Annotated in this window: 58 protein-coding genes, 2 tRNA genes and 1 pseudogene (1 of these 61 running past the window's edge); 32 read left to right on the top strand and 29 right to left on the bottom strand. The window is 54.8% G+C overall.

Annotation, left to right across the window (positions count from 1 at the left end; translation table 11 throughout):
• Positions 1-364 carry the 3' end of a c-type cytochrome gene (locus ACYX34_RS18795; protein WP_462078107.1) on the top strand. Its footprint begins 662 nt before the window's first position, so 364 of the gene's 1,026 nt are visible here — the last part of the coding sequence; its start codon lies beyond the left edge, outside the window; its stop codon occupies positions 362-364.
• 135 nt (positions 365-499) lie between these two features.
• Here ACYX34_RS18795 and ubiA read toward each other — a convergent pair whose 3' ends face one another.
• Positions 500-1,393, bottom strand: coding sequence for a 4-hydroxybenzoate octaprenyltransferase (gene ubiA / locus ACYX34_RS18790; protein WP_462078106.1), 894 nt, complete (start codon positions 1,391-1,393; stop codon positions 500-502).
• Positions 1,394-1,477: 84 nt separating this feature from the next.
• Between ubiA and ACYX34_RS18785 the strand changes: the two genes are divergently transcribed.
• Together ACYX34_RS18785 and ACYX34_RS18780 are read left to right on the top strand one after the other, a co-directional pair.
• Entirely contained in the window at positions 1,478-3,517 is a 2,040-nt protein-coding gene (locus tag ACYX34_RS18785; RefSeq protein WP_462078105.1) for a caspase family protein, read from the top strand.
• Positions 3,518-3,619: 102 nt separating this feature from the next.
• Positions 3,620-3,695: transfer RNA gene (locus tag ACYX34_RS18780), tRNA-Thr, on the top strand.
• Between the two features lie 341 nt (positions 3,696-4,036).
• On the opposite strand, the gene ACYX34_RS18775 is transcribed toward ACYX34_RS18780, so the two are convergent.
• The 6 genes from ACYX34_RS18775 to ACYX34_RS18750 all read right to left on the bottom strand — a co-directional run bounded on the left by ACYX34_RS18775 (position 4,037) and on the right by ACYX34_RS18750 (position 8,867).
• Positions 4,037-4,789 (bottom strand): hypothetical protein, encoded by a 753-nt coding sequence (locus tag ACYX34_RS18775; protein ID WP_462078104.1) that lies wholly within the window; start codon positions 4,787-4,789, stop codon positions 4,037-4,039.
• Positions 4,790-4,945: 156 nt separating this feature from the next.
• A complete protein-coding gene (locus tag ACYX34_RS18770) occupies positions 4,946-5,320 on the bottom strand; it encodes a DUF4870 family protein (protein ID WP_462078103.1) in 375 nt (124 codons plus the stop codon).
• Between the two features lie 629 nt (positions 5,321-5,949).
• Positions 5,950-6,228: a hypothetical protein gene (locus tag ACYX34_RS18765; protein WP_462078102.1), complete on the bottom strand. Its 279-nt coding sequence runs from the start codon at positions 6,226-6,228 to the stop codon at positions 5,950-5,952.
• 420 nt (positions 6,229-6,648) lie between these two features.
• Positions 6,649-6,915, bottom strand: a complete 267-nt coding sequence (locus ACYX34_RS18760) for a hypothetical protein (protein WP_462078101.1) — start codon at positions 6,913-6,915, stop codon at positions 6,649-6,651.
• Between the two features lie 56 nt (positions 6,916-6,971).
• Positions 6,972-7,343, bottom strand: a complete 372-nt coding sequence (locus tag ACYX34_RS18755) for a hypothetical protein (protein ID WP_462078100.1) — start codon at positions 7,341-7,343, stop codon at positions 6,972-6,974.
• A gap of 843 nt (positions 7,344-8,186) precedes the next feature.
• Positions 8,187-8,867: a response regulator gene (locus tag ACYX34_RS18750; protein WP_462078099.1), complete on the bottom strand. Its 681-nt coding sequence runs from the start codon at positions 8,865-8,867 to the stop codon at positions 8,187-8,189.
• 362 nt (positions 8,868-9,229) lie between these two features.
• Here ACYX34_RS18750 and ACYX34_RS18745 point away from each other — a divergent pair, with 362 nt between their 5' ends.
• Positions 9,230-9,715, top strand: a complete 486-nt coding sequence (locus tag ACYX34_RS18745) for a thermonuclease family protein (protein WP_462078098.1) — start codon at positions 9,230-9,232, stop codon at positions 9,713-9,715.
• Positions 9,716-10,547: 832 nt separating this feature from the next.
• Here ACYX34_RS18745 and ACYX34_RS18740 read toward each other — a convergent pair.
• From ACYX34_RS18740 to ACYX34_RS18730, 3 genes are all read right to left on the bottom strand, one after another.
• Positions 10,548-10,970, bottom strand: a complete 423-nt coding sequence (locus ACYX34_RS18740; protein WP_462078097.1) for a hypothetical protein — start codon at positions 10,968-10,970, stop codon at positions 10,548-10,550.
• A gap of 109 nt (positions 10,971-11,079) precedes the next feature.
• Positions 11,080-11,382, bottom strand: a complete 303-nt coding sequence (locus ACYX34_RS18735) for a hypothetical protein (RefSeq protein ID WP_462078096.1) — start codon at positions 11,380-11,382, stop codon at positions 11,080-11,082.
• Positions 11,383-11,542: 160 nt separating this feature from the next.
• Positions 11,543-11,890: a 4Fe-4S dicluster domain-containing protein gene (locus ACYX34_RS18730; protein WP_462078095.1), complete on the bottom strand. Its 348-nt coding sequence runs from the start codon at positions 11,888-11,890 to the stop codon at positions 11,543-11,545.
• 123 nt (positions 11,891-12,013) lie between these two features.
• Here ACYX34_RS18730 and ACYX34_RS18725 point away from each other — a divergent pair, with 123 nt between their 5' ends.
• The 6 genes from ACYX34_RS18725 to ACYX34_RS18700 all read left to right on the top strand — a co-directional run bounded on the left by ACYX34_RS18725 (position 12,014) and on the right by ACYX34_RS18700 (position 19,418).
• The gene (locus ACYX34_RS18725) at positions 12,014-12,706 is read left to right on the top strand and encodes an NUDIX domain-containing protein (RefSeq protein ID WP_462078094.1); all 693 of its coding nucleotides are present in this window, start codon (positions 12,014-12,016) and stop codon (positions 12,704-12,706) included.
• A gap of 460 nt (positions 12,707-13,166) precedes the next feature.
• On the top strand, positions 13,167-13,430 hold the full coding sequence (locus ACYX34_RS18720; protein ID WP_462078093.1) for a hypothetical protein: 264 nt from the start codon (positions 13,167-13,169) through the stop codon (positions 13,428-13,430).
• Between the two features lie 679 nt (positions 13,431-14,109).
• The gene (locus tag ACYX34_RS18715; RefSeq protein ID WP_462078092.1) at positions 14,110-17,892 is read left to right on the top strand and encodes a hypothetical protein; all 3,783 of its coding nucleotides are present in this window, start codon (positions 14,110-14,112) and stop codon (positions 17,890-17,892) included.
• A gap of 2 nt (positions 17,893-17,894) precedes the next feature.
• On the top strand, positions 17,895-18,719 hold the full coding sequence (locus ACYX34_RS18710) for a hypothetical protein (RefSeq protein WP_462078091.1): 825 nt from the start codon (positions 17,895-17,897) through the stop codon (positions 18,717-18,719).
• 69 nt (positions 18,720-18,788) lie between these two features.
• The gene (locus tag ACYX34_RS18705; RefSeq protein ID WP_462078090.1) at positions 18,789-19,070 is read left to right on the top strand and encodes a hypothetical protein; all 282 of its coding nucleotides are present in this window, start codon (positions 18,789-18,791) and stop codon (positions 19,068-19,070) included.
• A gap of 75 nt (positions 19,071-19,145) precedes the next feature.
• A complete protein-coding gene (locus ACYX34_RS18700; protein WP_462078089.1) occupies positions 19,146-19,418 on the top strand; it encodes a hypothetical protein in 273 nt (90 codons plus the stop codon).
• A 145-nt stretch (positions 19,419-19,563) separates the two neighbouring features.
• Here the strand turns inward: ACYX34_RS18700 and ACYX34_RS18695 are convergent, their stop codons facing one another.
• Positions 19,564-21,360, bottom strand: coding sequence for an OmpA/MotB family protein (locus ACYX34_RS18695; protein WP_462078088.1), 1,797 nt, complete (start codon positions 21,358-21,360; stop codon positions 19,564-19,566).
• 794 nt (positions 21,361-22,154) lie between these two features.
• Between ACYX34_RS18695 and ACYX34_RS18690 the strand changes: the two genes are divergently transcribed.
• From ACYX34_RS18690 to ACYX34_RS18675, 4 genes are all read left to right on the top strand, one after another.
• Positions 22,155-23,189, top strand: coding sequence for an SEL1-like repeat protein (locus ACYX34_RS18690; protein ID WP_462078087.1), 1,035 nt, complete (start codon positions 22,155-22,157; stop codon positions 23,187-23,189).
• 411 nt (positions 23,190-23,600) lie between these two features.
• Positions 23,601-24,470, top strand: coding sequence for a hypothetical protein (locus tag ACYX34_RS18685; protein WP_462078086.1), 870 nt, complete (start codon positions 23,601-23,603; stop codon positions 24,468-24,470).
• A 152-nt stretch (positions 24,471-24,622) separates the two neighbouring features.
• Positions 24,623-24,892: a hypothetical protein gene (locus tag ACYX34_RS18680; RefSeq protein WP_462078085.1), complete on the top strand. Its 270-nt coding sequence runs from the start codon at positions 24,623-24,625 to the stop codon at positions 24,890-24,892.
• Positions 24,893-25,065: 173 nt separating this feature from the next.
• Positions 25,066-25,527: a DUF3574 domain-containing protein gene (locus ACYX34_RS18675; RefSeq protein ID WP_462078084.1), complete on the top strand. Its 462-nt coding sequence runs from the start codon at positions 25,066-25,068 to the stop codon at positions 25,525-25,527.
• 836 nt (positions 25,528-26,363) lie between these two features.
• Here ACYX34_RS18675 and ACYX34_RS18670 read toward each other — a convergent pair.
• The 4 genes from ACYX34_RS18670 to ACYX34_RS18655 all read right to left on the bottom strand — a co-directional run bounded on the left by ACYX34_RS18670 (position 26,364) and on the right by ACYX34_RS18655 (position 29,330).
• Entirely contained in the window at positions 26,364-26,567 is a 204-nt protein-coding gene (locus ACYX34_RS18670) for a hypothetical protein (protein ID WP_462078083.1), read from the bottom strand.
• A 70-nt stretch (positions 26,568-26,637) separates the two neighbouring features.
• Positions 26,638-27,912 (bottom strand): tetratricopeptide repeat protein, encoded by a 1,275-nt coding sequence (locus ACYX34_RS18665; protein WP_462078082.1) that lies wholly within the window; start codon positions 27,910-27,912, stop codon positions 26,638-26,640.
• Positions 27,913-28,266: 354 nt separating this feature from the next.
• A complete protein-coding gene (locus ACYX34_RS18660) occupies positions 28,267-28,716 on the bottom strand; it encodes an HIT family protein (protein WP_462078081.1) in 450 nt (149 codons plus the stop codon).
• Positions 28,692-29,330, bottom strand: coding sequence for a hypothetical protein (locus ACYX34_RS18655; RefSeq protein WP_462078080.1), 639 nt, complete (start codon positions 29,328-29,330; stop codon positions 28,692-28,694). Before ACYX34_RS18655 ends, ACYX34_RS18660 begins: the two co-directional genes overlap by 25 nt.
• A 154-nt stretch (positions 29,331-29,484) precedes the next feature.
• On the opposite strand from ACYX34_RS18655, the gene ACYX34_RS18650 reads away from it, so the two are divergent.
• From ACYX34_RS18650 to ACYX34_RS18610, 9 genes are all read left to right on the top strand, one after another.
• Positions 29,485-30,357, top strand: coding sequence for a hypothetical protein (locus ACYX34_RS18650; protein ID WP_462078079.1), 873 nt, complete (start codon positions 29,485-29,487; stop codon positions 30,355-30,357).
• Positions 30,358-30,366: 9 nt separating this feature from the next.
• A complete protein-coding gene (locus ACYX34_RS18645; protein WP_462078078.1) occupies positions 30,367-30,789 on the top strand; it encodes a secondary thiamine-phosphate synthase enzyme YjbQ in 423 nt (140 codons plus the stop codon).
• Positions 30,782-31,900, top strand: coding sequence for a S1C family serine protease (locus ACYX34_RS18640; protein ID WP_462078077.1), 1,119 nt, complete (start codon positions 30,782-30,784; stop codon positions 31,898-31,900). Before ACYX34_RS18645 ends, ACYX34_RS18640 begins: the two co-directional genes overlap by 8 nt.
• Positions 31,901-31,965: 65 nt before the next feature.
• On the top strand, positions 31,966-33,702 hold the full coding sequence (locus ACYX34_RS18635; RefSeq protein WP_462078076.1) for an AAA family ATPase: 1,737 nt from the start codon (positions 31,966-31,968) through the stop codon (positions 33,700-33,702).
• A gap of 102 nt (positions 33,703-33,804) precedes the next feature.
• Positions 33,805-35,331 (top strand): proteasome accessory factor PafA2 family protein, encoded by a 1,527-nt coding sequence (locus tag ACYX34_RS18630; protein WP_462078075.1) that lies wholly within the window; start codon positions 33,805-33,807, stop codon positions 35,329-35,331.
• On the top strand, positions 35,328-35,522 hold the full coding sequence (locus tag ACYX34_RS18625) for a ubiquitin-like protein UBact (RefSeq protein ID WP_462078074.1): 195 nt from the start codon (positions 35,328-35,330) through the stop codon (positions 35,520-35,522). Before ACYX34_RS18630 ends, ACYX34_RS18625 begins: the two co-directional genes overlap by 4 nt.
• A gap of 90 nt (positions 35,523-35,612) precedes the next feature.
• Positions 35,613-36,380 carry a proteasome subunit alpha gene (locus ACYX34_RS18620; protein WP_462078073.1) on the top strand — a complete coding sequence of 256 codons (768 nt, stop codon included), beginning with the start codon at positions 35,613-35,615 and terminating at the stop codon, positions 36,378-36,380.
• Positions 36,381-36,391: 11 nt separating this feature from the next.
• Positions 36,392-37,201: a 20S proteasome subunit A/B gene (locus ACYX34_RS18615; RefSeq protein ID WP_462078072.1), complete on the top strand. Its 810-nt coding sequence runs from the start codon at positions 36,392-36,394 to the stop codon at positions 37,199-37,201.
• A 4-nt stretch (positions 37,202-37,205) separates the two neighbouring features.
• The gene (locus tag ACYX34_RS18610; protein WP_462078071.1) at positions 37,206-38,693 is read left to right on the top strand and encodes a proteasome accessory factor PafA2 family protein; all 1,488 of its coding nucleotides are present in this window, start codon (positions 37,206-37,208) and stop codon (positions 38,691-38,693) included.
• 136 nt (positions 38,694-38,829) lie between these two features.
• Here ACYX34_RS18610 and ACYX34_RS18605 read toward each other — a convergent pair whose 3' ends face one another.
• Complete coding sequence (locus ACYX34_RS18605) at positions 38,830-39,771, bottom strand: YheT family hydrolase (RefSeq protein WP_462078070.1); 942 nt, start codon at positions 39,769-39,771, stop codon at positions 38,830-38,832.
• Positions 39,772-39,963: 192 nt separating this feature from the next.
• Here ACYX34_RS18605 and ACYX34_RS18600 point away from each other — a divergent pair, with 192 nt between their 5' ends.
• A complete protein-coding gene (locus ACYX34_RS18600; RefSeq protein WP_462078069.1) occupies positions 39,964-40,605 on the top strand; it encodes a class II aldolase/adducin family protein in 642 nt (213 codons plus the stop codon).
• 168 nt (positions 40,606-40,773) lie between these two features.
• On the opposite strand, the gene ACYX34_RS18595 is transcribed toward ACYX34_RS18600, so the two are convergent.
• The 13 genes and pseudogenes from ACYX34_RS18595 to ACYX34_RS18535 form a co-directional block, all read right to left on the bottom strand.
• Positions 40,774-41,307, bottom strand: a complete 534-nt coding sequence (locus ACYX34_RS18595) for an IS630 family transposase (protein WP_462078148.1) — start codon at positions 41,305-41,307, stop codon at positions 40,774-40,776.
• On the bottom strand, positions 41,198-41,512 hold the full coding sequence (locus ACYX34_RS18590) for an IS630 transposase-related protein (RefSeq protein WP_462078068.1): 315 nt from the start codon (positions 41,510-41,512) through the stop codon (positions 41,198-41,200). The genes ACYX34_RS18595 and ACYX34_RS18590 overlap by 110 nt, the downstream gene beginning before the upstream one ends.
• Positions 41,493-41,603, bottom strand: a pseudogene (locus ACYX34_RS18585) (IS630 transposase-related protein); the annotation flags it as partial. The gene ACYX34_RS18590 and the pseudogene ACYX34_RS18585, both read right to left, overlap by 20 nt.
• 171 nt (positions 41,604-41,774) lie before the next feature.
• Positions 41,775-41,850, bottom strand: a tRNA-Asn gene (locus tag ACYX34_RS18580).
• Between the two features lie 64 nt (positions 41,851-41,914).
• Complete coding sequence (locus tag ACYX34_RS18575; RefSeq protein ID WP_462078067.1) at positions 41,915-42,235, bottom strand: hypothetical protein; 321 nt, start codon at positions 42,233-42,235, stop codon at positions 41,915-41,917.
• 28 nt (positions 42,236-42,263) lie between these two features.
• A complete protein-coding gene (locus tag ACYX34_RS18570) occupies positions 42,264-42,542 on the bottom strand; it encodes a pyruvate ferredoxin oxidoreductase (protein ID WP_462078066.1) in 279 nt (92 codons plus the stop codon).
• 17 nt (positions 42,543-42,559) lie between these two features.
• Positions 42,560-43,267 carry a 2-oxoacid:acceptor oxidoreductase family protein gene (locus ACYX34_RS18565; RefSeq protein WP_462078065.1) on the bottom strand — a complete coding sequence of 236 codons (708 nt, stop codon included), beginning with the start codon at positions 43,265-43,267 and terminating at the stop codon, positions 42,560-42,562.
• A gap of 14 nt (positions 43,268-43,281) precedes the next feature.
• Complete coding sequence (locus tag ACYX34_RS18560; protein WP_462078064.1) at positions 43,282-44,193, bottom strand: thiamine pyrophosphate-dependent enzyme; 912 nt, start codon at positions 44,191-44,193, stop codon at positions 43,282-43,284.
• Positions 44,194-44,248: 55 nt separating this feature from the next.
• On the bottom strand, positions 44,249-45,460 hold the full coding sequence (locus ACYX34_RS18555; protein WP_462078063.1) for a transketolase C-terminal domain-containing protein: 1,212 nt from the start codon (positions 45,458-45,460) through the stop codon (positions 44,249-44,251).
• Positions 45,461-45,498: 38 nt separating this feature from the next.
• Positions 45,499-46,131 carry a carbon monoxide dehydrogenase beta subunit family protein gene (locus ACYX34_RS18550; protein ID WP_462078062.1) on the bottom strand — a complete coding sequence of 211 codons (633 nt, stop codon included), beginning with the start codon at positions 46,129-46,131 and terminating at the stop codon, positions 45,499-45,501.
• A 322-nt stretch (positions 46,132-46,453) separates the two neighbouring features.
• Positions 46,454-47,611, bottom strand: a complete 1,158-nt coding sequence (locus ACYX34_RS18545; protein ID WP_462078061.1) for a hypothetical protein — start codon at positions 47,609-47,611, stop codon at positions 46,454-46,456.
• A gap of 198 nt (positions 47,612-47,809) precedes the next feature.
• Entirely contained in the window at positions 47,810-48,109 is a 300-nt protein-coding gene (locus tag ACYX34_RS18540; protein ID WP_462078060.1) for a YciI family protein, read from the bottom strand.
• A gap of 26 nt (positions 48,110-48,135) precedes the next feature.
• Positions 48,136-48,558: a DUF2203 family protein gene (locus tag ACYX34_RS18535; RefSeq protein WP_462078059.1), complete on the bottom strand. Its 423-nt coding sequence runs from the start codon at positions 48,556-48,558 to the stop codon at positions 48,136-48,138.
• 488 nt (positions 48,559-49,046) lie between these two features.
• On the opposite strand from ACYX34_RS18535, the gene rho reads away from it, so the two are divergent.
• The 8 genes from rho (at position 49,047) to hisB (ending at position 56,527) form a co-directional block, all read left to right on the top strand.
• Complete coding sequence (gene rho, locus ACYX34_RS18530; protein WP_462078147.1) at positions 49,047-50,294, top strand: transcription termination factor Rho; 1,248 nt, start codon at positions 49,047-49,049, stop codon at positions 50,292-50,294.
• A 96-nt stretch (positions 50,295-50,390) separates the two neighbouring features.
• Positions 50,391-50,597, top strand: coding sequence for a 50S ribosomal protein L31 (gene rpmE, locus ACYX34_RS18525; protein WP_086416925.1), 207 nt, complete (start codon positions 50,391-50,393; stop codon positions 50,595-50,597).
• An 81-nt stretch (positions 50,598-50,678) separates the two neighbouring features.
• A complete protein-coding gene (gene prfA / locus ACYX34_RS18520) occupies positions 50,679-51,761 on the top strand; it encodes a peptide chain release factor 1 (protein WP_462078058.1) in 1,083 nt (360 codons plus the stop codon).
• An 18-nt stretch (positions 51,762-51,779) separates the two neighbouring features.
• Positions 51,780-52,673 (top strand): peptide chain release factor N(5)-glutamine methyltransferase, encoded by an 894-nt coding sequence (gene prmC, locus ACYX34_RS18515; RefSeq protein WP_462078057.1) that lies wholly within the window; start codon positions 51,780-51,782, stop codon positions 52,671-52,673.
• A complete protein-coding gene (gene murA / locus ACYX34_RS18510) occupies positions 52,666-53,934 on the top strand; it encodes a UDP-N-acetylglucosamine 1-carboxyvinyltransferase (RefSeq protein ID WP_462078056.1) in 1,269 nt (422 codons plus the stop codon). Before prmC ends, murA begins: the two co-directional genes overlap by 8 nt.
• 9 nt (positions 53,935-53,943) lie before the next feature.
• Entirely contained in the window at positions 53,944-54,642 is a 699-nt protein-coding gene (hisG, locus tag ACYX34_RS18505; RefSeq protein WP_462078055.1) for an ATP phosphoribosyltransferase, read from the top strand.
• A complete protein-coding gene (hisD, locus tag ACYX34_RS18500) occupies positions 54,639-55,922 on the top strand; it encodes a histidinol dehydrogenase (protein ID WP_462078054.1) in 1,284 nt (427 codons plus the stop codon). Before hisG ends, hisD begins: the two co-directional genes overlap by 4 nt.
• Positions 55,919-56,527 (top strand): imidazoleglycerol-phosphate dehydratase HisB, encoded by a 609-nt coding sequence (gene hisB / locus ACYX34_RS18495; protein WP_462078053.1) that lies wholly within the window; start codon positions 55,919-55,921, stop codon positions 56,525-56,527. The genes hisD and hisB overlap by 4 nt, the downstream gene beginning before the upstream one ends.
• Positions 56,528-56,886 lie beyond the last annotated feature (359 nt).

Below are 56,886 nucleotides of genomic sequence, written 5' to 3'. Positions count from 1 at the left end.
CTCGACCAGGCCAGGCAAAGGTGTGAGTATTCCCAGACCGGATCTGACGGTGAAACCAGCGGACGCTGCAAAATTGGTCGACCGTGGGAAACAACTCTACGAAAACAAGTACGGGTGCAACGGGTGCCATAACATTGCCGGAGAAGGTGGCAAGATTGGTCCTCAGCTCGATCGAGCCGGATTTCGGTTGAATGCTACCTGGATCTATCGCTGGCTGAAGAATCCACAAGCCATGGATGCGCATACTCGTATGCCGGCGTTGGGCTTCACTGATGCGGATGCGAAGGCGGTCACCTTGTATGTGGCCACGTTGCGAGCTCCAAAGGAGGAACCCGTCGTCCAGAAGCCAGTTGAGAAGCCGTAGCAGGCAAGTCATTGGCTTCTGTCCAGACAGCAAGCTGAAGTCATCTGATGACTCTGGGTCGACTCGGACTACTAGGGTGCGTCAAGCTTGCTGTAGGGACTGGAATCGACTGAGGCCTTAAGGGGTTTTGTTCTGTTAGTGTAGCAACCCTGCCAGCAATCCTAAGAGGATTGCAACGCCTGCCCAGATATGATGTCGGAACATGGCGAATGCGCGGGCGGGGGAGACCGGTTGTTGAAGGTCTCTCACCTGTTTTATGAAAAAAAATCCTACCCCCGACAGCGTACAATAGAAAGGCCATTGCAGCTGGTTCAGCCAACCCGTGATGGTCAAGAAGGCCAGCATGGTCCCAAAGGCAAGGCCTACACCGCGGTGGAGCGCTGAGCCAAGGTAGAGAGCAGCAGATTTGACCCCCACTCGCCGATCATCTTCGATGTCTTGTACGGCATAGATCGTGTCATAGGCGATGGCCCACGCAGCGGTCGTACCAAAGAGGAGCCACGCGGAGACGTCCACATGCTCCCGTACTGCAGCCCAGGCCATGATGGTGCCCCAGCCAAAGGCAATCCCTAACATCGCCTGAGGAATATGGATCCATCGTTTGGAGAAGGGATACAACGCCGCTAAACCTACCGCAATGGGAGAGAGCCAGGCGACGAGCGGGGGAAGGCCGAGCAGTAGGCCAGCCGCGATCAGCAGTAACAGACCAAGGAGGGCATAGGCCTGACGGCGGGATAATTCTCCGGCTGCCAGTGGCCGAGTCTTGGTGCGGGTCACTTGTCGATCAAAGGTCTGATCAGCCAAGTCGTTCATAATGACGCCGGCGCTTCGCATAACGAACGCGCCGCCGATAAACATCACGAGCAGCTTCAAGGATGGAATTCCTCGGGATGCCAGAACCAGTGCCCACAGACTGGGCAAGAGTAACAGATAGGTACCGGTCTGGTTCGGTAGACGGATCAACCTGGCTAGGGCAGACCAAGGAACGACAGAGGAAGTCGCCGAGGATGAAGCTGCTGGAGCGGACATGCTGCGACCTTAGCCCAGCGGAAATTGGCTGTCAACGGGCCTTGACTGGTTGTGGCGCTACGGCGAATTCTGTATAACCACTCTGTGAAGAATCTCCAAACCTCTCCAAGCCGTTGGGTGAAGCTGAGTTGCGATCGTGTCCGCCGTTGTGCCGTTTCGGTGTTCATCCTGATCGCGGTCGGATGCACCGGGTTCAATCGGACGCCATCGCCTAGTAGCCCGTCCGTGATTCCTCTGACGCCGGCTATCTGGTTTTCACCCAGCGTCACTGCCGCTGAGGTGTCATACGACACCCCCTGTGGTGAAACGAGGACGATGGCGCTTGCTGATCGGCTGACCACGTCCGTTCCAAAAAAGCTAACCGGTGTCTTTGGTCAGGTGGCTACGCAGAATCAGACTGAGGAGCCCCTCGCCTCGGATGGCGCGATAGAGGTTGGTGTCGGCATCAGACGGATCAACCTTGCCATTCCACCGCAAGGCCATGGGAGCCATCCGGCTACGGCGACGGTGGGAATGGAAATGGTGTTTTTGGCACGTGATGGAACCGTGCTCTTCAGTAAAAAGATGGATGGAGTTGGGCGTGGGACGGTCACCGTTGCCGAACAGTCTTGTATCGTCGAGGGGTTGGATGGGATTGTGCAGGAAGCCATCGACTCAGTGGCAGACGGGTTGGCAAAGCAGATGGCGCTCTCGTCCCAGATACAAGCGTATGCGGCAACGAAAGATACCTGGAAACCGATCGCCGGACGGTCCAGGCCTGACGCAGTAGCCCCGATCGCAGGGGTTGCCGCAGTGCCAACCCCTGCAGCACCGGAAATCAGTCAACCAGCTCAGGTGACTCCTCCCCAACCGGTTCAGCCCGCACAGCTGGGTTTTCGAGCGATTATTCGAGATGAAAATCGGGACCAGTTTCTGGACCCTGATGAGTCCCTCACGATTGAGGTTGAAGTCAAGAATGAAGGGGCTGTAGAGGCAAAGGATGTCGCCGTTGTCGTTGAAGGAAAGGACGAGCTAGCCGGCGTCTTTCCGGGTGACTTGGCGGTGGGGACGCTCCAACCGGGAGAAATCAAGCGAACCACGTTCACTAAACAAGTCGCAGCAACCCAATCAACCGGTCATGGAGAGCTGTCACTGAGTCTGCGGTCTGTCAGCCCACTGAGTCTTGTGTCACCTCCTAAGGTCTTTGCCTTCAGAGCGAAGCCGAAGCAGCCTGATGGAATGATGGTTCCTGATGTGGATCAGCTGCCAAGCACACTCGCGGCGTTTAAGGAGCCGAAGGCCGTGATCATTACCATCGGAGTCGGACACTTTCGCGACGAGCAGGTGCCGGTGGTTAGCCATGCCAGCCACGATGCGGCTGTGATGGCGGAATATTTCCATACCATCGGGAACGTGCCGCGTGAACGGATGCGAGTACTGCTCGACCGCCAAGCCCAGCATGCGGACTTGGAGGAGACGTTTGAAAAGTGGTTGCGCAAAAAGGCGGATGCGGCCACCGACCTCTATGTGTTTTTTTCCGGCCGTGCCCTGGTTGATGGTCCGAATGGGGCTGTGTTGCTGATGGCGTATGATGGCGCGCCTGCCGGTCAAACCGGACTCTATCCACTCCGCCGGCTGCAGGAGGCGATCCAACGACTTCCGGTTCGTCGAGCAGTGGTCTTCTTCGATGTCTCGTTGGATCCCGTTCCCGGTGTCGATCTTGCCACGATTTCCCAACCGGATTGGGAGTCAGGGCTCAGTGACGCGAGGAAGGATGTGGAGATGTGGATGGTGGGTAACCGGAAGTTGCAGGAAGCCCAGGCGCATGACCAAGGCAAACACGGGTTGTTTACCTACTATCTCCTGAGAGGCTTGCAAGGGGTGGCCGATCTGAATCGCGATGAGACTGTGACGGCAGGGGAACTGTGCACCTATGCGAGAAGCCAGGTTATTCAGATCACTAAAGAACAATTGAGAAGCAAGCAGCAGCCTCTCTGCTTACCGCAAGTGGGTCGTGGTGGTATGGCGCGGATCTATCCTGTGGCCAGGGGAAACAATCCCAAGCCCACGCCGATCCCGAAATCGCCGGAGACTTCCGCCGGGGTCTCAACGCCATCCCCCACGCTCATGCATGTTGGACCGTGATGGGCTGTGCCGGCACGGCAGACTACAATTGACAGCCACGCTGGTGGTCGTTATCATGCCGGAGTATTTCCCGTCAGGTCATCCTCCAACTCTTACCAAGGTGCCGGCGTAGCTCAGTTGGTAGAGCAGCGGTTTCGTAAACCGCAGGTCGCCCGTTCAATCCGGGTCGCCGGCTCCATAGTGCGTAAAGCCACATCGACAATCCTTAGCGCTGGATGAATAGGTGTCGGTATTGCTCCGTTGAACGGGCGAACTGGGGGGATTCGAAGGGGGTGTGTCCCCTTCGTGGGGATCGTACAAGGGGGCTGGCCCCCTTCGTAGGAATCGGTGAGGCAGGCTTCAGGGCCGAACCGATGACGGGTTGTCCGTTCAATCCGGGTCGCCGGCTCCAATCCTTTTTAACCGTCGGGGTCAAGTAGCAAGTGCCACGGGTGAATGATGGCGCAACTACGCCTAATGATTAAGAGGTCGGATACCGTTTCTTACCTCTTGAACTACACCTGAGTTTCACCACTCACTCTATTCCGAATAGACGACCAGCAGAAGGCCAAAGAGAACGACGCATCCTCCCCACGCGATTTCCAACCGTTTCCTCACGAGTGGCGATGCGCCAGGCAACCAGGACGCCAGACCTTTTGATAAGCCCGCACAGATACCCACGCTCCCTAACACCGCATGATGAAGATCGATCCTGGCCGCGCCGGGATGATTCGCATGCGAGTGTACGAAGAGTAGGAGGCTGCCGGCCAAAGTTAGGAAAACCAATGGAGCTGTCCAGGCTGGATGCCGAACACGGCCGGTTCGGCGGAGTGCTTCGCACACGGCTATGGCCATGGCTAGAACCGCACAGACCTTGTGCTCGATAATTTCACGATCCTGGCCGAAAAATGTGTCGGCAAAGCTGAGGGAGCCGATAGGCCAGGCATCATGGTCGCTCCAGATCATCATGGAGATTCCGACCACACCGAGGGTCGTCGGCAGTGCGAGACGTGTCCACAGGGGAAGGGTATATTGTAATGCCTGACCTAACTCGGCAAACCCAAATAGCATGTCGCTGAGACCAGCAGAGTGATGGTTAAATTCCGAATAGGCAATGCCTTCCGGTGATCCTTCCCAGCGTCCGCCGGCGTGACCGTGATGATCAGCGGTCACGTCAGTCTCAGTAGAGAGATCCTGGTGACCTGCTGGTGCTTGCGCCCGTACGTCTGAAATGCTGGTAAACGAGACAATAAAGATCAGAAGGCCAGATAGTAGGTGGGACCAGCGAGTCATATCCAATGGGAGATCTCCAACGAGAGACGTTCGCCCCTGGCCGAGCGAACCATAACACACATTACTTAATACGGCTACTTGAAATACAGCAGGAGTTGCTCAAACGCTATAGGGGCTGTGCGAAAGGGAGGCATGTGTTGGTGATGGCCGAGACGCTCACAGGTGCATGGGGTGCCCGTCGCTCAGAGTTACCCAGCCACGAATGATACGATAGACGAACCAGAGCCCGACCAGCGTGATTGGGAGCCAGATGAAGAGAAGGCCGATCCCAAAGGTCGCGATGATGAAGATCACGCAAAGGGACATCCACAACAGCCCAAACCAGAACGTGCGAATCTGCCAGCGAAAATGCGATTCAAGCCAGGTCCCACGAACCTCGCTTCGTTTGATGTAGTTGAGAATCACTGCAATGATCGATGGCCAACCGGTGAGAAATGCGCCGACCACCGAGGCCGTGCCAATGATGCCGGTCAGCAGGCTGAACGCGTGGAGGGCGTAGACGACCTTTGTCCAGGTGACCAGTGAATCCATGTCTTCGTTCCCTTCGCCCCCTTTTATAGTGAGTCGTGTCTGTATCTAAACCTACGCTCAGCATACTCACCATCTTGAGTTTTGCGCAAGGCAGCCAGGTACTCTGCACGTCTGATGTCGTTTGTCTTGGAGGCAGTGAAGTTTGTCGGAGACAGAGGATATTGCAAAAAGACGATTTCACAAAATGTGCGGCCGAGACGCGAGCAATGGGGTATGAGGGGAAGGAGAGGGAAGAAGACGCAAGTTGGAGGAGCGGCTTAGGTCAGGCTTCCGATCAGGTTTCTCGGTAACAACAACATCAATGATGGACCATTTGGATGCCAGTAGAGCACGTCACTTCGGTTTCTGTTTGTCTGGTTGCGGCGTCGGTGCAGGCTTCTTCTTGGACTTGAGCCAGTCCGCATTCTTTGGATCGTCGCCCGGTCGTAACGGCGCAGGCACTATCCCTCCATGGCTTTGCGAATGGCCTCTTCGTAGGCCTGAAAATCTTTATAGTCGGCACTTCGGACGATTGTCGCCGTCCGCGTGCCCACGTTTCATGCGACGTCCGGGGCCGTAAAGCAACGGAATCCTAGCAGGTGTCGGTGGAAATCGCTATCTGGTGTACCTCAGTACTGGTTGTCCGACGATTACGGTCCATGCCAGATCAGGTACGGTGGTTTCTTCATTGCCTCACCTGCGTTGGGATAAAGCCGCAGGGTATAGCTATACGCCTGCTCTTGGGCAGTCAGGCACGTGGAAGCCGAGAGACGGTGGTTCGCAATATTGCGGAAGTCTGTGCGATTGTCCATCTCAATCACGGTATAAACTGAGCAGGAGAAATCGCCTTCCTTCGAGCACTCTGTGCTGATTGCCAGGTAGGATCCATCCGAAAACGTCATGAGTGGCTCTAGGTTGAGACGGCTCATTACAACTCCTTTCGTCTCAAAAAATGTAGGAACGGGTCAGCCTCTAGGGCGAAGTACGATCGCAGTGGCATGAGTGGGCGGCAACCCGAGTGCACTCTTGCCGTTCACTCGAGATGGGGTGAGCGTGCTGTACCGTTCATGGTCTTTCTAGCCGAGGTGAGCAAGAGATCGCTGCAGAGACTGGCACATTCATTCAATAGAGTGGTGCCTGCGGACCCCATTGCAATCCTGCGAGATCAGGATCTTCGCCCTCCTGGGCTGGGCGGTCCGGCTTGTTGGCCTTGCGTTCCGCGCGGCGGGCCTCCTTGTCGCGCTGCTTTTGCTGACGTGCTTTTTCACGGTCTCGCTTCGCCGCTGTAGTTTTGCCTGGTCCTCCGATGGTGCCCTCCTTGCGAGCCCGATCTGGTGATGCTCGACTTGTTACGACGCAGTTTTTCGCTTGCGGGTTGTTCCTGGTCGCTTCGTGCCAGGCGCTGAGCGTCCGCCCTGCTGTTGCGAGCGAGAGACCGTATCGGGACTCAATCCCTGACTGGCGGCTGACGCAATTTGGCGACGTAGGTCGTCAATCGAGGGAGCCGATAACGATCCTGTCGGGTCTTGGAGTCCCAACTTCTCCCAACGCACTTTGGTTCGAAGTACGACTCGCCGCCGTTTATTGGGGGATTTTGTTCCCCATGATGTCTTCATGGTCGCTCCATTTCAAATGTTCAGGCTCAACGCGGGGCTCGATGTCCGTCGGACCCTCACCGAGACTTATCTCGAGATGCAGATGCCTTGTCTGTTGCAGCCACAAAGCGATCTTCGGGAAGAGCGGCTCGGAGCCTGTCGGTAAGAGACCGGCGATACAGTTCAGATTCGCGACCGATCAGCACTAATTGGTTGCTGTCGATCAGAATATTCAGATGTTGCTCGGGGACGAGCAATCGTACCCCATCCTCAACTTTGACGCGATACTGCGTTTTCCCATCGGGGTTTCGCTCGGATCCGGAGACGATCTCCGTGAGCCCGTCGATAATGCCTTCGTAAGCTTCGGATCGATGGCGCACTTTCGTGCCATTCGGAATACGGACCCAATTTGCTGTGGGGGCTGGTCGAGTACTGTTCGTTGTGGTCATAAGATGTCCTCTCCGAGTGTGGGCACGCAGTGCGGCTTTTAGGTCTGATACCGAACCTTGTGTCCATGGGGATTGTACATGTCGCTACAATTCTGTCCCTCGCAGGCCGTGGCATCCTCAGGCGGACGTCGACGGCTCACAAGAAAATCTTGCCCAGGAAATTCACTACTGACGATCGCGCGGGCACGGTGTCGGGAAGGATGGGCGCGAGGAGCAAAATTCGTATGAGTGAGTCTACCATATCAAGGCTAGAATTGCGACTGTACAGCAGGATCAGTGGTCAGGACGATTCACGGGGGCTCCTGTCAGTACCGATCCGTGGGTGAGGAGGACGGTGAGGGCACAGGGTATGGATCGCAGCGGACAGGGCGGCACGCTTCCTTACGAACGGTGAATGGACATCACGACACTGACGAACTATCACCGTTTGTTGTGGCGGTGTGGGAGGAGAGTCAAGGTTGCCAGAGCTACCCGAGGCGGAGGCTCTGGCAGAACTCCCGGCAACGACGCCTGATGAGCCCATCTCCGTCTGGCTCTCAACCACTGGTATCCATTAGTTCATGAAGCCGGCGGTCATCAGTGCAAAGGCGACGATCCCGATGAAAAATGCCGCATACAAGAATGCCCATCCTGGCTCAGCTTTTAACTCGTCGAGTAGATGTACATCACGCATGGTGGGCGACCTCCTTGCTTGATAGGTCCAGGGATATGGTTCAGAGTGTTTGGACCTTCCTCCCTGTTCGTCTGAATTCTAAAAAACACGATCGTCTTTTCTCCATCGCTCAGAAGATGGAATTCGGGTCTCCATCGATTGGGTGAAGATGGGCCGGCAGAGCGGGCAGGTTACTGTGCACGAAGAAATGCGATGATGGCTTCAACGCGCCCATCGACGGATAACTTCTGGTAGATGTGATGCAGATGTGTCTTGACGGTTTCGACGGAGACGCACAGGTGGTCGGCAATTTCTTTGTTGCTTCGCCCGGCCGCCGCACAAGCCAGTATTTGACGTTCACGGTCACTGAGTGCAGACAGCCGTAGCGTGTTGCCTTCGTGCAAGGGATGAAGCGTACCTGGCACGCTGTGCACAAAGCGGTCCGGAAGAATCGGCGACAGGACCTGTTGTCCGTTCGCCGTGGCTCTCAGGATGCGCAGGAAGTCCGTCCAATCGGTATCTTTAAGGATGTATCCGAAGGCACCAGCTCGCATGGCGGCCACGATCCTTGCATCTTCTTCGTACCGGGCTAAGAGGAGGACGCGCATCTGGGGTTGGTGCTTGTGGAGGAGGTTGGTGACGAATGCGACGTCGAGATCCGGCAGGTCCACATCGAGCAACAGGAGGTCGGGGCGATGTTCATGTGCGAGCCGATAGACCTCATGCGCATCAGACGCCTCAATGACAGTGTTGACGTCACGCTCTCGTTCCAACAGGAGGCGGAGACTCTGTCTGAACAGCCGCTGGGTTTCGGCAAGCAACACACGGATGGATGCGGACGAGACACCCTGAGCAGCATGAGCATTGGCCATTTTCTCGCGATGGTTCGGCGTAGAACACCCCTTCCTTCATGGTGGGCCACAGAATCCTACAGCCGGAAGGAGCCGTATCAGGCGCACAAGCATGCGGCAAGGTCTAGGCATCCCCGCAAGGAGATAATAGACAGGGGAAGAACGTGTGGGAGAGCGACTGCTACCAGGCCCATTGGATGGTTCTGTGCTGCCTGAGACGCACATAGGAACCATCTCCTAGTTCCCTGAGGCGGCATCACATTTTAATGTACGCTCGGCCTATGGTACTGGTCAAGGTTCGACCATGACGGGCATTATGCGGCTGTTGCATAAAATTAAGAAAAGATTGGCCGGATCCGCTGAGCTCGGTAGCATAGAGCGTCATGAGGTTCTCTCACGTCATGCTCTGGGTCTTGCTGAGTGTGCCCTGTCACGCCATAGCCGGGACGGAATTTGTCGCACGGGTGCTGGCGGTGCATGAAGGAGATCGCGTGATGATTCACTATCAGGGGAGAAACGAGATAGTCTCCCTTCGTGATGTGACCTGTCCCAAGCCGAAACAACCCTATGGGAAGCAAGCGAAGCATGCAGCGGCCGCCTACCTCGCGAACCGTGACGTCGTGGTACGAGACCTGACGAAGGATCAGCAGGGTCGGATGACGGCCGATATTCTGCTGAATGATGGACGGAACATCGCCCAGGAATTGGTCAAGGAGGGGCTAGCCTGGGTCCTGCCTGGTGAAGTCCGCGATCCAACGCTGAAAGATATGGAAGAGCTAGCCCGAGCCTCCAAACATGGCCTGTGGTCCGAACCCGATCCTGTTCCACCGTGGAAGTGGAAACCCACCAAACCGGCTCGGCACAATTAGATAGAGTGCAGAAGCCATTCCTCAAGCGAGCAACCAGTCGAGCGATAGTCCCGCTCCCCATCTTCTGTGGATAACCATGTGTGCAAGTGCTGTTGACGAGGCAAGATGCTACGAATGACGCGAGAATTTATCAAAGTGCCTATTTTATAGGCATCCGCTCTTGATGATATGTACCACAAGGAATAGTGGTCTGGATGGGTGTTCATGATTTTCTTGCATATTCCTAGAGCAAGCGATTTGTGTTATCCACTTGATTCTATCGATACCCATGCTATTCCCAGTCTGCTGACGGGCTATCCACAGGTTACAAAGTTTTCTGGGGATGACGTTTCCTGCAACAGGAGCGTGGATTCGTTTCTGTCAAGGGGTGACCAGCAGAAAGACGGCTCTATCTGAGAGCAAAAAACGTCGGTAGACCGAGCCTCCTGTCCATGTCCCAGTGGGTGAGAGCGAACAGATTCGTATACATCATGCTGTGAACCGGAGGTCAGACGATGGTGGGCATGGGTGTTGGCAAATGGTCTACGACGTCAGGTTGATAAGCGCACACCGGCATTAGCACCAAAGCGATGGGGTACCGGATTGAGACCAGCAGTGTCAGGCCCTTGGGATTGAACTCTGCAAATGGCCGGGGATGGAATTCCCTGGTGGTGAGGGATTTCAAAGCGGCACTGTATACACAGACGAAGTCGGTGGAGTCGCATCCTTCCGGACAGACGCGAGCTTGGTTGTTCGCACTCGATCCAGATGCCTCAGCGATGTCCTTGCCGTGAGGAAGTGGGACAAGCTTCTCTACCGTTCATGCAGAAGGTACGAGACCTGAGCGACGGTCTCAGGACGAAGGGCCTTCTGAGACCATCCCCACGAAGTGGAGGCGCCGCTCTCCGGTGAGATGCTGTGGCTGGATGATGTAGTCACCTGTCATCGACGGAATCCAGATGGATTTGGCCACCTCCATGTTCCCTCCTGTGACCGCCCACGCAACGCTGCCTACAAGTCCGCCGCCGATCGAATAGACCATTTTTGCGGCCCCATAAGGAACGGTGAGCGCCCAGCAGGCGGCTTGCCGCCTGGCTGCCTCGGGGCTGGAGAGAGGAGGGGGATTCGACGAGATGGCGTGCGGTGCACTCAATTCGGGTAGGTCGTCACCACCATGCGCCAGGGCCGATGTCCCGGTCATGACCAGGAGGGTGCAGACAGTCGCTCCAACCAGCAGCATCCGCCCGATGTGAAACTGCAAATGATTCATGCTCATGGCTGCTCCAGTAATAAGGATTCTTCGGTCTCATGGGGACGAGATCTCTAGGCGCGGGATACGATCAGGGACCAGGATCGCCACCAAGCTCAGGAACCGGACCTGTTGCTTACGGTTCGTCCTTGGAGGACTCTTCGCTCTGTTTGAGCCAGAGTTCAAGCAGTCTAGTCTCGCGCTCGGACTGCGAAATATGTTCCAACGCGAATGCGCCGGTCAGGCGATCTTCATAAAACGCCCGTTGCTTGGCGTAAGCCTTCTTAAAGGCTTCCGTCTTCAGGGTTTTCCAGTGCGCATCCGGGATGCCAGCCTGGGATCGCAGGAGGTCGATCTCAATGGCCTGGAACGCAAAAACTTTTGCTAACACCTTGATGACCGTGGCATTGGTCAGGAACCTGGGACTCTTGTCAGACATAGCGCATCGCTTCAGTTCTGCCACGGCACACAGGCCTAGACCGGCGACGTTTCTGCATCCTGCTGGCGAACCTGAACCCTCGACCCGTCTCGACGGGTCGAGGGTTTCACGAATGGTTCAACTGCCTGTACAAATTGGAATGTCGATGATGTAGAACCGCTCAGTTCCGCACGCCGCTCCACACTTTTGCCGGATCGATCGCCTTATCAGGATTGAGGGTCTTCGCCCTTTCCAGCAAGACATCCGTCCCTTCCGGATACGCCGGATCAGAAATACAACAGTTGTCGACCGGGCAGACGGCGGCACATTGGGGTTCGTCAAAATGGCCGACACACTCCGTACACCGATCATGTGCGATGACGTAAATATTGTCGCCCACGCCTTGCCCGTCACCCACATGGAGCCCCTTCTCTTCCGCGCCGCTGCGCGTTTCGAAGATGGCCTCGTTCGGACATTCCGGCAAGCAAGCGCCGCAGTTGATACATTCCTCAGTAATCAGCAGTGCCATGATCCTGATCTCCTTATTCGCTAAGATTATACCTGGTGGCGTACGTGCTCTGTATCCGCTTTGATGCCTCGTTCACGAGATCAATAAGAGGTGTATGGTGCACCTTCTCAGGCGCCGCTGTCAATGCGCGGTCGACGGGAAAATCTGGTGCGTGAAGCCATGGGTGCCGATCCCTTATCGGGCCTCTTGGGGACAGAGAGTGGGAGGCACAGGCTGTGCGGGGATAAGGTTTCGGGAAGAGACGTACCGATAAGGGACCATCTTGTGGCTGGCTTCTTTACATGGCAATGGCGTATCGTCGAGCGCGTGGCTACTCCGGAATTCATCAAAACCCTTCGTGCCAAAATCGGGACAGCGTTGCTGCATGTGCCGACCGTGTCGGTCCTCGCGTATGATGACCAGGGACGGTTGTTGCTGGTGCAGGATAAGCCGTCAGGCTTGTGGGGCGCCCCTGGCGGGATTGTCGATCCGTATGAATTGCCGTCCGATGCGGCAGTGCGGGAAGTGTGGGAGGAGGCGGGGGTCTACGTCGAACTCACCCAGCTTCTCGGTGTCTTTGCCGGGGAACGATTTTCTGTGCGGTATCCCAACGGAGATCTGCTCTCTGGGGTGGAGACCGTGTTTGCGGCAAGCGTGATCACCGGGATGCCGCGAGCCGATCAGGAGGAAACCTCCGACGCAAGATTCTTTCATCCGGGTGAGCTTACCCTGCTGGCTTGTTATCCTCATTTTCTGGAGATTCACCAGGCTGTGAGCCAACAGCAACGTCACTCCTACTTCAAACCGGCTACCTGGCGTCCTCCGGCAGGAGGTTGAAAAAGTCCATCAGCGTTGTTCTCTCGTCTCTTTTGGGTATGTGACGGGTCTCTCGCCCGTTGATACCACTCCGGGCCGTGAGCATGTCGGAGAGATGAAGCGTCGTTCGTATGCGAGGAGGGGATGTGAACAACGAGATACGAACAGGTTTAGAGGTCTAAAGAGTACGGTCTCCATCTTGTGAACGTCGTGTCTTTTCTCCCGCACATCAACTACGAATGACGAAAGTTCGTGTGAGCTTGACCATAGGTGTGGGGCTGGTACGGGGTTGAACTGGAGGCTTGTCGGTTGTATGGTGCAGTCAGCATGAGGTCTTGATGAGCCAACCGGCCTGCCACCTTAGCTCGAATTCTGGTTGGCAGATGATGCTGTGCGCACTGGGGTGAGCCGCGCTCACGTTGAGCAGACATTCTCACGGTATTAGTCCACTAGTCCACCTGTTCACAAAGGAGTGTGTCCTATGGCAGAGGTTACGGAGCAGATCACGAAGGCGCTCGAACATTTCAAGCAGCAACGCGATGAGCTGCAAGTACAGTTGCATCTCGCGAAAGCGGAGGCGAAGGACGAGTGGGCCCGTCTGGAAACTCAGTGGGACGACATCAAGCCCAAGTTGGAGGCCGCACGGGAAGAAGTGGGGAAAACGGCTGATTCCGTCGGCGATGCGTTGAGCCTGGCGATCGATGAATTGAAGAAAGGCTATGAGCGGCTGCGGAGCCGACTCTAATTCATCACGTTTGAAAAGCCCGCCAGCGGTGTTCTTGCCCCGCTGGTGGTCTTTTAGAACATCGTAAGCACTCCTTTGTTTCGATCCAATAGATAGATGCTTCAAGGGATGCGAGATAGTTGTCCGGTAACCTGCTAAGCCAGGCGATACCTGGCGTTTTGGCCATTGTTGGTGGCAGGTTTCATCTTTCTGCCCCTTCTCACCCCTGTGATGATTCATCGTGGTGTGGACTTGCTTGGATGCAGGACGAATCCATTGGCGTATCCTCAGTCACCCACCGGTCATCGTGTAAAACGCGCATCGTCAAGTCTGTTGTCGACGTGAACTGCCCCGCCCTCTCATAACACCTCACACCTCCCGAATTGATCCTCTGCGCAATCCCGCTTGTTTATCCACAGTTCTTGCCTCAGCCCGAGTCAGTGGGATTGGCTGCCATACGCAGAGCGACACCATCTTCGATCGTTGTGCTTTGGTCACGCGAGGGGCTTCTCAGATTTGTAGACTGCTACGTCGAATGTCTTCTTGTTTCTACTTGTGCGTATATGGTATTAGACGCGGCACTTCTTCGAAAATATTGTAATAAAGAGAGCTTCGTCGCAGGTTGACTCTGCGTGAAGGCATGGTTCCACTCTTCCGGCCAGTTATTATCTTCAACGTGGGTGCGACGGGAGATTAGGGTATGGCAGATAAAACGAGTCCATTACTGATTGGCCAAAAAGGAGAGCTTCCCGAGAAAAAGCGCTACACCACCGTCAGTGTGACGCAGGGGTACACAGAACAGCTGTTTAACGGTGTCGCTGGGATGACCACTAGGAAGATCCGTATCTGTGGCGTGAAGCTGATCTGGGATGAAGACGAGAACACAAACTCCATCGAAAATCCTGATGAGGTGACGGCCAAACTCTTTAATTACAGCGGCAGCAACGATATCGAATCGCTGGAAATGTATGCGGATGAAATCGTCATCAGAAGTCCGCTGGTATTTCCGCAAACCGATCTCTGGATCTGCGCCCGCAAACTCATCTTCGAAGGCAAGGGGAGCATCACAACGACCCCGAGTCCTCATCCGCCCTGCTATACAAAACCGCGCGACGGCAGCGGCAGACCGCTAAACGAGCGCGGCAAGATCGAGGCGAAGAGCGGGCTCAATGGAGCACGCGGCGGGCATATCACGTTGTGTCTACCAGAAGGTGCCTCAATCGCAATTCCTGCTTCTGATATGACACGAATGCGGTTCATCACGGTGGGCGGAAAGGGCCAGGATGCGGAGGGCGGCGGCTACCTGGACTATGCTTCCGAGGCCAATCAACGCAAAATCCCTGGCGACCAAACGCTCGGTGGAGCCTTGGGATCATGGTATGTCGAAAATCTTCCTCAAGACGAATTTAGTAAGTATGTGGGTGGCTATGACGCGAGCGATTGGCAATGGCCCGATCGATGGAAAACCACGTTTGACAACTCATATTCGGTCATGCACGCCAGGGTCGAGGTAATTGCGCAGGATCCAGAAGGAACTAGAAAATCTCTGTGGAAAGAAGTGGGCGAACGCATCTGGCCAGGCGGGGTTCCAGACGCATTTCCCTCAGGTAAGTCAGGGGACGGAGGGGCCGGAGGTGACGTGCGAAGGTTTTGGGGGATACCCAACGAAGAATCGAGCATGGCCTTGATCCGGACCATCCTCGGAGGGGAACCGGGAGCTTCCCCGGAGATCAAGTCGCGATGTCCTTCGATTGCCACGGATTCGGGCAGGCCCCCAGTTTTTGTTCGTATGAAACTGGCGCATAAGGCCAGCGACGAATTTCCTCAAACGCCGTCCCTTGACGTTGAGAAGTGTCCTTTCCCTATCATAAGCAAGGGCGCTATCTCCTGCCCCGGCAAGCAAGGCTTATCCGGGCGTTCGGAATCGGTCTCCCATGAGCTTACTCAACAAACGGGGCCGACCACGCCGGAACAGCGCAGCGTCGTGCTACAACGGCATCCAAATGGATGGCCGAATCATCTCGTCATTGAACCAGCGTTGCAGTATGCACGCGACGCTTATCTCAATGGGTACCGCGATGAACCACGTGAGATGCTCGAATGTTATCGCGACGTCATTGAGTGGGTTCCGGAAAACGCGCGTAGTGCGGCTCTGGTCGGACAGGCGACCGAAATTTCCGCTCTCCTGACGCAACTCAAGGAGAATCTCGACTACTACGGCAATCCACCGGGCTGGTTGCCTCGCTTGTCGATGTTGTCGAGTCTGCAACTATTTCTCGAAGATCAGAAGAACGCCGTGAGCCTCCTTTATTTTGCGTACAAGCTCGAGAAATCCTGGGCTCAGGTCCAGGACCACGCAACATATCTCAAGAGCACCCGTAAAGCGTTATCCCAGGCCGTACAGTTGGCAAAGCAGAACTATGCAGAGGGCTTGGCCCTCCTCGAATCGAGCCGCACGGAGCTCGACTCCGTTCAGGGACAGGCAAAGGAAATCGGCCGCCAGATCAAAGCGCTGGATGAACTGATCACGAGCAAGGCCGTGAACCAGGCGAAGGACCAGGCGATCTTGGCTGGCATCTGTAGTATCGCTTCCGGTTTGTGCAAGGTAATTCCCCTCGGCCAGCCCTATCTAGGGGCCGCCGGCGATGCCGTCTTCCAACCACTGGCGAAGATCGATCTGTCCAACCCGAACGCCGCGGAGGAAGCCTTTAAATTTGCAGAAGGGATCGGTGATGGGTTGACGACCTTTGTCAACGACAATAGGGATGCTGTACTCAAAGACTCCGAGGCGTCATTCACCAAGAAGCTCACACGGATTGAGGGCAACTTAACCACCACAGAAAAGAAAATCACCGAAATCAACGAAAAGATCGAAAAAGACTTCGACAGTAAGGTCAGCGCCCATGTGGCCAACCTGGAGACAGAGATTACGTCACTGGAGACAGAAGCCAAGACCATCACGGACGCCGCAAAGAAAAATGAACAGCAGGCCAAAGCTCTCTCCTTCAAGGAAGAGCTGGCGCTGTACAAGAGTCGAAAACTCGATGAGGCGGTGGTGAAGCTGCGGCAACAAATCGCCGATGCAGACAAGAACGCACTGACTAAGGCGGAACGGGACGCCAAGGACGGGCTGTTGAAGGAAATGGCTGCCCTCCAAGCCAGGAAGGAACTTGACACGAAGAACTCGGCTAACCTCAAGGAAAAGCAGGAGGAGCAACAGAAGTTGCTCGACGAGACCATGACTCATGCGGCACGCATCGGCAAGGGTGTGAGCACGCTCGCCTCCGGTTTGACGAAGCTGGTCGTGCCGGTCGATCGCCACAGCTCTGACGTTGAAGAGATCAAGAAGAAAATCGCCGAGAGTGCCCAATATAAGGCGCAGTTTCAGGGCCTGATGGACTCTCTCGACAAACTGGGGATTCAAAAAGCTCAACTCATTGAGGGGGTGGAACGGGCCCAGCATATCTTGGCGGAATCCTGCGCCACAATGTCCAAAAGTCTGCTCCAAAGCGCGGATGTCAGCCGCCAGATGCAGACGATGGGCAACGCGCTGGATCTGGAGGTGAAACTATATGCACGTGCACTCAGGCAGCGCTCTGAGGAGCGCTTACGGAAGTCGCTCTATCATGTCGTGAAGTCGTATGAATATCACACCCTCAGCCGAGTCCCGCCGGACTTTTTCCGGACCGACGTCATCAAGAAGATCGTGGCACTTGAAGAATCTAAACTGGCAGCCGGACAGCTGGACACCACCCTCACGGTAGACGATTTTAGACAAATCTACGAAACAGTGTTCAGAGACAAGTTTTTGGAACTTAGCAAGCAGATCACTGACGCTCTTCAACATGTCAAACCGAGCAAAAAAAATCGATACCTGTGCGCGCTGAAACCGGCCCAACTTACGCAACTCAACGACACCTGGCGATTGACGTTTAAGATCGTCGAGGATTTCGGGAAGACCAGTGGGAACCCCTCCGACCTGATTGACGCGCGCATTGTCGGTATCGCGCTCAAAAGACTCGAGATTGCCACGGCAGACAATGGCCTTTCTCTGGATATCGACTTCACCCATTCCGGGAAACACCTCATCACCGACCCAGCTGGCTTCCAGTATTTCTTCCAAATCGGCAAATACGAGGCCACGGCCCAGGACCAGGACGGGAATAGTACCAAGAAATGGGTTAGCGATCAGCCCATTGCCTGGCGAAGCGTCTACAACGCGGGAGGAGTGCCGGAGGCGGTCACGCTGGACGAGCGGGTTGAAGACGATCAAATCGTCCAGTATTTACTGCGTGAGTTCAAAGCGGGAGCAGAGAGCGAGGCAACGACTCTGCAGGAACATCGTCCGGCCTTTACCTCCGAGATCACGTTAACACTGGATGGAGGACTCGATATTACCGCCAAAAACTACGTAACGAAAAAGAAGGCAAAGGCTTTCGAGATTATAGCACTCGAATTTTGGGTCTTTTTTCAGAGGCGATAATCATGATTGTACGCACGATTTTGGGTGTGGTCGGCGCAATGGCAGTCTTTTTGTCATCCGGGCCAGGGCAGGCTCAAGACGTTGCCGCAGATCCGGTTGCGAAGCCGTCGTTCGTCGTGAAAACCTTTCCCGCCACCAACGGAAGCGACCGTCTGCCCAGTCCGCTTGGCGGAGGCATGGTCAGCTTGGTCGGCGAGCCGGAATCAAAAACGTTCGGCGTCTCGTTCAACGGGACCCTTGCCTCTTCAACGAGCCTCACAGGCAAGGAAAAGGTTGTGGCCTTGCTGTATATCAATTGCGAAGGCCCACACCAAGGAAGTCGTGTCACCGTGGGTACGGTGGATCTCGGTATGCTCAGGCCAATGCACCTCGCCCCCGCCGTGTTCGCCATCGGAGAGGCCAGCGCCTTTGTGCCCTTGAACAACGTCACATGTATCTCGCTCGCAATCAGAATCGATGAACCGGACAGGACGCCGTTCCTCGTGAAGACCTTCACCAAGAACGAGAGTGAGGTAGTTAAACAGGTTAAAGTTCTGAACTCGACGGTCCGATTGATCGGCGAACCAGAATCCAAGAGCTTCGGCGTCTCGTACCGCGGCACATTGGAGTCTAAGATCGAGCTGAGCGGTGAAGAGAAATTAGTGGCTCACCTCTACATGAAGTGTGACAACGATTCACCCACGACACCACGCGCTACTCATGTCGGCACGGCCAAGATCAGCGAGGTCAAAAAAGGGCGCGGCTCCTCGCTTCAAATTGTCACTGCCGATGTCACTGCCTTTGTGCCACTCAGGGAAGTCGAGTGTATAGAACTGGGACTTCAGTAGCTGGAGCAGAGAGGACCCATCTGAATGGGCATACACTGTCTACCACTCTTAAACAGAAAGGAGCATGAGATGCCTAATCGATTGACGGTTATCCAACTGAAGCAAGGGAACAGCGCCGTGTGTAGCGCCGCAGAAGGCGAGGCCAGTACGGACCGGGCCACAGTGAAACTCACGAAGGGAATCAAATGGACTGTGCCTAAGCCCATAGAATGCCTTCAAAAGCAGGTCACACTGACGGCGACCATCCATGATGCAGGCGTGCCGACGAAGTCCTTTGCCAAAACCATGTATATCTCCGGGATAGTGGGGGATGGCAGTACGGTCAGGCTCACCGACAAGAAAGAAGCATAAGCGTCACGACGAGGCGGCGGCTTCCCAAGCGTTAGCAGGCCGTAATCTCAGTGACACGACAGAAGGAGAAGCGAAATGCCACTTTCAATCGCAGAGTCCAAGAACAAGACTAAGGTGTTCAACGAAATCAAAGCCAATTGGCCAAAACAGACCGCGAGCAACAACTGGACGGAGGCTAACTTTAAATTCAAGCCTCCGAAAGACGAATGGCTGCTCACACTCAAAGCGTTGTCTAAAGTGAGAGTTGACGTGAAGTGGAATTCTGGATTCAAGGTGACGCTGTACGGCACTGACGAGAAGGGCGACCAGGTAAAAACCATTGTGGGCGAACTGCCTGGAACTGGTTAATTCAGGAGTCTTTGCTTCTTACTTAGTTTGCCATGGACAGGGCAGACTATAGTTCCATCGACTACTCCACCACAAATCAGAGACGACAGGAGAAATTTCCGAGTAATTTCTCCTGTCGTCTCTGAGAGACAGTATCATTTTTTGGTCACCGTTTGTGCGTCCCATCCTGCGGTTTCTTGCCGACTTGGGTTTTCCCTTCGCCTACGGCGATTCCTGATTCTGGTGTCTGCGTAATCACGATTTCCAATCGTCGGTTTTTGCTCCGGCCCTTGTCCGTGTCATTCGTCGTGATCGGTTTACTGTCCCCATAGCCCACGGCTTTGACTCGGTCGTTCTGCAGTCCTCCGTTGATCAATATCTGTACCGCGTAGTCCGCTCGGGCGCGGGAGAGTTCCTGATTATCGCGAAAGCCCTTTCGCAGGTCGGATCTGAACGGGGTATTGTCGGTATGTCCCGCCACCTCGATTCCCTGGTACCGGGATCCGTGCAAGACGGCACCGATCCGTTCGAGCAAGGAGGTGCCGCCGAGGGTCGCCGTCGCGTCACCGGTAGAGAAGAGGTCGCCACTGGCCAGTGCCAGGGTTAATTTATTGCCGCGCTGTCTCACGGTGACCGTGCCCTTCTTCAGCTCTGGTTGGAGCAGGCTCGTCAGGCTCTCACTGATTTTGCGGAGGTCGCTGTTCCCGATGAGCGTGAGGGTTTCTTCCTCATCGCCGGCCTCCGCGTTGGGCCCGAGTAAGGTGGATGCGGAGAGTGTCTGATCGATCGACTGAAGCGACAGGGCGGGAGGGGGTTCGTCTTGAGCGGCCGCTGCATCGGTCTGTTTTGAAGCGTTGGTATTGGCATTGGCGTTCAACTCAACATCCACCAGCATTTGTTTGGTGCGGGCGAGTTCTGCCTCCTTCGCCACGAGTTGAGGATTCACGTCGGCGAACTTTTGACTGACTTGTTTCAGCTCGTCTTTCACCTGCGTCAGCTCTTGTTCCTTCTTGACGATCAGTTGTTCCGCGTCCGTGGCTCGGCGTTTAGCCTGGGCCAATTCCTGTTCACGCCCCGATGACGTCAGCTGCTGCTCGACCTCGGTCACGCGGCGTCTCGCTTGGGTTAATTCCTGTTCCTTCCCTGCCAACTGTTGTTCGACTTCGGTGACGCGGCGCTTGGCTTGGACCACGTCCTGGTCTTTTTTCGTCGTCTGCTGTTCGGCGTCGCTGACGCGGCGTTTGACCTGGATCAGCTCCTGTTCTTTCCCCGCCGTTTGTTGCTCGGCCTCGTTGATGCGGCGCTTGGCCTGGTTCAGTTCCAGCTCTTTATTAGCCGTCAGTTGTTCCACTTCGGCGATACGGCGCTTGGCTTGTGTGAGGTCCTGGTCTTTCTTGGCCGTCAGTTGTTCAGCTTCGGCGATGCGGCGCTTGGCTTGAACTAGTTCCTGTCCTTTTGCCGTCGCTGCCATTTGCTGTTCCACTTCGCTCACTCGGCGTTTAGCTTGGTTCAGCTCCTCCGCTTGCACGGCTAGATCGTCTCGAAACTTCTTGGAATTGTCGATGGCATTCGACCGTAAGGCGGCGATTTCCGTGTCCTTGGCATGAAGCTGCAGCACGAGCTCACCAACGCGTTGCTTGAGCTCGTCGATCTTCTGCTTGGCCGCCTGGAGATTGTTTCTGGCCATACCCAATTCGTCCAAGGCTTGGTTGTCTGTCGCGCCTCGGAGTGACTCGTCGTCGACTCTATAAACCTGAGGGGCGGTCCAGTCAGACGGAGCAAGCCGTGGTCCTTGCCGGAGCCCGTAAGACGACACGTGGACGGATAACGATGATGCTTGGAGACGATTGTGTTGGATGGCTGAGGATGCGAACATCCCCATCGGTTGAGCCGCTGCAACTGAAGCCGGCACATTGCCGTAGAGCAGAGTGAGGGTGACGAGTACACAAGATGAGAGTTTCACAAGCATGGTTGACCTACCCAAATGGGATATTGTGCGGTGAAGACACATGGATTGACGCCCTACTCACGGGCCTCACGGCACGGATGTGGTTATGGACTCCGCTCAGACATCACAGGCGGCAGGACCACCCTGCCTTATTCATGAACGTGTCTGCTGCACTCGCGGAATCGCTGCTACGACAATATTCGTCATTGGTGAAGCGTGAAACGTACTTCGGTTCCGAATTCAGACACTCTACACAATGTGCGGTCCGTGCGATTTCGTCGCTCGACTAGGCGTGAGCCCTTAAGCTCTTCGACAAGGTCAGCGTAGGCCAGTCCAAAGGCCACACACCGTCATAAATCATGCGGGCTACAGGTGCCCGTGCCAATGGCGGTGCCTTTCCCTCCGACATGTATGAATCGGGCAAGAGGGAAACGGATCCTATCGCCTTCCAGATTCACTTTGCAACGGGTGCATGGGGCGAAATCATGGGGGCGGGCGGTGCAAACCTGGTTGATCGTTACCGTCGAGAGGTTTTACGATTGTGTGGATCGGTCGGCATCGTTCGCGTGTCTAGATTTCGAGGAGGACGGTCTGGAATCCGAACGGTGACGAGGCCGTGTGGGGTATGGATCCGGGTGGTTATTCATCGATCGCGTCGCAACGTGTCACGCACCGGACTGAGGGACCGCCACGGAGTCGCAGCAGAGACTGATGCACATCGATGTCCTCGCTTCCGCCTTGAATCTGAACGGGGAATCTCGCTAGACTGCGCCCGCTCACCTTATTTCTGCTTCTTCGGAGGGTATGCCATGACGGTTCGCACGTTGCTCCCTGCCTGCATTGTCGTCGGAGTTCTGGTCTTGGTCGGAATGCATCCCGCGGAGGCCGCAGACCAACCCCAGCAGCTGAAAGCCGCCTGTGAGCGGGGGACGCCGACTGCCTGTAACGCGCTTGGGTTGTTGCATATGAAGGGCGAAGGGGTGAAGCCGGATGAGACACGAGCGGCGGCCATGTTCAGAAAAGCGTGTGACATCGGCGATCCGAGTAGCTGCTCGAATCTTGGCGTGATGTATGCCGAGGGAGTCGGGGTTCAACAAGACGATGTGCAAGCTGCGGTCTTCTCACGGAGAGCCTGTGACGGCGGAGAGGCGAGGGGCTGCTACAACCTTGGCGTGATGTATGCCGAGGGGACTGGGGTCCAGCAGGACGAGGTGCAAGCGGCGGATTTCACGCGGAAGGCCTGCGACGCCGGAAATATGAAGGGTTGCTACAATCTGGCCGTCATGTATGCATCCGGAATCGGGGTCCAGCAGGACGAGGTGCAGGCCGCCGATCTCTACAAGGCGGTCTGTGAGAGCGGGAATGCAAGGGGCTGCTACAACCTTGCCGCGATGTATGCGGCGGGAGTCGGTATCCAACAAGACGACATTCGAGCCGCCGATTTCTACCGGAAGGCTTGTGACGGTGGAAACGCGAGGGGGTGTTACAACCTCGGCGTGATGCATGCCGAAGGGACCGGGGTTCCGCAGGACGAGTTTCAAGCCGCCGATTTCTATCGGAAGGCCTGTGACGGCGGGAGTGCCAGAGGCTGCTCCAACCTCGGTTCGATGTATGCGGCGGGCAACGGAATTAAGCAGGACGATGTTCGCGCGGCGACCCTTTACCGGAAGGCCTGTGACGACGGCGATGCCAAGGGGTGCATCAACCTCGGTGTGATCTATCAGGTCGGACGTGGCGTCAAATCCGATGACACAGAAGCCCTCAGGCATTACGGCAAAGCCTGCGACCTCCGAGAGCAGAAAGGCTGCTCCCTCTACGCCAAACTCAAGACGGGCAGACGATGAGATTCTGTATTCCCAAGATCTCTATGCATTCGGAACGACCCGTCGAGGATCAGCTCTAGGGAGGGGCGCAGGCACGGCCTGATCACGTTATCCAGGCTCGTAATCTGCACACGCGTGGTGTCGGATTACCCGAAGAATTTTCCCGTAGGCTGCTGGCGGAGTGTTCACTCGGTTCTGATCTCGCTTCCATATGCCGTCGAGGGTGTCGGTGTCCGATGATTGCCTTTCGGTCATGCACGACCGATTCTCGGGCGGGCTGCGAAAAAACCATTTGGGTAAGGTTCGCATACGCAACCGTGGAATACCATGGACTGTTTCATGTACAGAGCCGTGAGGCGAACGAGTCGCACGCAGGTGGTTGACCAGAATGGGAAGGGTGGCTTGATGAGGATTTCAGGTAGGAGGACCACAATGGATTTGCAGAGGCGCGTCATGATGTGGTGTGTGGGCTTGGCGTCCTATTTGTGTTGTGATGCCAATGTCTTTGCTCATGCGCCTCAAACGACACCTTCGTCCGGGGACTCGGAGATCCGCGCGGTGGTCGAGCAGGATGTTTCTTGGGATACGATTGAGTGGATGGAGCGACGCTATAAGATCGAAGCCATAGGCTTCAAGGCGCGGAATGAATCCGGTTGGGATTGGTGGGGAAGTGATGAGGTGATGGTCGGGACGGAAGATGCGAAAGGCTGGACGGTCTCGGGCGAGCTCAGTAGCGTCGATTCCGGTGAATTCTATTCCTTTGATCCAGTCAGAAGTTGTGTGGTTGCCGTGCGAGCTGGGATCGTCGTCTTGGGAAAGACATCGGTCTGTGATGAGGCCGGTGAGCCTGCCCCGCTGAGTTTTGGAGTCGAACTGTGGGAGAAGGACGTGTTTGGGTGGCGTACGGGTTTCTGCAAGGCGTTGTCTCCCGGAAAGGGATTTCATGCCGGGCCTCATTGTGCGGACGATGGAAGCGGGACGGACTTTATCGGGCGGGCACGGGTGGATTTCTCCGCGTTGGATCTTGAAGCGGTGTTACCCAATGTCGGCGATGAACATGTCGAGACGGTTGTGTTGAGCGCTTGTCCCAGCGGCGAGGTGTGCAGTGATGCGGACTTGCCGGACTACAGCTTCACGTTTCGCGTCACACGTGTGCGAGACGCGCGGGTCGAGTTACGCTCGTTGCTCGAGGACGCGATGCACAGAACAGGTGCACGGTCTGAACTGGAGGCCATTGTGACAGGCCTGCGCTCCTTGCGTGCGCCGAGTCCTCGTCAGGTGGAGCCGAATTTGCCCAAGTAGGTCGGATGAGCCTTTCTCAAACTCTTAGCGGGCTGATGGAGGATCATCCTTGAAGACCATACAGCTGGGGGCTTGTGTCTTGGTCGTACCGATAGTCGTACAATCTGTGGCAGGTGCTGTAGGTATTGGTCGAATCATATGGGAGAATCGTCATGATATTCAGACGACCAGAGCTTGAAAAGGACAATCCAATTGCTCCTGAGCCCTATGTCGGACCGCGCCGTCGTCTGGCCATGGCCCGTGCCGTGGCCGCAGGGAAATCCGCTGAGCCTGGTGATGTGATGGAGACCTTGCGGGTCTTGACGAAGGCAGCCGCACGGGTGGTGAAGCGTCTTTCCAATACGCGGAAACCCGATGGAGATCTCAAGATGCTCCAAGCCGCGATTACCCAAGCTGAGCGCACACTCGCAGTCCATGAATAGTTTCTGTCGTCGGGCAAGGTAAAGGCCTGGGACCTCACAGGAGTCAGGTATTCTGTGTAGACCAACCGGAGCAGTGTCACGATTTCGGTGATCGCCTCCGTGCCTGGGGCAGCAAGTAATCGGCCATCGCTAGAGCCAACAGAAATCGGTCTCGGTGTTCAACCAGGAGCGGCGTGTTGTTGGATCGAGCGAGCAAGAGGTTTGAGGAAAAGCCGGTTGTCCTCTGGAGAATCGGTGGGCGCCTCCTCGGGGTCGTCCTTTGCCTCGTACTCTCGGGTTGCGAAACGATGCGTGGGTTTGCGTGTAGTAGTGGCGAGCAACGCGGAGTTCAAGAGTTTGTGTATTTTGGAACCGATACACCATCGGGTTCAGTTTCGCCCGAAGATTGGGCAAGGTTTCTCCGTGAGGTGGTGATATCGCGGTTTTCTGAAGGGCTTTCTGTCTGGCAGGCGTCGGGCCAATGGCGGGGGGCCTCAGGTGTGATGGTGAACGAATCGACGTATGTGCTCAGCCTGATCCATCCAGACGATGCCGCGACGAACAGAGCGATGCAGGACATCCTTGCGTCCTACAAGACCCGTTTTCAGCAAGAAGCGGTGCTCCGTGTGACCACGCCGGTCTGTACCTCGCTCTAGCCCGCAATATTCATGGCTGCTTCTTCTGCAGCCGCCGAGTCATCTACTGCGACTATATTCGGCGTTCGTTCGATCCTGAGTTCCAGGTTTCAGGTTCACGTTTTAAGTCGTGCAGAAACCAACATCCTCAAACCTGAAGCAGGAAACCACTGGCCACGACGCTTCACGAAAGCCGCGATCCACCTGGTTTCATCCCGGAAAGTCATGAGGCATGCGGCGAGAATCGCTTGCAAGATGGTCTTTATTTAAGAGGCATCCCTGGCTCTATGTCGTGAATGATGAAACATGCTATCCGTACTCCCCATCTTCTGTGGATAACCTTGTGTGCAAGTCCTGCAATCTGGCCAAGATGATGCGAATAACGCGCGAATTTATCAATGTGCCTATTATTTAAGCATCCGCCACAAGGCAATCGAGCCACTAGCCATAGTGGTCAAGGTAGATGTTCCTGAGTTTCTTGCGCATTCCTAGAAAAATTATCCGGAGTTATCCACTTCATGATGCTGATACCCATGCTATTCCCAGTCTGCTGACCGGCTATCCACAGGTTTTAAATTTTTCTGGGGATGACGTTCTCTTTTCCAGGAGCGATGTTCTGTATCTGTCAAGGGGGAGCGAAAAGAAAGACGGCTCTACTGAGGAATAAAAAAGGCCTTGGGAGCCATGCTCCTGTCCGGATCCAGGGGGCTGAGATTGGACTCAACTGTATACAATGAATCGGCTATCCAGACCTGATCGACCTGTCGACTAGGGGCTATCAGCAGTTGAGCCAAATCCAGGAAGCGGTGAGATGGATCCCGCCGAGCATTGCCCCGTCTGCGCGTCCGCTAGAGGGTTCAGCTCGGCTGAATGCGCTGCTGTCGAATCCCGAGCAGCCACAACCAGAATCGGAAGAGCTGTGAGACCCAGACGGCTTCATTGTGCAACAACGTGAGCGACAATTTGTTCTGGAGCCCTCGCAGCCGGAGACAGGCCCGGCTTCCATGATCCAGAATCGCCAACGTCAGATGGGGCCGGCCTTCAGCGTCCGTCTTCGTCAACAGAACACAGCCTCACATCCGATTGCGCCGCATCGGGCGCGGCACACGATGCTTGAGCTTCCGCCGCGTCTCATCGAGCAAGTTGACGGTACCCGAGTACCTTCGTCCTGTTCGTAGAGACAGGAGAAGGTCGCCGCTCATGTGTTATAGGCAGAGCATCCTGTTCCGAGATGTTTTTGAGAGTCGCCTCTGCTTTGGCCATGTCGGTGGTCACGCCTTGGTTCCTGGCACGGATCCGAGCCAACACGTGCTTTGCCGGGGCAAACCCATCCGCTGCGGTTGTTTCGAAACAGGTCAGTAGCCGCTTATCAAAGGGCCTGAGGTCTGGTTCCCATCCCGTTTCGTACAGAGTGGAGAGTTCTGCGTGGGCTTCCTCCCCCAACGCCAGACATTCCTTCAGCAGCGTTGGTATCGCGTCGACCACGCGATGCTGTTCGAGTAGGACTTTCCCTAACGATGGTTGATCGCGTCGTTGGCTCATCTCTGGAAAGTCATTCCATAATATGGCGCGATAGGACTCGAATCCTTTGCGCAATTCTGCTTGGTTATGAGAGGAGGTTCTCGGAGCCACGGCATGACGCCGCAATCTCGACAGTGAGTCGGAGGCCGTCTGTTGACCATGTGTGGCTGCTTCCATCCACCAATAAATGGCCAATCCCAGGTTGGCCTCTGTCCCCTGTCCGGTTCTGTACGCCGTGCCCAGCAACACTTGCGCGTGCGGTACGCCACCGATCGCGGCAGCCTCAAGGTGATCCTTGGCTTCATGCCTCTGTCTTGAGGTCTTGAGCAGCAGCGCCAATCGGTAATGTGCGTCGAAAAACGTGGGACGTAGTTCAAGTGATCGCCTAAACGATCGAATTGCAGCGGAGATATCACCAAGTGCGGAGTAAGCCGTTCCCAGACTGTAATGGGCATGGGCCTGATTCGGTTCCAAATGGACGGCTTCCTTCAGAGCGACTGAGGCCGCGCGCCAATCGCGTTTCGCCATCAACAAGAGACCGAGCTGGAGCTGTGCGTGCCCGTCATCGTTCTGGATGGCGACGGCTGAACGAATTTCCTCGATCGCTGCGTCATGATCCCCCAGACGGAGCAGTGCGTCGGCCAGTTTCAACCGGTACTCCGGAACTCCCGGCAGGAGGCGAACCGCCCGGCGCAATGTTTCCACCAGTGATACGGGATCGGCTTGCTCGTTGAATTCAAATGCCGCATTTACCCTTGGGGCAGGGGACCGATCCCCATTAGTGGAGAAATCATGTTCGTTCGCCGAATGGGCTTGAGCAGGAGAGGTGCAGCATATGAGGGTAAGAATCGCCGAAAGTCCGAGCAGGATGCTAAGAACGTCCACCAGTGCGTGGCTCGCATCGTGTGTAACAGCGTGACCCGTATGCGGTGGCCTCTTGGTCGCATGGGGAGTGTGCGGCGAGAACCATGAGCGCCAAGAGTGCTGTTTTGGTCGGTGATCATCGGATCTTGGCTCAAGGGACTGGGTGGGTGACACGCAACGGTTTTCTTGATTCTCACAGAGAGGCCTTGGGTGTAATGCATGAGGTCCCAGATCGTGAGGCGAGAGGGGCGTGAACATCGTTGTACAGCAATCCGTTTGTCGTGCTGTGTCTATCGAGATCGGTTCAACGTGGGAATCGGACGCCCTATCGGAGCGCAGTATACCATCTGTCGACCTGGCGCGGGAGAGTTGGGGTTAGCTGTTTTTCCGGAGAGCGGATCGTACACGATCGATTGTGTATTGAAGCGGTGCCCCTGTGAGAAGGACGGGGGTATGTGGTACGCGCCACACCGGTTCCAAGGGGGCCGGATCATCCGGCAGCCGTGGAATCACATGCCAGTGGATGTGCGGGAGCTGATTTCCCAAGAGTTCATAGTTAATCTTCTTCGCATGGTAGATCTCCGATAACGCATTGGCAACTCGGCTGACTTCTTCGATCAACTGACTACGTTCGGGTGGGGTCAGTTGGAACAGTTCCGTGGCATGCCGACGAAAGACCAGCACCGTCCACCCCGGGAAGAACTGGTCGTCGTGCACATAGGCCTTGGATAATCCAAGATCCTCAAGAAAATGATCTGGACGGGGCCACGTGCTCGTACAGGCGCGACAGGTCGACTCGTTCACGGCTTGTTGGCTTTCTTCCACTCTTCTTCCGTGAGGACGCCCTTCTTAATGAGCAATTGAATCAGTGCATCCATGGTCTTGCGGTTTGCTGTTGCGGCAGGTTCAGACGTTGGCGCGGTAGCGGCCGATCCTCCTAGACGCTTGGCTTCTGGCAATACCCGCTTTTGTCCGAAGACCTTAAATGAGGGGGTAAACACTGCGACATAGTCCTTATTCCTGATTCGTACGATCGCGGGAAGACTGTCCGATTGTGGCGTGAGGTCTGGTGTGGATCCAGAGGGGATATGAAAGTAGGGTTTCCCGTCGTTGGTCTGGCCGTCTTGGCCCACCACATCGAACCGCTTGAGGAATGATTCGCCCGTCAACGCTTCGTGGTCTTCGCCTGCCAGGTTCGTAATCTTCTCGAGCACGATCACCAAAGAATCCCCGGTGATTGTATCAGGCGACAGGTTCCTGACGCTCACGTCGTAGCGGTATTCGCTCGAGAAGTTGTCTCGGCTTTTCAATGTGACGAGGACATGAACGCGTTCCGTGAGATCAGTCAACTGGTCGGGGGAAGCGGAAAAGGTGTCGAGTGGTGCCAGTGCCATGAGGGCAATCCCGATCAGCCCGCAGCGCTGGATCCGAGTCATCATTTCGGTATCGTTCCCGTATCGTGTCTGGTCCGAGCATAGCAGACCCAGGGGTATTGAGCGAGCCGATTTCTCTTCGACGTCGCCTTGACAGGTTCTTCCCCTCGACGATATTCTCGCTCGCATTCGTCTCACCCTAGGAGTGTGCCTACCACGTATGAAACGGTCTGCCCCGATTCGATCCCAAGCGCCAGAGATTTCACGCTCGCTCGTGAAGGCCTTGATGGTGCTGTATGACTATCCTCATCCGCTTGACCCTGATCGAATCATCCGTGGCTACGATCGTCCTCATGCCGTGCGGACGGCAAAGATGTGTGTGGCTGTTGCCGTGCGCTTGGGGCATCCTGACGATCGGGTCCGGCTCTACCATGTTGCCTGCCTGCTGCACGACCTGGGACGTGCCGGTCTAGACCGGCAACTCTTTGGCAGAATCTGGTCCTGGGCCAAGCAGCGGGGCATTCCCACGAGACCTCGTGAATGGCGCGCCGTTCATCCGTATACGCGGTATGGGCGCGAGACGGAGGCCTTCGTATCGCTCTATCGAAAAGACCTCGCTGCGGCAGGTGTGCTCCTGGATCGTTGGGCGATTGAGCAGGTTGAAATGCGGTTGGGGTATGCGAGACGTCTGGCCAGACGATTGCGGACAGTGAAGCCGACGCTCACGAAGCTGGGGGTGGGCTGGCGATCTTGGATGCAACAGGTGATGCTCTACTACTATTATCCGGAGCGATTAGCCAAGGCACAAGCATGGGTCAAGCAATTCGCTGAAATCCTTGTCGCCTGTGAACAATTTGAGGCCTATAGCAACCAGCGGCGAGGGCGTGATTATTATGCTAGGAGCCAAGAGAGCTTGGCGGAGGCGTTTTCGTATCTGGGGAAGCTTCAGCAAGAGGGGATTCTCAGTCATGCGGTCGTTGCTGCCCTGCGAGGAGTGACGGCCGAAGGGGCCTTTGACTCGATTCTTGAGGCAGCGCGCGGTGCGCCGCTGACTCGACAGGACCGCCGGTATCTCCGCAATCTGACCGTCTAGGAGCGTCTGATGGCTGTTCACACTGTCACGCTGACCATTCAAATGGCCGGAGGGACTCAAATCGAAAACGTCACGAAGGTCGTTGTGGCTGCTGTGACAGCGGCAAAGCTTCAGGCAGGCATCGTGACAGTCTTTGTCAAGCACACTACCGCGTCTATGATGATCATTGAGGATGAGCCGGGGATTCGAGCCGACACGCACACATTTTGGGATCGGCTTATTCCCGCGGATCCCAGGTGGCGACATAATACGGTCAATCCCGGGGAAGACAACGGTCATAGTCATCTTCGCGGACAACTCCAAGGGCCTTCCGTCACGATCCCATTTTCCGCCGGTGCTCTGTTGCTTGGAACTTGGCAACAAGTCGTGCTCGTGGATTTTGACACCCGTGCGCGAACGCGTGAGCTGGTTCTGCAGGTTTTGGGTGAATAACTCGCTCGGATATCTTCGCCTGTTTCTCCTCACTCTTCTACTGAGTTCAACGGTTCATGCGGCGGACTGGGGAAAACCGTTGGGAGCCGTCTATGACGGCCCTGAAGGAAGGCCGCGCTCTGTGGTGCCTGCCCCCCAGGAGCTTGGCGCCGATGAACGAACGACGATCACGGTCTTTGAGCGCGCGACGAAGTCCGTGGTGTTCATCGCCAATACTGCGATGCAACAAGATGTTTGGTCGCTCAATGTGATGGAGGTGCCGCAGGGATCAGGCTCGGGATTTATCTGGAGTAAACAAGGACACATCGTCACCAACTTTCATGTCATTTATGGGGCCGATGCGATTAAGGTGACATTGGCGGATCGGAGCGAGCATAAGGCCAAGTTGGTGGGAGCCGATCCTGATCACGACCTCGCGGTGCTGCAGGTACAAAGTTCAGACGGCCAGTTAGAGCCGATGGCTATCGGCTCCTCTCATGATTTGCGGGTCGGACAAAAAGTGCTTGCGATCGGAAATCCATTTGGGCTCGATCATACCTTGACCACGGGGGTCGTCAGCGCCTTGGGCCGAACCATTAAATCGATGTCCAATCGAACGATTGAAGGGGTGATTCAGACTGATGCGGCGATCAATCCTGGAAACTCCGGTGGACCCTTGCTCGACAGTGTCGGGCGATTGATCGGTGTCAATACGCAGATTGTGAGTCCGAGCGGCGCCTATGCCGGCATTGGGTTTGCGGTTCCGGTCGATACGGTCAACCGTATCGTTCCTGAACTGATCAAGCATGGGAAGCTCATCCGTCCCGGGCTGGGAGTGTCGCTCGTGCCGGATGCGATGGCGAAGCGATGGGGGATCAAAGGGGTCATCATCGGTAAGGTCACTCGTGGTGGGCCGGCGGATCGCGCAGGTCTCAAGGGGGCCCGCGAGACGATGATGGGACAGATCCAACTCGGTGACATACTTGTCGCGGTCTCCGGCAAAGCTGTGACCACCATCGATGATCTCATGGATGCACTGGAGGAGCAGAAGGTCGGTGATCAGGTGACTGTCGAAATCCTCCGCGGTAATCGACGCGAAAAAGTGTCGGTGACGCTTCAGGCCGTCAACTAGCAAGGCGGCACTTCAGCACATCGGTATGGTAGGATCAGTGAGCTGGGCATGGTGAAGGTGTATTGATGAGTGATCACGGATCTTTTGATCAGGCAACACCGCAGGGTAGGAGGGATGAATCGTCGCTGAAGACGGGGACAGATCCGCTCGAGTTGATTGAGCAGTGTCTTGCTGCTTTCTCAGAGGGTGACCCCCGCCAAAAGCTGTTGTACAAGCTGCGGCATGCCGTGATGTTGTCTCAAGCGGCTTCTCAGCAACGTGAGTCGGAGTTCAAGAAGGTCAGTGAGGTGGTGGCCAAGCTGACGGCTCCAGCCAACCGTATCGGGATGTTGCTCGATATTCCGGCTCCCGGGCTCGCCCGCATCGTTGTGGGTGGGGCTGAGTATTATGCAAACGTGGACCCCCGCGTGGCTGATGCCGACCTGCGGATCGGCACCCAGATCCTGGTCAATGAAGCGTATGCCGTCATTCGGACGCTGGGGTACGATCGGAATGGTCCCATTTTGAAACTGGCAGAAACATTGCCGGACGGACGGTTGCGGTGTGAACAGGAGATGGGTCGGCAGTCGTTGATTGTGCAGCGTTCGACGGATTTGATCGGCGTCGAACTCAACCCTGGGGACCATATTCGTATCGACCCCAGTCTCCGTATAGCTCTTGAGAAGTTGGTGGATCGGGAGGCCGGCCGCCATGTTCTGGATGAAACGCCGACGATCACCTGGGCGCAGATCGGAGGACAGACCGAGGCTATCACTGCGATCCGCAAGGCGATCGAATATCCGCTATTGCATGCGGAGACATTCGAACGATTCAAGTTTTCTCAGCCCAAGGGGTTTCTGCTCTATGGGCCGCCCGGATGTGGGAAAACGTTGATTGGGCAAGCTGCTGCCGGTAGCTTGGCCAAGCAACTCAGCGAATCAACCCAAGGGGCTGCATCTGACAAGCACAATCGCCCGCCGGTCACGAGTGGGGCATTCCTGCATGTCAAAGGACCAGAAATTCTCAATATGTGGCTTGGGGAGTCAGAACGGATGGTCCGTGATCTCTTTGATCAGGCTCGGGCTCGACGGAAGGAGGGGGCGCTACCCTTCATTTTCATCGATGAGGCAGAGTCGATTTTGGGGACGCGGCGTGCCATGCGTTCCTTCAATATCTCGAACACGCTTGTCCCGATGTTCTGTAGCGAAATGGATGGGATCGAATCGTTGCAGGATGTCGTCATCATTCTGGCCTCCAATCGACCGGACTTGATCGATCCGGCTGTCCTGCGTCCCGGTCGAATCGATCGGAAGATCAAAGTCGGCCGGCCGAACAAGTCTGCCGCTGCCGAGATTTTGAAGGTCTATTTGACGGCGGATCTTCCCCTTGATCCCCAGCTGGTGAAGGATCGTGGCGGTGACCCAGTGCAGGCGGTGGTGTCGCTTGTCGAAGACCTTCTCGAGTCGATCTTTCGTCGAACGGAAGAGACCCGTCTTCTCTCGATCAGGCTTCGAAATGGCCAGAGTACGGTCCTGTACCGCGGCGATCTTGTCAGTGGGGCGATTCTGGCGTCGATCGTCCAACGGGCGAAGGAAAAGGCGATCGATCGTACGGTTCAATCCGGACAGCCGGCAGGATTGCTGGAGGAGGATCTCCGTGGGGCCGTGTCTGAAGAATTCCGAGAAGGTGACATGCTACCACCAGACGATGCGGCCGAGGAATGGCTGAAATTGCTCGATCATCATCCGGAGCAAGTCGTCGGAATTTCATCCTTCCGGCGGGGCCGCCAGACAGAAGAACGGCTCACGAATCAAATCATTTAAAGATGTGACATGTAACAGGTGAAAAGCGAAAGGCTGACTGGATTAGCCGTGTCATCGAGTCGAATCGTCCTTTCACGTTGTACTGTTCACCTCTAACCGGCTATGCGTCTTTTTGGAATTGAAACTGAATACGGTATCACCCGCGATGATGTACCGGAGATGGACCCGGTCGTCGAGTCGATGGAACTCGTGCGTGCACATCTCGCCGCATCGTTCGAGCGGCGTTGGGACTATGCCGGTGAGGATCCACATGAGGATGCGCGCGGGTTTCGAGTCTCCGGCTTGCAACAAGATAGAGAAGAGGATGAGTTTGCACAGCGCGATGCCCATCGTCCTTTCTCGTTCCATGACATGAAGAGTGATCTCGTGTTGCCGAATGGGGCGCGATTCTACAACGACCATACCCATCCGGAATATTCCACGCCTGAATGTCGAACGCTTCGTGATCTGGTGGCCCAGGATCGCGCGGGAGAACGGATTGTGCACCGTGCGGCTCAGCGGCGTAATCGAACTCTTGGGGGCTCGCCTCTGCGTCTGTATAAGAACAATACCGATTTCCATGGCCACAGTTATGGCTGTCACGACAACTATCTTGTTCCACGCTCGATTCCCTTTCCTGCTTTGGTGACGGGTCTTCTCCCGTTCTTGGTCAGCCGACAGGTCATCGCTGGGGCAGGGAAAGTGGGAACCGAGGCGCAGGAGTCTGGATGGGTTCCTGGAGCCTATCAGCTCTCACAACGGGCGGATTTCATGGAAACGGAGTTGGGGGTCGATACGATGCACAATCGGCCTCTACTCAATACCAGGGACGAGCCCCATGCCGATCGTCGAAAATATCGCCGTTTGCATCTGATTATCGGTGATGCCAACATGTGTGAGTATACGACCGCGCTCAAGGTCGGTACAACCAGGCTGGTGCTTGATCTCATTGGCCGAGGGGCCGTGCCTCCCATGGAGCTGGATCAACCGGTGATGGCCGTCAAACAAATCTCGCGTGACCCGGAGATGAAAACGGTGGTTCGTCTGAAAGACGGGAGGAAGTTTTCGGCGTTGGAGCTTCAAACGTACTACTGCGAGGCGGCACGTCAGGAATTAGCCGGATCGGATGAAGAATCGGATTGGTTGTTAAGTGAGTGGGCTGAGACTTTGCACGCATTGTCTCACGACCGTTCTCGGTTAGTGGGAAAACTTGATTGGGTGACGAAACAGTGGCTGCTTGAGACTTTCATGCGGGAGGAACGAATCGGATGGGATGACCCCTGGCTGGCGAGCCTGGACTTGGAGTATCACAACGTCGATCCTGAACAGGGGCTCTATCTTGGATTGGAGGCAGAGGGAAAAGCCTGGCGGATAACCACTGAGGAGGGAGTCGAGGCGGCGCTTCGAAGTGGTCCGAGCGATACTCGTGGTGGGGTGCGCGGCCTCTGTGTACGGCGGTTTTCTGCGCAGATTCAATCGATGCAATGGGAGCGGATACAATTTAACACGAACGTGCGTTCCCAACATCTTGATATGGGAGATCTCTTCGACCCCCAGGAAGTCAGACGATGCGTGGATATCTTCCAACATGCCGGCTCGCCCGCTGATGCACTGGCAACGTGGAGCCACAGAAAGGAGACGGAAACATGATCCACAGTCTTACCCCCGAACGACGAGAAGGGCCAGGAGATCCCATGCCGAAATCTCCCGGTCCCCTGGAAGAAGGAGGGGGACCACGCCGTCCAGAAACCGGATCACCGGACAAGGATAGCCTTCTGAAACGGATGCGCAAGGTTGATCCGAAACAGGCGGAACGATATCGGCAACGGACAGGCCAATAGACTGGTGAGGGATAAGCGTAAGGTGTGAGAGGAGCCAACCGCTCTCCCTTACCCTTCACCCCTACCCCCGGTACTGGAGCGAGGCGAAGGATGCAGGGTGATTTTTACCAGATCTTGAAGGAACAGGGCTACGTATTAGGGATGCCCGGACAAACCGGAGTGGGGCAGGCATTGACCACCGCCACGACGATTCTCGCGTTCAAATATCGCGAGGGGGTGTTGGTGGCCGGGGATCGCAGGGCGACAGCCGGCAACATGGTGATGTACGACCGCACCGACAAGGTTTTGGAGATCGATCGACACAGTGTCATGGCGATTGCGGGGGTTCCCGCGACCGCGTATGAGATGGCGCGTATCCTCGAACATTCGTTTAAGTACTATCGGCGGACTCAACTTCAAGAGCTCAGCTTTGAGGGCAAGCTCCGAGCCCTCTCCAAGCTGCTGAAAGAAAATGTTCCGGCGGCCTTGGCGGGGACGGGGGCTGTCGCCCCGATCTTTGCCGGATATGATGCCGAGCAGGAAGCTGCCAAGATTTATTTCTACGATATCCTCGGGGCGGAGTTTGAGGGGGTAGAGTACGCCGTCTCAGGGTCAGGTTCCCCGACTATTCGCGGCATTCTCCACTATCTGAATACCTGGGGGGAGCAGCCGCTCAGTGCGACGACGGAGGAACAGGCAACTGTCCAGGCGCTGCGATTGCTGACGAGTGCCGCCGAGTTCGATAGTGCAACCGGTGGAGTCAATCGAGAGGCCGGGCTCTATCCGGTTGTGAAACTGATTACCTCCGGCGGTGTGACAACGGTGTCGGATTCACATCTTCGAGCGTTATTTGACTCCAACGTTTCCAAACACGTGTAAGGTCGCCCTTTATGTACGAAGAACCCTATCGGTGGGTCGAAGCGGTCGGGAATCGTCGGCAGTATCTTGATGCGCAGTTTGCGCAGGGGAGCCCGGTTGTCGGCGTATCCTGCGACCAGGGCATTCTCCTGATGACGATGAGCAAAGGCACTCCCAAGTTGTATGAAATCTATGATCGTCTCGCATTCGGGGGAATGGGACATCCGGCCGATCTCGAAAAACTGCGCTTCACGTTGTTGGAGATGGCGCATGTCGAGGGATTCAATCGCTCCGCCTCCGATGTGACGGGGAGTCGTCTGATCAAGTACGGCATCGCTCCGGTCGTCAAACAGGCGTTTGAGGAGGTGTTTAAAGCTCCGTTCATTGTAAAGATCCTGCTGACGGAGTTGAGCCGGAATGCTGGGAAGGACGGCTTCCTCACCATTAACTATGATGGAATGTTCGAAGAGAAGAGCCAGTATGCGGTGCTTGCGGCCACGTCGTCGATTGAGCAACGAATGATGGAGTATCTTCGACAGCAGTCGATGGTGTCCCTGATGGAGGTAGTGGATGTTGCGATTCGTACCTGGGCAGTCGGTGATCGAGCACAGAAACAAGCAGATGAACCCCTGGGGGATCATGAGGATGTGAAGGGGAGTTCAGATCAGCCGGTGACGGACTCTCAGACGCTCCTAGCTCATGTGCATCAATGTATGGCGGATAGATCGATTGAGTGTGCGTTACTTGATCGCCATGTGGCAGGAACCTCCAAGTATCGGACTCTCGGGGCCGGCGAGTTAAGGGCATTGCTTCCCAAGAATCTAAGCTCGGCATTCACGTGATCCTATGTTGAATCGAATTTTTGGTTTGGAGACCGAGTACGGGCTCTTGATCCATGAGGACCGGCCGGACCATTCCCCAGCCTGGTTTGCCCACAAAATTCGAGATCATCTGTTCAATGTCCAGCGTCGAGGTGTGTTGGACCTGCATCATCGGGGCCATGATGAGCCCCCGGGAAACGGGGGATTTCTCACCAACGGGGGGCGAATCTATCTGGATATGGGGCATCTCGAGTATGCCTCGCCAGAGTGTCACTCCCTCACGGATGTTGTGGCATCGGATCGTGCCGGAGATTTTTTAATGCAGCAGGCGATCGAGGCGCTTGGTGTGTCCGATCACGTGTCGTTGATTAAGAACAACATCGATCATGAAACGGATGCGACCTTCGGGTCCCATGAAAACTATCTCGTCTCTCGTCGGTTTCCGTTTTCGAGGCGTGGCTTGGCGCCTCTTGTGACCTTTCTTGTGACGAGACAGATTTTCTCTGGAGCAGGGCGTGTCGGTGCTGCCGCTCCACAGGATGCGTGGATTCAGATGGACCGATTGATTATTCCGCGCACTGCCGTCGGTATTCGGAGTAGTTCGAGCCTGCCGTTTCAAATTTCTCAACGGAGCGACCATATCGTCAATGATTTCTTTGAGTGGGTGCAGCACAATCGCGCGATTGTGAATACGAGAGATGAACCGTTGGCAGATCCCAATGAATACCGACGGATTCATTTGCTGTTGGGCGATTCGAATATGGCTGAGTATGCGACGGCCTTGAAACTGGGTACGACCGGCCTGGTGCTCCAACTTATTGAAGAGGGACATGCTCCTCAGGATTTAGAGATTGATGAACCAGTGGAGGCGCTACAAGAAATCTCCCAAGACCAAGAACGCAACTGGCTCATTCGGCTTCGATCTCAACGAACGATTTCGGCCATCGATATTCAGGAAAGATTTCTCGATTGTGCCGTGCGACATTGTCAGGGACAGGATGAGGAAACTGATTGGGTCCTCACGCAATGGGCGTCGGTACTCAATGACTTGCGCGGGGACTATCAGAAGCTGGTCGGCCGTGTGGATTGGGCGTCGAAACTCTGGCTTTTGGAGTGTTTCAGAGAAGCAGAGCAGTTAGACTGGAACGATCCTCTGCTCAAGAGTTTGGACTTGGAGTATCATAACTTAAATTCCGAAAAAGGACTCTACTATGGGCTTGTGGAGGAAGGGCGAGTCCCGCGTATAACGACTGATGCGTTGATTCGGATGGCGATGGATGAGGCTCCCAAGAATACCCGTGCCTATGGACGCAGTGCATTGGTCAGACACCTCTTGGGAGGCGGAGCTCCTACGGATGCCGATCGACCTGTGACCCCTGATGGGCTCTTTCCTGCCTACGTTATCAATTGGTCTATTTTCCAAGTTCGAGGTCGTGCGCCCTTTCCCATGCAGGATCCATTCAGGACCTACCTGGAGGATGTTCGGGCACATCTCGAACCCATGATCCTCTGAACGGTCCCGTCCAACGTTCGTTGCTATCTGTCGCTTGGGTCTTCTCGGAATAGAGGGGGAGTAAAAGTACCACCCCTCTCAGCTCAACTTGTACAGGTATGCCAGGGTAGGTCTGGGTCGGGTCATAAGATGTGCCTCATGACCTCTTTGGCCGCATCCCATGCAAGAAATCCACGATTCGGTTCTCCGCCCAGTAGGGGTCTTCATCTCGACGCTGGCCTTGGTAGAATCCACAGTGTCCGCCATAGCGAGGTGCAACCACAGCGATCTGGGGGTGCTCCTGAATCTTCGCCTCGGTGAACATGGCGTAGGGGATGAATGGATCGTCTTGCGCAGTGATGATCAGAGTAGGTACCGCAATCCTATCAAGTACATGTCGCGATCCGGCTCGATCGTAATAGTCGGCACCGTCTCGATAGCCGCCGTCTCTAGCGGTATAGCAATCATCAAATTCGCTGATGGTGGTGATATGGGCGAGCTTGGAAAGATCCCATTTCCCTGGGAATAAGGATGCTTTTCTTCGTAAACGCGCTTTCAATCTCGTGACGAAATGACGGTGATAAATCCAATTACGTGGTTCTTCCAGGGCACGGGCGCACACGGTCGGGTTGATGTTCGGGCATACGGCAGCCACTCCGACCAGAGCCGGTTCACTCCGTCCTAACTCGCCGGTGGCTTTGAGTACGAGGTTACCACCCATGGAATAGCCGACTAGCCAGATTCGATCGAGACCGTCGTGGTGAACAAGTTCTTTAACGATAGCCCGGTAATCGCTACTGAGTCCACTATTGTAGAGCGTCGGAGACAGGTGTTCTGTTCCACCACAGGTCCGTTGGTTCAGGCGGATGACGTTGAACCCAGAACGGAAGGCTTTCGCTGCGATACCCAGCATGTATCGCGATTCGCTGGAGCCTTCCAATCCATGAACCAGTACGACGGTGGGAAAGGCCTTGCGGTCGTCTTGCCAATGGCAGAATCCTTGAAGCTGTGACTGTGGTTCAACGGAAAAACATCGCGATTCTTGAGGCAAGTCCGCCAGAGATGTCGCTCTTGGCACGTAGCGGGGTATCAGGGTCATGAGATGAGCATTTCTGAGAGGGATTGGGGCCTGAAAGGACGATGCAAGAGCAAGTATGTGATTCGTCATAGTGTCACGTATGGTACGCTCTGCTCTTGAGGTGGAGGAGCTGTGGTAGCCTTAGCGTCAACCTATTCATGTGTCAAGAAGTAAGACGTTGAGAGCTCAGGTAGACATTCTAACGGGGGGATTATGCTGACGGCTATTGGAGATGTCATGCGGCGTTGTTATGAGAGAGGGTGGATTACGACAAGAGACGGCAACATCAGTATGAAAAAACGGGGAGGGAGATACTTGTACATCACTCCCTCCGGTTGGCGCAAGACGATCGTACATCCGGAGCATATTGTGCGATTGGAGATCGTTACGGATTCTGTCAGCGGTTTGTCGGTACCGAAGGTCAACGAACAACAGAAACCATCAGGTGAACTCTGGATGCATTGGAATCTGCAGCGTGATTCGAAGCGCACACGAACCGTAGTGCATGTCCATGCGACGCATGTGGTGGCCGCCATCTATGCCGGGATCGACCTACAGGTTATCAGTGCCGAGTTTCCTGAAATTTCACGCTATACACGGGTGGGTCGGACGGTTCCTGCATTTCCGGCGCTATCTCGTGCACTGGCTGATGCGACGTCAGAGTGTTTGGGGTTACAGAACGATGGTACGACCGCGTTCGATATTGTAGGACAGTCGAATCACGGTGTGTGTGCGGTGGCTATCGATCCCTGGGCTGCCTATGAGCATATTGAGCGACTGGATCACATTTGCGAAATTGTCTTGAAGAGTGGAGTAGCCGTACGAGCAAAGGTGGATTCATCGGTTTCAGTCTAAACCGGAAGTACCATGAGCTCTGCTCCGATCTCAGATGGGATTTTAGGCTTCTCAGTAGATGCCTTTTGGTGAAAGAGGACGTTCCTAATTTCTTAGTGCTGCGTCCGTGCGTGGGCTATTATTGCATATGAATCGGGTGTTCTAGTAACACTATAGCTAAGCCCTTCATCAGTGATAGGCTTTTACGATGTTGTCGATGGCCACGTGTTCCTGATACGCCCTACGCTTCTTGAGAGCAGCGAAATCATGCTCGATGGGGTTGAGGTCGGGAGAATAGGGCGCGAGAAACAGCAGGGTCGCGCCCGTTGCTGCGATGAGCTGCGCCGTTTCGGATGACGTATGCAATGCGGCGTTGTCCATGATCACGAGATGGTGGGCGTTCAGACGCGGGAACAGCCGCGTCTTCAGCCAGGTGTTGAAGACCCCCGTATCGCACGTACCGTCGAACAGCAAGGGCTCTGCCAATCGTCCCTCCCTGCGAGCAGCGAGGAGTGACGTGCGGGGCCGTCGATGCCCGGAGACCAGGCCGTTCACACGCTGGCCTTTGGGTGCATACCCATGCCGCCGCGCCGTCGACGACACAAACCCGCATTCATCGATGTACACGGGGTAGTTGCCGCGGCGTACGAACCGCTCGCGAAGACGGAGAAACTGCTTGCGCCGTAGGGGGTCGCGTTCGGAATACCCCCGTCTTTTTTTTATGGGCCACCCCCAACTTGCGCAGCGCGTTCCAGATACAGTGCCGGGAGACTCGGAAATGCCGTGCCCGTTCCGCTTGCGTCCAATCGGGATGGGCCTCCACATGACAGCGTAACTGCTCCCAACCCAGCTTGCGGGGCTGGCGAGGGTCGGGACGCTGGTAGGTCAGGCCGCCGGGGCTTGAGCCAGCGGTACATGCTCGCCTCACCGACCTTGAACCGCCGAGCCGCTTCGGTCCTGCTGCTTCCACCGCGAACAAACTCCACAACCCGTTGACGCAAATCTGTTGAGCATCTCATCCCATAGGATCGCACACGTCTCCCGTCAATAGCGATCAGTAATTGAGGGCTTAGCTATAACGAGGTAGTCTTGGCCAAGGAATAGTACGGCGCTGCTGAACTAAGAAGCCTGGTTGAAGGAACATGAGAGCTGTTGATAAGGGGAGAAAATATTATTGGCCAGTAATCTAGTGGCTCCCCGGGCAGGACTCGAACCTGCGACCAGCCGGTTAACAGCCGGCTGCTCTACCAACTGAGCTACCGGGGAACAGAAGCGGCATTCAATTGAGGAGCGTATTCTAGCAAAAAAAATTGCGGAATAGGGAGATTTTTTAGACGTCAAAATCCTCAGTCTCGTCCTCATCTGAGGAGGCATCGGTATTGCCTTCTGCCAATGCAGCATAGTGCTTTGCCCAGGTGAGGTAGAGATTTCCGCTGTCGCGCATGGTGTCGGCGGCCTTGACTAGCTTTTCGACGAGCTCGGGATCTTTACCCGTGGCGTCGATGACGGCTGCTCGCCGCTCAATAGCTCGAGGGTACTCATTAATCAGTCCAGCAATCTCCCGCAGGAGCTCGTTGATTATATTGTCTTCATGTTCCATATAGGTACCCCCACGGGCCGCCAACAAAAAACCCCATAGCGTCAACGCCATGGGGTTTTTCAATTGACATTGCTATCGATCAGCCCTGATAGGCTTGGCCTAAGGCCGCAGATTCTCCCTTTTGGGCTATCAGCTGGCCGGTCGCACTAACTGCTTGCATGACGATAGCTTCGTGTTTGGCTGCGTTACAGACAACCACACACAGTTCACACCCCTTACAACGGTCGATGACAACTTCGGCCACCATCTTGGTGGTGTTCAAGTCCAGACAGTTCGCTTCAGGACAATACATGATGCACAGGCGGCACCCTTTCTTCGCTGTGCATTTTTCATCGATAACTTGCGCAATGTTATACATGTAACGTCGTTCCTTTATTACGCCGCAACAGCCGGATTACCAATACGCAATTCAATCTTATTCTTTTCTGCCCATTGAGTGGCGATTTCATATGCCCGTTTCACCGTTGCAAGGTTCTTTGCCAGCAACATTTCCTTCTTGGCGAACTTCTTCTTAATCGCTTCGTCTAATGAAGCCGTACCGCCTGAGGCAACGAATTTCTTCCCGAATCGTTCTTGGAGAGCTCCATCCAACGCTTCCATGGAGACGCATTTCGTGATCCCAGCGACGGATCCGATCATGGTCATATTCGTTGACAGTTCTGTTCCGGCAATCTCGATAGCGATTTGTGTTCCTGGAATGTAGAACACCGCTACGTTTAGATCCTTGAGCCGTTCCACGTCTTCCTCGGACAGAAGGGGGACATCGGAGTTGATGATGACCACGCCGCCTTCTTTAATGCCAGAATAGAAGGGCATGGTGTAACTCTTCCCCATGGTGATGACCTGAGGATGGAACACTTGGATGACATCTGGGAATACTAGTTCGCCGCGATCGTAAATCCGCTCAATGCCGATGCGGCAATAGCTCTCAGCTGGTGCCATCCGTTTTTCCGCACCGAAGAAGGGATTTGAGATGGAAAATTTCCCATCCCGGTTTGCAGCCATGGCCATGACATGAGCAGCTGTGACGGCACCCTGCCCTCCTAACCCTGACATTCGTATGTTCAATCTTTTTTTAATCATGAGCGATCTCCGGTCTAGTTCGCTTGTGCCTGTGCGGCCAATTGTTTGGCTGCAGCCTTTCGTTCTTTATCTTTGGCAGCCAGCTCGGCCAAGAGTTGCTTTGCCGGTTCGCTGATATATTCCTTGTAGGCGAACCGCTCGGTCGGCTTTTCTGAATCACGCATCTCTTGTAAGCCTTCCATGCTGTTCTTGCCGATCTCAAGAATGCAGGGTGTGTAGAGTTGGAGATAAGTTGGACCGATCTCACGAGCGATGTGCACGGCATTGCGGATGACTTTCTCAACCAACGACGGTTTGCTGACAGTACAGTTGACGACATAGTGGCAGCCGGACTCGCGTGCGATTTCAGGAAGCCGTACTTTATCAAAGAGCTTGCCAACCGGCGCCATTTTTGCGACGAACCCCTTCTGCATGAGGCCGCTTTCCTGGCCACCGGTGTTTGCGTAAAGCTCATTGTCAAAGCAGATGGTTGTGAACTTTTCCTGACGGAACCAAGCTTGGAGTGTCATGTCCAGACCGATATCGACGGTTGCCCCGTCACCGGCAAGGACCACCACATCCTTGACCCGACCTGGGAAACGAACGCTTAGCGCGCGCTTTAAGCCGGATGCGACCGCGTTCTGGTTGCCGAACAGCGAATGGATGTTATGTACAGCGACCATCGGGAAGACCAAGCTGGTACAGCCGGTGGATCCGACCATTACCGTATCTTCTGGATTCGGCAGCGAAGCTAAAATGTACCGGAAAGCCATCGATTCTGGGCAGCCAGCACAGAGTGAGTGCTGTTCAATCAGCTCCTTCGAGGTTCCGATATCTTTCCAGCCACGATCTTCCTTGCCGTAGGTTGCGCTCTTGACAAGATCTTGATAATCCGACGGCATGATATCGTACAGGGCTTCGGAGATTTGTATCCGCTCTTTGCTCATAATATCCTCCTCAGTATCGCTTGTTTAGGGCGAACAGGTTCGAATGCAATGGACCTCAGCTTCCACGACCAGCCAAGGAGAAGGTCTTCATCCCTAGGGCTGTCTTGATTTCCGATACGATAATCTCCGGCGGCATAGTCATTCCGCCGCAGACGTGTGGGCCAGCATGGACGCGATGCGGATTGGGAATCGAGGCCCGGATTTCTTTGGCCAGCCATCCCGTCACATTGAACTCCGGCACGAAGATGTGCTTTGCGTTCTTCGTGGCCTCGCGAATTTCTTCTTCAGGCCACGGGCGTAGTGCCTTCACCTTCACGAGCCCGCATCGCACGCCTTCGTCTTCCAGCATGCGGATGGCTTCACGGCCTTGCGAAACAGCCGTACCTGAGGCCACGATCACGACATCTGCGTCAGTATTCTCCGTATCGATCAGGCCATTCAACCAATGGATTGTGTGTTTGCGCGAGCGTTCAACGGCAGCCCAGATCTCCTGCTGCCAGCTGGCATGCGTTGCGTAGCTGATGTAGTTGCTCTTCATCACAAACGGATCACGCATCATGCGCACGGGAGGACATTCCATATCCATACAGGGGACAGGCGACCGGTAGGGGTCGTAGGGCGGAAGACACATATCGGTCGGTGTAAGGTTCACCACATCCTTCGTATGGGTGACGAAAAACCCATCGCAACACAATGCGAGCGGGAGATGTACATCTGGCTCTTCAGACACGATATATCCCTTCAGAATCCAATCAAAGAAGTCCTGTGCAGTCTCCGCATGCCATACCAACATACCGGTATTCAAGAGATATGCAATTTCAAGAGTATCCGGTTGAATCGACAGCGGTGAGTTGATTCCTCGACAGGTGACAATCATCTGAATTGGCAGACGTGCACCGGCCCACATCGGGAAATTCTCCATGGCGCGCATGGTGCCGGGTCCTGCCGTCGTTGTAAACACACGGGCTCCACCGAATGAAGCTCCCGCACATTGCGACATCACAGCAAACTCGCTTTCGCCACGGAAGTAGTCGCCAATGTAGCCCTCAGCAAATAACTCACCAATCAGCGCCGCGGCTTCGCTCTGCGGCGTAATTGGATAGGCAATCATGACATCGCAACTAGCACGTCGAATTGCTTCCTTGATGACCTCGGATCCTGTGAAAAATGACGGAGTGCGAGGGGCCTCATGTAACATCTTCCACGGATCGGTATACACTTGCCCTTTTTTATTTTGTGTCCCAATAACGGACTTTGTTTCTGCCATGATCCAGCCTCCTTTATCGCTCTGGGGTTTTCAAACGGCTAATTTGAAGCCCCGGTCTTGGCTGACAGACGCGGTTGGACGGTCCCTTTCAATCGCTTGACGGTATCAGCCAACCGCATGATTTTGTCCACTGATGCATCACGGAATGATAGCATCGCATCTTCGTGACCAGCTTGTGCGCACATGGCGATGGTATAACATGACGTCCCGCCGCGAATGATTTTCAGCGACAGATTGGCCTGATGACAATGGACTCCGATAAACATGCAGCAATCGATCTTATTGTGCCAGATGGTCAAGTTCGGGTGGTTTGGGTTAATCTCAACCTCAGGGTTGATCTTGGGATATTTGGGCCGATAGTCCGGCATGGGGATTAACATCGGTTTTTGACCGGGCTGAACACATTCTTTTAAGGCGTTGAACAGATGTCGAATTGCTGTCGCTTTTTTAGCCGCTTTCTCGTTCCACGCCCAAAGCACGAGTGGCCCTGGGAAAATAGTTGGAACCTTCGCCATCAGAAATTGGCGAGCAGCCTCTTCATACGCCTTTTCTTCTGATGCGATCACACCGTTAATATGCGCTTCTCCCGGGTTGGGCAAACGAATTCCCATGCTTGCGGCAGCCGGAGGAAGAAAGTGTTCGGGGCCTGGGAGTACACGATAGTCACTCATCGCAACCTACACTCCGAATAAAAGTAAAGGTTTATATAATAAATACTATTTATCATGCTCATGGTTCGTTGGAGCACTTTAAGCCCTTTCCCGACCCTCTGCAAGATCACAGAAGGCCCACGCTAAAGAGCTTTCGGGCCACTACTTGGGCAGATGAATTAGGCCCTTTGCCCTCTTTAAGTCACAATTTTGGAGGGCTCAACTACTAGCGAGGTCGATCCATTATAGGTGTCGATTGTTTAGATTGTCAACGAAGGTTCAGCTTGGGCATGGTGGGACTGCTTCTCGAGAATGAAAATGATCTACCTCAAGATGTATTGTATTATGGAAGTTGTTTGCAGGCAGGCATCGATCCAAGTCTGCAGGCGCGTTGAAAGTCGTTCTTGGCAGAATCTCCTTGGATCTCATTTTGGTAGAGCTGTGCTCTTGCAAGTAAGGCTCGCTTCTCTGTTGGGTCACTCCTCAGAACAGTGCTCAAGTCTTCAATCGCCAGGATCGGCTGCTTCAACTGCTGATAGATTTTGCTCCTGAGTAAGTACGCATCCTTTTGATAGGGAATCCAGCTGTCGTGAAGATGGGGGGAGAGGCACTTTTGTAAAGCGGAAAGGGCAGGGACCCATTGCCCGAGAGCCGCTAGTTTTCTGGCCTCCGCGGTATACAGGGTAATAAGGTGGAGTCGTGCGGGATCAAAGAAGGGGGCTAGTTCCAGTGCTCGTTCGTACGAAAGGACAGCCTCTTGTGGGCGATTGAGCCAGGTATCGACGTCGCCTTTCCCTAAAAGTGCCCAGGTGTTTTGAGGGTCGATAAGGAGTGCGCGGTCAAAATCCATTCGGGCATTGTCGACATACTCGGAATATTCACTTGGTCTTGTCCTATTCGAATATGCGGCGGATGCGAGGCCCAGATAGGTTTGACCGCGGAGGATGAGTGGATCAATGGAGTGAGGAGCCAATACAGCTGCCTGAGCGGTCAACTTGAGTTTCATGGAAAGATCTTGAAGCGCCATTGCTTTTTCGATCAACGCTTGAGCTTGCTCTTGAGTTCTACTGGTACGGCCGATCGGTTCAATCGTGAGGGTTCGCACCCCAGCGGGAGAGGACTTGAGGGTCTCAAGCTGGGTCTTGAGTGCGGCATTCTCTTTTTGGAGGCGGCGATAGGGGGCGGCCAATCGCTGCTCCGAGTGCCATTTTCGAACTGCCATCCGTAGGCCCTCCAGGTCGACGACTGCGCGGATTCGGACATAAAAGCTTGGACGGTCATTTGTGAACGTGCGACGAGACTCAAGGATTTCAGTTTTTGTGATCGCCCCGGCAATGGTCCGGATTTCTAACGAGCTTATCTGGAGACTCGTACCACCCGCGATTTTTTCTCTATCTAAGAAGGTAGATTCGATATACAGTCCAGCCTCCTCCACGGCCCTGCGTTGGGCTCGCTGGAGCACTTGCTCCTCAGCGACGGTAAGGGTGTCGCTATCGCCCATCACATAATGTCCTTCGGCTATGATAACGGTTTCCGAGGCGAATGTTGGAAGGGACCATACCAATAGGGAGATAGTGATGAGAAAAGGAAGGTTCAGTATCCTTTCAAAACTCATATGCAAACTATACAGCTCGACTGCCCAGCCGGACAATGCACCCAAAAGGGGAGGGCGACGGCCAATTTTGGGGAAGCGATCTACTTAAGGGAGAGGAAAGGGATTAGTGAGAGGTGTGGGGAAAACCTGCATAAACGGATGAATGTCTAGACTTGCGAAGACTCCATGAATGGTATAAGGATCCTGCCGCGCAAATTCCTCAGCTTCCTCCTTGGTGTCGAATTCTAAGACGAGCAAGCTTCCCGTCTTATCGGTGAGAGGGCCGGCCAGGATCACTCGCCCTTGTTTATCAAGCCGTTCAAGGTTGGCAAGGTGGGCAGCTCGATGCATTTTCCTCTTTACTTCTCCGTCTGGTCCATCATGCCCAATAATGACAAATTTCATGGTGAAATTGAGTGGAAGAAAAGAATTCAGCTTTCGGAGGGCTCTTCTTCTATGGGACAACGATCTTTGTAGCCGGTGGTGACTTCGTGCCACCAGCGAATTTCCTTTTCGCCCAGTTTCCAGCATAAGTAGACAACTCGGCCGTTTCGGATATGCGGGAAGTCGCAGAGCCCTAGGTCAATGTCCTTTACAACGATTCCTAGCTCATGGATGGCCTGGAGATGCGTGCTGATGTCCAGAAGGCTTTTCACATAAGGTCCTCCCGCCGACGTCCCACCTCCGAGCGCAGCATTGGCTGAGGCCTTACCCACTTCCTCCCGAGTTCGTACAAGCACTGCTTTCCCCTCTTGGACGGTCGAGAGGTGCTTCTGGAGTTGAGGGAGGAGGTGATTGGCTTCCGAGAGGGAGAAGACCCGTTCCGGAGTTATCTCGTTTTCTCCATGTGCCATAACGTAATTGTATTTCCTGTGTAACATACTTCTGATCGTGTGGACAACCCGGTGCAGATGACGTGTTCAGGGTAAGGATGTGTTTCTGACGACAAAATTTCTGAGGCCAGTTGACAAGTAGCAGGTGCATAGGTATCATCACACCAGTGTCGGGGTTGGGCTGAATCTCTCCATTTGGGTAATTCAATTCTGGAACCTGTCTCGATTCAAACCTAGCGTCAGTTGGTGCGGTGGAGTTCAGTTGCTAATCAAACATAGTGCCTGAGTGGTATCGCATGGGAATGATAATGATAGCGTTTTCCCATCACGAGTAAGAAGCGGACTTCCGCAAGTTTTTCCACCCAAAACAGACTCAAGACCTAAAGCGAATCAATTTAAAGAAACAACACGTTTGCATGGCCAAATCAGGTTACGCGAATTCTTCCATCTAAACGATAACCGAGCCGAGGCTCGAGAGGAGTCGTATGTCAGTAGCTAGGGGGGAAGTAATGCATCTTGCCGAACTGAAGCAGAAATCCATCGCCGATCTGAATGACGTGGCTCGAGAATTGAAGATTGAAGGAGCTGCGAATTTACGAAAGCAGGAGCTCATTTTTGCGATCCTCCAGGCCCAAACCGAAAAAAATGGCGTGGTCTTTGGAGAGGGAGTGTTAGAAACGTTACCTGACGGGTTCGGCTTTCTTCGCGCACCAGATTCTAATTATCTCCCTGGGCCTGACGACATTTATATCTCCCCATCGCAGATTCGACGGTTTAATCTTCGTACCGGTGATATCGTCTCGGGTCAAATCCGTCCCCCCAAGGAGAGTGAGCGGTATTTTGCATTGCTCAAGGTTGAAAAGGTCAACTATGAAGATCCTGAGGTTGCACGGGATAAAATCTTATTCGATAACCTGACTCCGTTGTATCCGGAGGAGCGGATCAATCTGGAGTTTGATCGAGAGGAATACTGCACCCGTGTGATGGATCTAACGACTCCGATCGGGAAGGGGCAGCGCGGATTGATTGTGGCCGCGCCTCGCACCGGTAAGACGATGTTGCTGCAGGCGATTGCCCGCGCGATTCTGAGGAACCACAAGGAAGTGACACTGATCGTGCTGTTGATCGATGAACGGCCAGAAGAGGTGACTGACTGGCAGCGCCAGGTCAAGGCTGAGGTCATCAGCTCGACCTTCGATGAACCGGCTCAGCGGCATGCTCAGGTAGCTGAAATGGTGCTGGAGAAAGCCAAGCGGCTGGTTGAACACAAGAAAGACGTCGTTATTTTACTGGATAGCATTACCAGGCTTGCTCGTGCCTACAATACCATTGCGCCTCCCAGCGGGAAGGTGCTCTCTGGAGGGTTAGATTCCAATGCGTTGCAGCGGCCCAAGCGTTTCTTTGGCGCAGCCAGAAACATTGAGAACGGTGGCAGCTTGACGATTATGGCGACAGCGTTAGTCGATACAGGAAGTCGTATGGACGACGTCATTTTCGAGGAATTCAAGGGAACCGGCAATATGGAAGTACATTTGGATCGGCGTTTGGCAGACAAGCGACTCTTCCCGGCAATTGATATCAGTCAGTCTGGGACGAGGAAAGAAGAGCTGTTGGTGGACAAAGATCGACTGAACAAGATGTGGATTCTGCGCAAGGTTTTGAGTCCCTTGGGCACGATGGAAGCGATGGAGTTTCTCATGGACAAGATCAGCGGAACCAAAAACAACCAAGAGTTTCTGCAGTCCATGAATCGCTAAGGATATGCTTGTATCTGGTACAGTCTTCGGATAAAGTGTAGCCCTTTGTTACTTAGTTAATCAGGTTAGCAATTCTTCGGTAAGGAGTCGCAGGTCATGCAGAAGGGTATTCATCCAGTTTATCGAGAGGCGACCGTTCACTGCGCGTGCGGTAATTCGTTCAAGACCCGTACGACGATCGGTGACATCAGTGTCGACATTTGCTCTAATTGCCATCCGTTCTTTACCGGAACGCAGAAGATCGTCGATACGGAAGGACGAGTGGAGCGGTTTAAGAAGAAGTACGCGAAGAAGGGCAAGTAGCGCACCGCTCTGGTATACAAAGGACCCTGCTTCGTGTGTGAAGCAGGGTCCTTTTTTTGTGGCCAACTGGGAACGGGTTCGATGATGGAAGCCATACTGCTCAAGAAGTGGGAGAGTCTTGCGTCACGATTTCATGAGCTAACCGATCAGCTCATGGATCCAGCCGTCATTAGCCAACCGACGCTGTTGCATAAGTTAAGCAAGGAACGGACTGACCTTGAACCCGTAGTCACACACTTTGAGGCGTATCAAGAAAATGCCAAACAACTCGATGACACCTTGCAGATCCTCGGTGACCCGTCGGCAGGGGGCGAGTTGCAGAAAATGGCGTTTGAAGAGCGGGCTGAGCTGGAACGGCGGCAGATGGAAATTGAGGCGCAGGTCAGGGAACTCTTGATTCCGAAGGATCCACGGGATGAAAAGAGTCTGGTGCTGGAGGTTCGAGCTGGGACCGGCGGGGACGAGGCGGCGCTCTTTGCCGGCGAGCTATTTCGGCTCTATACCAAGTTTGCAGAGAAGAAAGGGTTGAAGGTTGATACGGTTGAGGCGGCCGAGACGGGTATTGGCGGGTATAAGAATATCGTGGCACTCATTGAGGGTAAAGGGGCATACAGACAATTCAAGTATGAGGCCGGTGTTCATCGAGTGCAGCGAGTGCCTGTGACGGAAGCGAGTGGTCGCATTCACACGTCTACAGTCACGGTTGCTGTTATGCCAGAGGTTGATGAAGTTGATATACAAATTGATCCGAAGGATTTACGGATCGACACCTTTTGCTCATCTGGGGCTGGTGGACAAAGTGTGAACACAACCTACTCGGCCGTTCGGATTACCCATCTACCCACGGGTGTGGTGGTCTCATGCCAAGATGAACGATCACAGCTCAAAAATCGGACAAAGGCGATGCGGACTCTCCGCGCCAGGATCGTCGAGGCTGAACGGGAAAAGCAAGAAGCGGAAATCGCACAGAGCAGGAAGTCACAGGTTGGGAGTGGAGAACGGAGTGAAAAAATCCGAACCTATAATTTTCCGCAGAATCGAGTCACGGATCACCGAGTTGGTTTGACGCTGCACAAATTGGAATTGGTGATGGAAGGTGATCTCGACGATATTGTCCAGGCCTTGAAGGCGCAACAACAACAAACTGAAACTGCGAAGGTCTAAGGAGTAATGAGTTCTGTCATGTCAGACTCACAGTCTTTGGGGAAGCTACTTGCTAGTGCACAGCAGATATTGGGAAAGGCAGGGATTGCGAATGCCGCACAGGAGGCGCGGTGGCTATTAGCCTCTGCCTTAGAGATGAAGCCCCATGAGTTGACAAGTCAGTCTGAACAGCCGGTGAGGGACGAGCGGCTGGCACGGGTCCTGTCGGTTGTGCGAAGGCGGGAGTCGCGAGAGCCGCTTCAGTATATTTTAGGTTCGCAAGAGTTTTGTGGGCTCGACTTTTCTGTGACCCCAGCCGTGTTGATTCCCCGTCCTGAGACAGAACTCCTGATCCAAGAAGCGCTGAGAGAGGGAGGATTTGAGGAAGGTGCTGTGCTGGTGGATATAGGGACCGGCTCGGGTTGTGTGGCGGTGACGCTGGCGACCATTCTCAGTGGCATGCGAATTTTTGCGCTGGACTGCGCTCACGATGCGTTGAGCGTGGCAAGGGGGAACGCGGAACGACATGGAGTTCGCGACAAGATTACCTGGTTGCAAGGAGACCTCCTCTCTCCGCTGAGAGAATATGCTGTGGCCGGAGCCGTGGACGCAATTATCTCCAATCCTCCGTACATCGCTGAAGCGGAGTGGGCAGGGTTGCAGCCGGAGGTACGAGACTATGAACCGCAACATGCCTTGCTGGCAGGGCCGCAAGGGATTGAATTTCATGAACGACTGATCCATGACTCCAAAGAATTTCTTGTGCCAGGTGGGTTGCTGGTCATGGAACTTGGTCAGAGGCAAGCGCCTCTTGTGCGGCGGATGGCTGAGGAAGCAGGGGGGTACACGGGGCTTCAGACCGTGAAAGACGAAGCGGGTATTGAACGCGTGTTGATCGCGCGACGGGCTTGTGAGGGTCCGGCTCATGGATGAGATTCTCATCAACGGGGGCAATCGCCTTGTTGGGGAAGTCCGTATCAGCGGGGCAAAAAATTCCGCACTTCCGATCTTGGCCTCGACCATTCTCAGCGGTGGGGAATGTGTCATCACCAACCTACCGAGGGTCGTTGATGTACTGACAATGGGAAAACTTCTGGGGATCCTCGGTGCAAAGGTTTCGCATGAGGGGAACCGGGCGGTGATTCAAGCCGATATGATTGCTTCAACCGAAGCACCATACGATCTCGTCAAGACCATGCGAGCTTCGGTGCTGGTGTTAGGGCCATTGGTGGCACGCTGCGGGGAGGCGAAGGTCTCTCTGCCGGGCGGTTGCGCGATTGGCTCTCGGCCCGTGAACCTACACTTGGCAGGATTGGCAAAGTTAGGGGCTGAGATTTCCATCGAGCATGGCTATATCACAGCCAAAGCGAAACGGCTAAGAGGTGCACGCATTTACTGCGATACCCCAACAGTGACGGGAACAGAAAACCTCATGATGGCGGCGGCACTCGCTGATGGGGTCACGATGCTTGAAAATGCGGCGAAGGAGCCGGAAATCGTGGACCTGGCGGAATTTCTCCTTAAGCGTGGTGCGCGGATTCATGGGGCCGGAACTGATGTGATCACAATAGAAGGGGTCTCTCAACTTCATGGTGGCGATCATGACGTCATCCCAGATCGTATCGAAGCCGGAACATATCTGGCCGCAGGGGCCATGACGCGAGGAGCGGTGACGGTGACGCATTGCTACCCACGACACCTTGAAGCAGTTCTGATGAAGTTGCGGGAAGCGGGAGCAGATGTGCAGGAAGAAAAATATGTGGTGCGTCTGACCATGCCGGGTATTCTAAGAGGGACTGATGTCAAGACCCTGCCGTTCCCGGGGTTCCCGACTGATATGCAGGCGCAGATGGTGGCATTGATGAGTCTCGCGGCAGGGACAAGTGTCATCACGGAGACTGTATTTGAAAGTCGGTTTATGCATGTGGAAGAGTTGCGTCGGATGGGTGCCGCTATTCGAGTAGAAGGAAACCGACTGGTCGTGACTGGGTGTAAGGGACTGACCGGGGCACCCGTGATGGCATCCGATCTACGTGCCAGCGCCGGACTCATTGTGGCAGGGTTGGCGGCTGAGGGGTTGACGCAGGTCCAACGGGTCTATCATCTCGATCGTGGTTATGAGCGCCTCGAAGAGAAATTGCGAGCTTTAGGCGCGGACATTCAGCGCCGATCGATGACGACACAGGTGCACTAGAGGTGGTCGATGTTGACGATTGCGCTATCAAAGGGAAAGCTCATCGAATCCGCACTAGATCTTTTCCGTCGGGCTGGTTACTCGATCACCGGGCTCTCTGGGGAGAGCCGACGGCTGATCTTCGTCAGTCCGGAGAACGAGATGACTTTTTTGATCGTCCGTCCGAGCGATGTGCCGACTTACGTGGAGTACGGCGGGGCGGATGCCGGGATAGTTGGAAAAGACGTGTTGATGGAACAGGAAAGTGACGTATACGAACCATTGGATTTAGGATTTGGAGCGTGTAGAATCGCCGTCGCGGCGCTTCAGGGAGAAGGGGGGGGGGCTCGGCTGTCTCCCAAGGTTCGGATTGCGACGAAATATCCGCGAATCAGTGAGCGCTATTTTAATGCGCGCGGGATTCCGGTGGAGATCATCAAGCTCTATGGCTCGATTGAGCTTGCGCCGGTCGTAGGATTAGCAGATCGGATTGTCGATTTGGTCGAAACCGGCAGCACCCTCAAGGCTCATGATTTGGTGGAAGTTGAGGTGATCGCCCGTTCGACCGCTCGGTTTATCGTCAATCGAGCGAGTCTTCGCCTAAAGCAGGAGCCGCTGATGACGTTGATTCGAAGACTTCGTGCGGTGGTTCCGAGTCAGCGACCATCATCTGGCCTCGGTCGCCCAATGACCCAACGGACACACAAGAAAAAGATGGCTCGTTCATGAAAATCGTCACCCAGGCCGATCGAAACTTTCTTCCCACCTTGAAAAAGGCCTCCCTGCGGGGGCGGACAACCGGCGCTGCGGTTGAAAAGACCGTGCGAACCATCTTGCAGGCAGTAGAGCGAGGTGGGGATAAGGCCGTTCTTCGTTATACCGCACAGTTTGATAAGGTAACGCTGAAGCCGGATATCGTACGGGTCACATCGGAGGAGATCAAGAACGCCTACTTCCATATCAGAAAAGATGAAGGCGATGCGCTGCGGTTAGCGGCCGAGCGGGTGACCGCGTTTCATGAGCGGCAACGAACGAAGACCTGGATGTATCAGGATGGGGATGCCACCTTAGGGCAGGTCATTGGTCCGATCGATGCCGTCGGAGTCTATGTGCCTGGCGGGAAAGCTGTCTACCCGTCTTCTGTTCTGATGTGTGCGATTCCGGCCAGAGTAGCCGGTGTTTCACGAATTGTGATGGTCACGCCGCCGCAGAAGGAGGGGATTAATCCTTACCTACTGGTTGCCGCTGACATTGCTGGGGTAACGGAGATTTATCGAGTGGGTGGTGTTCAGGCCATTGCTGCATTGGCATATGGAACAAAAACCATTGGGAAGGTCGATAAGATCGTTGGGCCGGGGAATATTTATGTGGCGACGGCCAAGCGGTTACTGTACGGCACCGTAGGAATCGATATGGTTGCTGGTCCTAGCGAGCTCCTTGTGGTGGCTGATGGCGAGGCAAAGCCAGCGCATGTTGCTGCCGATCTGCTCTGTGAAGCGGAGCATGACGAAGATGCGCAGGTATTTCTGGTGACTACATCGGAGCGATTGGCGAAAGACGTCTCGAAATTGATCCAGACTCAATTGAAAGGGCTCCAGCGGGAAAAGATCGCCTCAAAGTCAATTGCACAGCATGCGGTGGCCTTCGTTGTTCCTACGATGGGTGAGGCGATTGCGGTAGCGAATGAAATTGCCGCAGAACATCTCACGCTTTCTGTCGACAATCCGTTCGATTATTTGGAACAGATTCGTCACGCCGGGGCGTTGTTTTTGGGGCGCTACACACCACCATCGGTTGCTGATTACATCGCAGGGCCAAACCATGTGTTACCGACAGGAGGAACCGCCCGGTTCTTTTCCCCGCTGTCCGTCAATGACTATGTGAAGGTCAGCAACATCGTGCACTATACGAAGCAGGCTTTGGCCAAAGTCAAAGATCCTTTGATCCGACTCGCTCAGATCGAAGGGTTTGATGCGCACGCGAAGTCGGCTCAGAGCAGGTTCTCATGAAGAAGAACGGATCAACACCTCGACAGGCGAGCGTTCATCGGGCGACCAAAGAAACCGACATCCGTGTCGAATGGACCCTGGATGGGAGCGGGCAGAGCAAGATCAATACCGGTATTCGCTTTCTTGACCATATGTTAGAGCTCCTAGCCAAGCACGGTTTCTTCAATCTCACGGTGCAGGCGAAGGGGGATCTTGATATCGATGAGCATCACACCGTGGAGGACGTGGGCATCGTCATGGGAAAGGTCCTGCACCAGGCGTTGGGTGAAAAGGCGGGGATCAAACGATTTGGGTTTGCCTCGGCCCCACTTGATGAAACCCTGGCCCAGGTGACCATTGATCTTAGCGGTCGACCGTTTCTTGTCTACAATGTGGCATTACCCGACCGGAAGATCAAAGCATTCGATCTCGGTCTCTTCGAAGACTTTTTTCAGGCCTTCGTCACCCACGGTGGCCTCAACCTACATGTGAATCTGCTCTATGGCCGCAACCCACACCACATTATGGAAGCCATCTTCAAGGCCTTTGCCAAGGCGCTGGACCAGGCAACCATGCCGGAAGAGCGACTAGGTGGGAAGGTACTTTCGACAAAAGGTACGCTGTGAGAGGGGACGTGTGTTGTTCAGTTCAAGGCCAGGAGCCTTTATCTCACTTACTAGTGGTCTAGCCGGTAGGCAGGATTCAGCTGAACAGCGTTTCAACTCCAAGCCTCCCATTTTCTGCATAAGCCCCCATTCGTGGTGTAGCTAGACTCTCGATGAGGATGCTCAGGTATGGGATCCTATTGAGCGCCTCAGTCAATGGTTGTGGCGCATCATGAATCGATAACAGTACGTGCCATTCCTCTCGAAGGCCTATTCATCTGACACGTCTCGGTGCCATTCAATTGTCATTATAAGGAATTCCCTGATAGATCTTAGTGGGACGCCTGTGCATTCTGAGGAGGCATCTGTCTCGGTTTTAT

This window comes from Nitrospira sp. CMX1, assembly GCF_054902215.1.
The sequence above is the reverse complement of the archived record's forward strand: the minus strand, read 5'-3'. Positions and strand labels throughout refer to the sequence as shown.

Bases quoted from the DNA above. Each gene is read 5' to 3' on its own strand.
- ACYX34_RS18705 (WP_462078090.1), top strand. From the start codon at position 18,789: ATGCCTAATCGATTGACGGTTATCCAACTGAAGCAAGGGAACAGCGCC.
- rho (WP_462078147.1), top strand. From the start codon at position 49,047: ATGCATCTTGCCGAACTGAAGCAGAAATCCATCGCCGATCTGAATGAC.
- rpmE (WP_086416925.1), top strand. From the start codon at position 50,391: ATGCAGAAGGGTATTCATCCAGTTTATCGAGAGGCGACCGTTCACTGC.
- ACYX34_RS18565 (WP_462078065.1), bottom strand. From the start codon at position 43,267: ATGATTAAAAAAAGATTGAACATACGAATGTCAGGGTTAGGAGGGCAG.
- ACYX34_RS18650 (WP_462078079.1), top strand. From the start codon at position 29,485: ATGAAACGGTCTGCCCCGATTCGATCCCAAGCGCCAGAGATTTCACGC.
- ACYX34_RS18770 (WP_462078103.1), bottom strand. From the start codon at position 5,320: ATGGATTCACTGGTCACCTGGACAAAGGTCGTCTACGCCCTCCACGCG.
- hisG (WP_462078055.1), top strand. From the start codon at position 53,944: ATGTTGACGATTGCGCTATCAAAGGGAAAGCTCATCGAATCCGCACTA.
- ACYX34_RS18715 (WP_462078092.1), top strand. From the start codon at position 14,110: ATGGCAGATAAAACGAGTCCATTACTGATTGGCCAAAAAGGAGAGCTT.
- murA (WP_462078056.1), top strand. From the start codon at position 52,666: ATGGATGAGATTCTCATCAACGGGGGCAATCGCCTTGTTGGGGAAGTC.
- ACYX34_RS18605 (WP_462078070.1), bottom strand. From the start codon at position 39,771: ATGACCCTGATACCCCGCTACGTGCCAAGAGCGACATCTCTGGCGGAC.
- ubiA (WP_462078106.1), bottom strand. From the start codon at position 1,393: ATGTCCGCTCCAGCAGCTTCATCCTCGGCGACTTCCTCTGTCGTTCCT.
- ACYX34_RS18600 (WP_462078069.1), top strand. From the start codon at position 39,964: ATGCTGACGGCTATTGGAGATGTCATGCGGCGTTGTTATGAGAGAGGG.
- ACYX34_RS18570 (WP_462078066.1), bottom strand. From the start codon at position 42,542: ATGTATAACATTGCGCAAGTTATCGATGAAAAATGCACAGCGAAGAAA.
- ACYX34_RS18535 (WP_462078059.1), bottom strand. From the start codon at position 48,558: ATGGCACATGGAGAAAACGAGATAACTCCGGAACGGGTCTTCTCCCTC.
- ACYX34_RS18550 (WP_462078062.1), bottom strand. From the start codon at position 46,131: ATGAGTGACTATCGTGTACTCCCAGGCCCCGAACACTTTCTTCCTCCG.
- ACYX34_RS18645 (WP_462078078.1), top strand. From the start codon at position 30,367: ATGGCTGTTCACACTGTCACGCTGACCATTCAAATGGCCGGAGGGACT.
- ACYX34_RS18755 (WP_462078100.1), bottom strand. From the start codon at position 7,343: ATGACCACAACGAACAGTACTCGACCAGCCCCCACAGCAAATTGGGTC.
- ACYX34_RS18575 (WP_462078067.1), bottom strand. From the start codon at position 42,235: ATGGCGTTGACGCTATGGGGTTTTTTGTTGGCGGCCCGTGGGGGTACC.
- ACYX34_RS18635 (WP_462078076.1), top strand. From the start codon at position 31,966: ATGAGTGATCACGGATCTTTTGATCAGGCAACACCGCAGGGTAGGAGG.
- ACYX34_RS18655 (WP_462078080.1), bottom strand. From the start codon at position 29,330: ATGATGACTCGGATCCAGCGCTGCGGGCTGATCGGGATTGCCCTCATG.
- ACYX34_RS18735 (WP_462078096.1), bottom strand. From the start codon at position 11,382: ATGTCTGACAAGAGTCCCAGGTTCCTGACCAATGCCACGGTCATCAAG.
- ACYX34_RS18625 (WP_462078074.1), top strand. From the start codon at position 35,328: ATGATCCACAGTCTTACCCCCGAACGACGAGAAGGGCCAGGAGATCCC.
- ACYX34_RS18620 (WP_462078073.1), top strand. From the start codon at position 35,613: ATGCAGGGTGATTTTTACCAGATCTTGAAGGAACAGGGCTACGTATTA.
- ACYX34_RS18710 (WP_462078091.1), top strand. From the start codon at position 17,895: ATGATTGTACGCACGATTTTGGGTGTGGTCGGCGCAATGGCAGTCTTT.
- ACYX34_RS18765 (WP_462078102.1), bottom strand. From the start codon at position 6,228: ATGAGCCGTCTCAACCTAGAGCCACTCATGACGTTTTCGGATGGATCC.
- ACYX34_RS18700 (WP_462078089.1), top strand. From the start codon at position 19,146: ATGCCACTTTCAATCGCAGAGTCCAAGAACAAGACTAAGGTGTTCAAC.
- ACYX34_RS18545 (WP_462078061.1), bottom strand. From the start codon at position 47,611: ATGGGCGATAGCGACACCCTTACCGTCGCTGAGGAGCAAGTGCTCCAG.
- prfA (WP_462078058.1), top strand. From the start codon at position 50,679: ATGATGGAAGCCATACTGCTCAAGAAGTGGGAGAGTCTTGCGTCACGA.
- ACYX34_RS18630 (WP_462078075.1), top strand. From the start codon at position 33,805: ATGCGTCTTTTTGGAATTGAAACTGAATACGGTATCACCCGCGATGAT.
- ACYX34_RS18720 (WP_462078093.1), top strand. From the start codon at position 13,167: ATGGCAGAGGTTACGGAGCAGATCACGAAGGCGCTCGAACATTTCAAG.
- ACYX34_RS18760 (WP_462078101.1), bottom strand. From the start codon at position 6,915: ATGAAGACATCATGGGGAACAAAATCCCCCAATAAACGGCGGCGAGTC.
- prmC (WP_462078057.1), top strand. From the start codon at position 51,780: ATGTCAGACTCACAGTCTTTGGGGAAGCTACTTGCTAGTGCACAGCAG.
- ACYX34_RS18560 (WP_462078064.1), bottom strand. From the start codon at position 44,193: ATGAGCAAAGAGCGGATACAAATCTCCGAAGCCCTGTACGATATCATG.
- ACYX34_RS18540 (WP_462078060.1), bottom strand. From the start codon at position 48,109: ATGAAATTTGTCATTATTGGGCATGATGGACCAGACGGAGAAGTAAAG.
- ACYX34_RS18615 (WP_462078072.1), top strand. From the start codon at position 36,392: ATGTACGAAGAACCCTATCGGTGGGTCGAAGCGGTCGGGAATCGTCGG.
- ACYX34_RS18730 (WP_462078095.1), bottom strand. From the start codon at position 11,890: ATGGCACTGCTGATTACTGAGGAATGTATCAACTGCGGCGCTTGCTTG.
- ACYX34_RS18555 (WP_462078063.1), bottom strand. From the start codon at position 45,460: ATGGCAGAAACAAAGTCCGTTATTGGGACACAAAATAAAAAAGGGCAA.
- ACYX34_RS18685 (WP_462078086.1), top strand. From the start codon at position 23,601: ATGGATTTGCAGAGGCGCGTCATGATGTGGTGTGTGGGCTTGGCGTCC.
- ACYX34_RS18690 (WP_462078087.1), top strand. From the start codon at position 22,155: ATGACGGTTCGCACGTTGCTCCCTGCCTGCATTGTCGTCGGAGTTCTG.
- ACYX34_RS18750 (WP_462078099.1), bottom strand. From the start codon at position 8,867: ATGGCCAATGCTCATGCTGCTCAGGGTGTCTCGTCCGCATCCATCCGT.
- ACYX34_RS18680 (WP_462078085.1), top strand. From the start codon at position 24,623: ATGATATTCAGACGACCAGAGCTTGAAAAGGACAATCCAATTGCTCCT.
- hisD (WP_462078054.1), top strand. From the start codon at position 54,639: ATGAAAATCGTCACCCAGGCCGATCGAAACTTTCTTCCCACCTTGAAA.
- ACYX34_RS18745 (WP_462078098.1), top strand. From the start codon at position 9,230: ATGAGGTTCTCTCACGTCATGCTCTGGGTCTTGCTGAGTGTGCCCTGT.
- ACYX34_RS18610 (WP_462078071.1), top strand. From the start codon at position 37,206: ATGTTGAATCGAATTTTTGGTTTGGAGACCGAGTACGGGCTCTTGATC.
- ACYX34_RS18740 (WP_462078097.1), bottom strand. From the start codon at position 10,970: ATGAGCATGAATCATTTGCAGTTTCACATCGGGCGGATGCTGCTGGTT.
- ACYX34_RS18775 (WP_462078104.1), bottom strand. From the start codon at position 4,789: ATGACTCGCTGGTCCCACCTACTATCTGGCCTTCTGATCTTTATTGTC.
- hisB (WP_462078053.1), top strand. From the start codon at position 55,919: ATGAAGAAGAACGGATCAACACCTCGACAGGCGAGCGTTCATCGGGCG.
- ACYX34_RS18725 (WP_462078094.1), top strand. From the start codon at position 12,014: ATGCGCGGTCGACGGGAAAATCTGGTGCGTGAAGCCATGGGTGCCGAT.